Annotated in this window: 61 protein-coding genes and 1 pseudogene (2 of these 62 cut by a window edge); 2 read left to right on the plus strand and 60 right to left on the minus strand. The window is 48.2% G+C overall.

Annotation, left to right across the window (positions count from 1 at the left end):
* The 6 genes from purH to pcrA all read right to left on the minus strand — a co-directional run.
* A protein-coding gene (gene purH / locus A1s21148_RS05735) for a bifunctional phosphoribosylaminoimidazolecarboxamide formyltransferase/IMP cyclohydrolase (protein ID WP_095671474.1) crosses the window boundary here: on the minus strand, positions 1-1,352 show its 5' portion. 190 nt of this gene lie to the left of the window's left edge; only the first 1,352 of its 1,542 coding nucleotides appear in the window; it begins with the start codon at positions 1,350-1,352; its stop codon lies beyond the left edge, outside the window.
* Entirely contained in the window at positions 1,345-1,923 is a 579-nt protein-coding gene (purN, locus tag A1s21148_RS05740; protein WP_095671475.1) for a phosphoribosylglycinamide formyltransferase, read from the minus strand. The genes purH and purN overlap by 8 nt, the downstream gene beginning before the upstream one ends.
* Positions 1,920-2,996, minus strand: coding sequence for a cell division protein PerM (locus A1s21148_RS05745; protein WP_223299375.1), 1,077 nt, complete (start codon positions 2,994-2,996; stop codon positions 1,920-1,922). The genes purN and A1s21148_RS05745 overlap by 4 nt, the downstream gene beginning before the upstream one ends.
* A gap of 7 nt (positions 2,997-3,003) precedes the next feature.
* Positions 3,004-3,885, minus strand: coding sequence for a succinate--CoA ligase subunit alpha (sucD, locus tag A1s21148_RS05750; RefSeq protein ID WP_095671476.1), 882 nt, complete (start codon positions 3,883-3,885; stop codon positions 3,004-3,006).
* Positions 3,885-5,051 carry an ADP-forming succinate--CoA ligase subunit beta gene (sucC, locus tag A1s21148_RS05755; protein ID WP_095671477.1) on the minus strand — a complete coding sequence of 389 codons (1,167 nt, stop codon included), beginning with the start codon at positions 5,049-5,051 and terminating at the stop codon, positions 3,885-3,887. The genes sucD and sucC overlap by 1 nt, the downstream gene beginning before the upstream one ends.
* A 76-nt stretch (positions 5,052-5,127) precedes the next feature.
* On the minus strand, positions 5,128-7,407 hold the full coding sequence (pcrA, locus tag A1s21148_RS05760; protein ID WP_095671855.1) for a DNA helicase PcrA: 2,280 nt from the start codon (positions 7,405-7,407) through the stop codon (positions 5,128-5,130).
* A gap of 28 nt (positions 7,408-7,435) precedes the next feature.
* On the opposite strand from pcrA, the gene A1s21148_RS05765 reads away from it, so the two are divergent.
* A complete protein-coding gene (locus A1s21148_RS05765; protein ID WP_095671478.1) occupies positions 7,436-8,161 on the plus strand; it encodes a PIG-L deacetylase family protein in 726 nt (241 codons plus the stop codon).
* Between the two features lie 13 nt (positions 8,162-8,174).
* Here the strand turns inward: A1s21148_RS05765 and A1s21148_RS05770 are convergent, their stop codons facing one another.
* The 5 genes from A1s21148_RS05770 to A1s21148_RS05790 are packed head-to-tail and all read right to left on the minus strand — an operon-like array spanning position 8,175 to position 13,587.
* Positions 8,175-8,840, minus strand: coding sequence for a peptidylprolyl isomerase (locus tag A1s21148_RS05770; protein WP_223299377.1), 666 nt, complete (start codon positions 8,838-8,840; stop codon positions 8,175-8,177).
* A gap of 36 nt (positions 8,841-8,876) precedes the next feature.
* Entirely contained in the window at positions 8,877-10,430 is a 1,554-nt protein-coding gene (guaA, locus tag A1s21148_RS05775) for a glutamine-hydrolyzing GMP synthase (protein WP_095671479.1), read from the minus strand.
* Entirely contained in the window at positions 10,431-11,540 is a 1,110-nt protein-coding gene (locus A1s21148_RS05780; protein ID WP_095671480.1) for a GuaB3 family IMP dehydrogenase-related protein, read from the minus strand.
* An 11-nt stretch (positions 11,541-11,551) separates the two neighbouring features.
* Positions 11,552-12,667, minus strand: a complete 1,116-nt coding sequence (guaB, locus tag A1s21148_RS05785; RefSeq protein ID WP_095671481.1) for an IMP dehydrogenase — start codon at positions 12,665-12,667, stop codon at positions 11,552-11,554.
* Positions 12,668-12,711: 44 nt separating this feature from the next.
* Positions 12,712-13,587, minus strand: a complete 876-nt coding sequence (locus A1s21148_RS05790) for a MerR family transcriptional regulator (protein ID WP_095671482.1) — start codon at positions 13,585-13,587, stop codon at positions 12,712-12,714.
* Between the two features lie 148 nt (positions 13,588-13,735).
* Here A1s21148_RS05790 and A1s21148_RS05795 point away from each other — a divergent pair, with 148 nt between their 5' ends.
* Entirely contained in the window at positions 13,736-14,035 is a 300-nt protein-coding gene (locus A1s21148_RS05795) for a WhiB family transcriptional regulator (protein WP_095671483.1), read from the plus strand.
* A gap of 68 nt (positions 14,036-14,103) precedes the next feature.
* Here the strand turns inward: A1s21148_RS05795 and groL are convergent, their stop codons facing one another.
* The 49 genes and pseudogenes from groL to A1s21148_RS06040 form a co-directional block, all read right to left on the minus strand.
* A complete protein-coding gene (gene groL, locus A1s21148_RS05800; RefSeq protein WP_095671484.1) occupies positions 14,104-15,741 on the minus strand; it encodes a chaperonin GroEL in 1,638 nt (545 codons plus the stop codon).
* A gap of 2 nt (positions 15,742-15,743) precedes the next feature.
* The gene (groES, locus tag A1s21148_RS05805) at positions 15,744-16,037 is read right to left on the minus strand and encodes a co-chaperone GroES (RefSeq protein ID WP_095526936.1); all 294 of its coding nucleotides are present in this window, start codon (positions 16,035-16,037) and stop codon (positions 15,744-15,746) included.
* A 124-nt stretch (positions 16,038-16,161) separates the two neighbouring features.
* Entirely contained in the window at positions 16,162-17,193 is a 1,032-nt protein-coding gene (gene tsaD, locus A1s21148_RS05810) for a tRNA (adenosine(37)-N6)-threonylcarbamoyltransferase complex transferase subunit TsaD (protein WP_095671485.1), read from the minus strand.
* Positions 17,190-17,648 carry a ribosomal protein S18-alanine N-acetyltransferase gene (gene rimI, locus A1s21148_RS05815; protein WP_095671486.1) on the minus strand — a complete coding sequence of 153 codons (459 nt, stop codon included), beginning with the start codon at positions 17,646-17,648 and terminating at the stop codon, positions 17,190-17,192. Before rimI ends, tsaD begins: the two co-directional genes overlap by 4 nt.
* Positions 17,645-18,178: a tRNA (adenosine(37)-N6)-threonylcarbamoyltransferase complex dimerization subunit type 1 TsaB gene (gene tsaB / locus A1s21148_RS05820; protein WP_095671487.1), complete on the minus strand. Its 534-nt coding sequence runs from the start codon at positions 18,176-18,178 to the stop codon at positions 17,645-17,647. Before tsaB ends, rimI begins: the two co-directional genes overlap by 4 nt.
* Positions 18,175-18,612, minus strand: coding sequence for a tRNA (adenosine(37)-N6)-threonylcarbamoyltransferase complex ATPase subunit type 1 TsaE (gene tsaE / locus A1s21148_RS05825; protein ID WP_223299378.1), 438 nt, complete (start codon positions 18,610-18,612; stop codon positions 18,175-18,177). The genes tsaB and tsaE overlap by 4 nt, the downstream gene beginning before the upstream one ends.
* Positions 18,613-18,692: 80 nt before the next feature.
* Positions 18,693-20,297 carry a hypothetical protein gene (locus A1s21148_RS05830; RefSeq protein WP_095671489.1) on the minus strand — a complete coding sequence of 535 codons (1,605 nt, stop codon included), beginning with the start codon at positions 20,295-20,297 and terminating at the stop codon, positions 18,693-18,695.
* Positions 20,298-20,301: 4 nt separating this feature from the next.
* A complete protein-coding gene (locus A1s21148_RS05835) occupies positions 20,302-21,651 on the minus strand; it encodes an ABC transporter substrate-binding protein (protein WP_095671490.1) in 1,350 nt (449 codons plus the stop codon).
* A 184-nt stretch (positions 21,652-21,835) separates the two neighbouring features.
* Positions 21,836-22,834, minus strand: coding sequence for a branched-chain amino acid ABC transporter permease (locus tag A1s21148_RS05840; protein ID WP_190276875.1), 999 nt, complete (start codon positions 22,832-22,834; stop codon positions 21,836-21,838).
* Positions 22,827-23,738, minus strand: coding sequence for a branched-chain amino acid ABC transporter permease (locus A1s21148_RS05845; RefSeq protein WP_095671492.1), 912 nt, complete (start codon positions 23,736-23,738; stop codon positions 22,827-22,829). Before A1s21148_RS05845 ends, A1s21148_RS05840 begins: the two co-directional genes overlap by 8 nt.
* Entirely contained in the window at positions 23,738-24,451 is a 714-nt protein-coding gene (locus A1s21148_RS05850) for an ABC transporter ATP-binding protein (protein ID WP_095671493.1), read from the minus strand. Before A1s21148_RS05850 ends, A1s21148_RS05845 begins: the two co-directional genes overlap by 1 nt.
* Positions 24,444-25,232: an ABC transporter ATP-binding protein gene (locus tag A1s21148_RS05855; protein ID WP_095671494.1), complete on the minus strand. Its 789-nt coding sequence runs from the start codon at positions 25,230-25,232 to the stop codon at positions 24,444-24,446. The genes A1s21148_RS05850 and A1s21148_RS05855 overlap by 8 nt, the downstream gene beginning before the upstream one ends.
* On the minus strand, positions 25,229-26,329 hold the full coding sequence (gene alr, locus A1s21148_RS05860) for an alanine racemase (RefSeq protein WP_095671495.1): 1,101 nt from the start codon (positions 26,327-26,329) through the stop codon (positions 25,229-25,231). Before alr ends, A1s21148_RS05855 begins: the two co-directional genes overlap by 4 nt.
* On the minus strand, positions 26,326-26,667 hold the full coding sequence (locus A1s21148_RS05865; RefSeq protein WP_095671496.1) for a holo-ACP synthase: 342 nt from the start codon (positions 26,665-26,667) through the stop codon (positions 26,326-26,328). Before A1s21148_RS05865 ends, alr begins: the two co-directional genes overlap by 4 nt.
* Before the next feature lie 20 nt (positions 26,668-26,687).
* On the minus strand, positions 26,688-27,356 hold the full coding sequence (locus A1s21148_RS05870) for a phosphatase PAP2 family protein (protein ID WP_223298670.1): 669 nt from the start codon (positions 27,354-27,356) through the stop codon (positions 26,688-26,690).
* Positions 27,357-27,358: 2 nt separating this feature from the next.
* On the minus strand, positions 27,359-29,203 hold the full coding sequence (gene glmS, locus A1s21148_RS05875) for a glutamine--fructose-6-phosphate transaminase (isomerizing) (RefSeq protein WP_095671497.1): 1,845 nt from the start codon (positions 29,201-29,203) through the stop codon (positions 27,359-27,361).
* Between the two features lie 6 nt (positions 29,204-29,209).
* Positions 29,210-30,586, minus strand: a complete 1,377-nt coding sequence (gene glmM / locus A1s21148_RS05880; RefSeq protein WP_095671498.1) for a phosphoglucosamine mutase — start codon at positions 30,584-30,586, stop codon at positions 29,210-29,212.
* 18 nt (positions 30,587-30,604) lie between these two features.
* Positions 30,605-31,099 (minus strand): 30S ribosomal protein S9, encoded by a 495-nt coding sequence (rpsI, locus tag A1s21148_RS05885; protein WP_095671499.1) that lies wholly within the window; start codon positions 31,097-31,099, stop codon positions 30,605-30,607.
* Positions 31,100-31,113: 14 nt separating this feature from the next.
* The gene (gene rplM / locus A1s21148_RS05890) at positions 31,114-31,566 is read right to left on the minus strand and encodes a 50S ribosomal protein L13 (RefSeq protein WP_095671500.1); all 453 of its coding nucleotides are present in this window, start codon (positions 31,564-31,566) and stop codon (positions 31,114-31,116) included.
* A 153-nt stretch (positions 31,567-31,719) separates the two neighbouring features.
* A complete protein-coding gene (locus A1s21148_RS05895) occupies positions 31,720-33,321 on the minus strand; it encodes an ABC-F family ATP-binding cassette domain-containing protein (protein ID WP_095671501.1) in 1,602 nt (533 codons plus the stop codon).
* Positions 33,321-34,157: a tRNA pseudouridine(38-40) synthase TruA gene (gene truA, locus A1s21148_RS05900; protein WP_095671502.1), complete on the minus strand. Its 837-nt coding sequence runs from the start codon at positions 34,155-34,157 to the stop codon at positions 33,321-33,323. The genes A1s21148_RS05895 and truA overlap by 1 nt, the downstream gene beginning before the upstream one ends.
* A 45-nt stretch (positions 34,158-34,202) precedes the next feature.
* Positions 34,203-34,556, minus strand: a pseudogene (rplQ, locus tag A1s21148_RS05905) (50S ribosomal protein L17); the annotation flags it as partial.
* A gap of 11 nt (positions 34,557-34,567) precedes the next feature.
* Positions 34,568-35,578: a DNA-directed RNA polymerase subunit alpha gene (locus A1s21148_RS05910; protein WP_095526917.1), complete on the minus strand. Its 1,011-nt coding sequence runs from the start codon at positions 35,576-35,578 to the stop codon at positions 34,568-34,570.
* Between the two features lie 61 nt (positions 35,579-35,639).
* Positions 35,640-36,266, minus strand: coding sequence for a 30S ribosomal protein S4 (gene rpsD / locus A1s21148_RS05915; protein ID WP_095671504.1), 627 nt, complete (start codon positions 36,264-36,266; stop codon positions 35,640-35,642).
* A 16-nt stretch (positions 36,267-36,282) separates the two neighbouring features.
* Positions 36,283-36,702, minus strand: coding sequence for a 30S ribosomal protein S11 (gene rpsK, locus A1s21148_RS05920; RefSeq protein ID WP_095671505.1), 420 nt, complete (start codon positions 36,700-36,702; stop codon positions 36,283-36,285).
* Positions 36,702-37,079, minus strand: a complete 378-nt coding sequence (gene rpsM, locus A1s21148_RS05925) for a 30S ribosomal protein S13 (protein WP_095671506.1) — start codon at positions 37,077-37,079, stop codon at positions 36,702-36,704. The genes rpsK and rpsM overlap by 1 nt, the downstream gene beginning before the upstream one ends.
* A 173-nt stretch (positions 37,080-37,252) precedes the next feature.
* Positions 37,253-37,366, minus strand: coding sequence for a 50S ribosomal protein L36 (gene rpmJ, locus A1s21148_RS05930; protein WP_017955275.1), 114 nt, complete (start codon positions 37,364-37,366; stop codon positions 37,253-37,255).
* A gap of 19 nt (positions 37,367-37,385) precedes the next feature.
* Positions 37,386-37,607, minus strand: coding sequence for a translation initiation factor IF-1 (infA, locus tag A1s21148_RS05935; RefSeq protein ID WP_095527782.1), 222 nt, complete (start codon positions 37,605-37,607; stop codon positions 37,386-37,388).
* Between the two features lie 191 nt (positions 37,608-37,798).
* Complete coding sequence (locus A1s21148_RS05940; RefSeq protein ID WP_095671507.1) at positions 37,799-38,770, minus strand: DUF4436 family protein; 972 nt, start codon at positions 38,768-38,770, stop codon at positions 37,799-37,801.
* Positions 38,771-38,778: 8 nt separating this feature from the next.
* Complete coding sequence (locus tag A1s21148_RS05945) at positions 38,779-40,545, minus strand: hypothetical protein (RefSeq protein ID WP_095671508.1); 1,767 nt, start codon at positions 40,543-40,545, stop codon at positions 38,779-38,781.
* 4 nt (positions 40,546-40,549) lie between these two features.
* A complete protein-coding gene (locus A1s21148_RS05950; protein ID WP_095671509.1) occupies positions 40,550-42,259 on the minus strand; it encodes a hypothetical protein in 1,710 nt (569 codons plus the stop codon).
* Positions 42,256-43,938 (minus strand): hypothetical protein, encoded by a 1,683-nt coding sequence (locus A1s21148_RS05955; RefSeq protein ID WP_095671510.1) that lies wholly within the window; start codon positions 43,936-43,938, stop codon positions 42,256-42,258. Before A1s21148_RS05955 ends, A1s21148_RS05950 begins: the two co-directional genes overlap by 4 nt.
* Before the next feature lie 123 nt (positions 43,939-44,061).
* On the minus strand, positions 44,062-45,948 hold the full coding sequence (locus A1s21148_RS05960; RefSeq protein WP_095671511.1) for a hypothetical protein: 1,887 nt from the start codon (positions 45,946-45,948) through the stop codon (positions 44,062-44,064).
* A gap of 105 nt (positions 45,949-46,053) precedes the next feature.
* The gene (locus A1s21148_RS05965; protein WP_095671512.1) at positions 46,054-46,701 is read right to left on the minus strand and encodes a hypothetical protein; all 648 of its coding nucleotides are present in this window, start codon (positions 46,699-46,701) and stop codon (positions 46,054-46,056) included.
* A complete protein-coding gene (locus A1s21148_RS05970) occupies positions 46,694-47,296 on the minus strand; it encodes an RNA polymerase sigma factor (RefSeq protein WP_095671513.1) in 603 nt (200 codons plus the stop codon). The genes A1s21148_RS05965 and A1s21148_RS05970 overlap by 8 nt, the downstream gene beginning before the upstream one ends.
* Positions 47,297-47,317: 21 nt before the next feature.
* Positions 47,318-48,481, minus strand: a complete 1,164-nt coding sequence (locus A1s21148_RS05975) for an MFS transporter (RefSeq protein ID WP_095671514.1) — start codon at positions 48,479-48,481, stop codon at positions 47,318-47,320.
* Positions 48,482-49,978: a tripartite tricarboxylate transporter permease gene (locus tag A1s21148_RS05980; protein ID WP_095671515.1), complete on the minus strand. Its 1,497-nt coding sequence runs from the start codon at positions 49,976-49,978 to the stop codon at positions 48,482-48,484.
* Positions 49,975-50,463, minus strand: coding sequence for a tripartite tricarboxylate transporter TctB family protein (locus A1s21148_RS05985; protein WP_095671516.1), 489 nt, complete (start codon positions 50,461-50,463; stop codon positions 49,975-49,977). Before A1s21148_RS05985 ends, A1s21148_RS05980 begins: the two co-directional genes overlap by 4 nt.
* A 6-nt stretch (positions 50,464-50,469) precedes the next feature.
* Positions 50,470-51,591, minus strand: coding sequence for a Bug family tripartite tricarboxylate transporter substrate binding protein (locus A1s21148_RS05990; protein WP_095671517.1), 1,122 nt, complete (start codon positions 51,589-51,591; stop codon positions 50,470-50,472).
* A 142-nt stretch (positions 51,592-51,733) separates the two neighbouring features.
* The gene (map, locus tag A1s21148_RS05995) at positions 51,734-52,546 is read right to left on the minus strand and encodes a type I methionyl aminopeptidase (RefSeq protein WP_095671518.1); all 813 of its coding nucleotides are present in this window, start codon (positions 52,544-52,546) and stop codon (positions 51,734-51,736) included.
* Positions 52,547-52,562: 16 nt separating this feature from the next.
* The gene (locus tag A1s21148_RS06000; protein ID WP_095671519.1) at positions 52,563-53,195 is read right to left on the minus strand and encodes an adenylate kinase; all 633 of its coding nucleotides are present in this window, start codon (positions 53,193-53,195) and stop codon (positions 52,563-52,565) included.
* Positions 53,195-54,490, minus strand: coding sequence for a preprotein translocase subunit SecY (secY, locus tag A1s21148_RS06005; RefSeq protein WP_095671520.1), 1,296 nt, complete (start codon positions 54,488-54,490; stop codon positions 53,195-53,197). The genes A1s21148_RS06000 and secY overlap by 1 nt, the downstream gene beginning before the upstream one ends.
* Positions 54,491-54,544: 54 nt before the next feature.
* The gene (gene rplO / locus A1s21148_RS06010) at positions 54,545-54,985 is read right to left on the minus strand and encodes a 50S ribosomal protein L15 (protein WP_095671521.1); all 441 of its coding nucleotides are present in this window, start codon (positions 54,983-54,985) and stop codon (positions 54,545-54,547) included.
* A 2-nt stretch (positions 54,986-54,987) separates the two neighbouring features.
* The gene (gene rpmD / locus A1s21148_RS06015; protein ID WP_095526899.1) at positions 54,988-55,170 is read right to left on the minus strand and encodes a 50S ribosomal protein L30; all 183 of its coding nucleotides are present in this window, start codon (positions 55,168-55,170) and stop codon (positions 54,988-54,990) included.
* A complete protein-coding gene (gene rpsE / locus A1s21148_RS06020) occupies positions 55,170-55,811 on the minus strand; it encodes a 30S ribosomal protein S5 (protein WP_095671522.1) in 642 nt (213 codons plus the stop codon). Before rpsE ends, rpmD begins: the two co-directional genes overlap by 1 nt.
* On the minus strand, positions 55,811-56,188 hold the full coding sequence (rplR, locus tag A1s21148_RS06025) for a 50S ribosomal protein L18 (RefSeq protein WP_095671523.1): 378 nt from the start codon (positions 56,186-56,188) through the stop codon (positions 55,811-55,813). The genes rpsE and rplR overlap by 1 nt, the downstream gene beginning before the upstream one ends.
* Positions 56,188-56,727, minus strand: a complete 540-nt coding sequence (rplF, locus tag A1s21148_RS06030) for a 50S ribosomal protein L6 (RefSeq protein ID WP_095671524.1) — start codon at positions 56,725-56,727, stop codon at positions 56,188-56,190. Before rplF ends, rplR begins: the two co-directional genes overlap by 1 nt.
* 6 nt (positions 56,728-56,733) lie before the next feature.
* Complete coding sequence (gene rpsH / locus A1s21148_RS06035) at positions 56,734-57,138, minus strand: 30S ribosomal protein S8 (protein ID WP_095671525.1); 405 nt, start codon at positions 57,136-57,138, stop codon at positions 56,734-56,736.
* 107 nt (positions 57,139-57,245) lie between these two features.
* A protein-coding gene (locus tag A1s21148_RS06040) for a type Z 30S ribosomal protein S14 (RefSeq protein ID WP_095526894.1) crosses the window boundary here: on the minus strand, positions 57,246-57,347 show its 3' portion. It continues 84 nt past the right edge of the window; 102 of the gene's 186 nt are visible here — the last part of the coding sequence; its start codon lies off the right edge, out of view — the gene reads right to left on this strand; the stop codon is at positions 57,246-57,248.

Raw genomic sequence — 57,347 nt, forward strand, 5'->3', positions numbered from 1 at the left:
ACGCGATCGCCAGCGCGCGCAACTGCAAGTTTTGCAGAGTCCACGCGATTTACTTGGCCCATTCCGATTCCGATTGCTGCCCCATTGTGTGCCAACAAGATCGCATTGCTCTTAACTGCGCGCACCGAGCGCCAAGCAAATTCGAGATCAGCTAACACTTCAGCGGAAACTGCAGCACCTGTCACTTGCTTCCAGTTAGCTGGAGAATCACCTTCGGCGCTGATCTTGTCGGTATCTTGAAGAAGTACTCCACCTGATACGGGGCGAATTTCAAAGGGCGATAGAAAGGTATTAGCGCAGGTGAGAATTCTGATGGAAGGTTTACGCATCAGAATTTCCAACGCTGCTGGTTCGTACTCTGGAGCGATTATTACTTCAGTAAAAATCTGAGACAGCGGTTCGGCCATAGCAACGGTTACTTTGCGATTTGCCGCTACGACTCCCCCAAATGCTGAAACGGGATCACATGCATGCGCTGCTAAATAAGCGCTAGCGATATCTTTACCAGTTGCTATTCCACATGGGTTGGCATGTTTAATGATTGCAACACAAGGCTGTTGGTGATCTAACGCTGCACGCCACGCTGCATCAGCATCGGTGTAGTTATTAAATGACATCTCTTTGCCATGGCTCTGCACGGCGTTAACAATTCCCGGAGGACCACCGCGATAGATCGCCGCCTTTTGATGTGGGTTCTCGCCATAACGAAGCGAACTCTCGCGATTCCATATCAAGCCAAACCAATCTGGAATATCGGTGCTGATCTGTGTGCCAAGCCAAGATGCAATTGTTAAATCGTATTCAGCGGTGGTGCGAAAGACTTCTAGGGCAAAGCGGCGACGTTCATCGAGCGTAGTTCCGCCACCTTTAATCGCTGTAAACAGATCGTCGTACTGTGAAACTTTTGAGATAACAGCAACTGAGCCGTGGTTCTTAGCTGCACCGCGCAACATCGAAGGACCGCCGATATCAATTTGTTCAATGCACTCGACATATTCAGCGCCCGACATAATCGTCTGCAAGAACGGATAGAGATTGATAACAACTAAATCAAAAGGCTCGATATCTAATTCTGCTATCGCCGCTAAATGTTCGGGATTATCTTGATCGGCCAATATGCCTGAGTGAATCTTTGGGTGCAGGGTCTTTACGCGACCACCCATAATCTCGGGAAAACCGGTGTAAGAACTGACTTCGGTAACTGCGTAACCTGCTTGGGCTAACGTCTTTGCAGTAGATCCAGTTGAAAGTATTTCAATCTTGGCTTCGGTTAACACCTTGCCGAGTTCTAAAAGACGATCTTTATCGTAAACGCTTACAAGTGCGCGACGGATAGCTTTGCGGTCAGTCATGAGACCTCACTGATTCGTTCAGTAGTTGTTGCAACGTCGCGACATAGAGACGTCTTTCGACAATCTTAATGCGTTCATGCAACGACTCTTCAGTATCGCTAGGCGTGATTTCAACTTCTTCTTGAGCGATTAACGCTCCGGTATCTACTCCCGCATCAACCCAGTGGATGGTGGTCCCAGTTTTTCTAGCGCCAGCGGCCAGCGCATCTCGAACCGCGTGGGCGCCTGGAAAGAGCGGCAACAAAGCTGGATGGCTATTTACGATCTTAAATTTAGATACACAATCGGCCGAAAGGATCCGCATAAAGCCTGCGCTTGCGATGAGATCGGGTTGTAGATCAGTTAGCGCTGCAACAATTTCTTTATCCCAGTCCGTACGATTTTCGGTCATCGCAATAATTTTGGTTGGAATTCCTGCCGCTTCGGCGCGTTCTAAAACTCTGGCACTTGCTTGATCAGAGATAACGCAGGCGATCTCTGCTTTTAAGTCATCGCTGTGCTGCGCATCGATAATTGCTTGGGCGATACTTCCGCTACCTGAAGCCAGTATGACGATTCGCGGATTAGTCATCGTTTAGCGCGAATTCTTATCTGCGGCAGTAGAACTACCAGCGCGATTCCTAAAGCAATCTCAACTGCGATGGAAAGGGTGAATTTCCAAATTGATAAGCCAACCGCGCTCATTGCCGGCGTCATTAAAGAACCGCTGGCTAGATAACTTAAAAGAGCGGTTGCGATCAAGAGCTGCACGAAACTTTGAATAAGTGTTGTGGTACTAGAGCTCTGTGCCCATATCGCAAGAGCAGCGCCTACGACTACAACTAGTGCGACCGCAATTAGCGCCCACCGTGAAGAAGTTGTAGGAAGCACTGATAGAAGAGGAAGTGCGGGTAGTTCACCTAAGCGATGCGTGAATGGTGAGACTAAAGTTCCGGCGCCAACTGCAAAGCCAGTTCCGGTGAAGTATCCGAGTATCGATAGCGCCGCATTGGGAAGATAGAAAGCATTTAGCGCAAATAGTAAGAAGGAGCCGAGAATCCCCGGTTGTAAGACGATTGAGATATTCTTGAAGGTCGCAGTATTTGTAAAGATCAAAATTGCAAGAATGATAAATGAGAAGCCAAGCAAGATTGCTAGAACGCGGCTTGCTAAAGATGCTGCCTGCGAAATTCGAACTCGTGATCCGGCAGTTAATGCCGCTAGGTAGGCGATCCCAAAGGTAAATATGGGCGTTAGATACCACTGTGGTGACACGTTGGTTGAACGGCTAAAGAGCGAAAGAAGTGTTGCGACCAATGCATATTGACCGGCAAAGATTGAACGAACGGTATTAATGTTATGAAAGTCGCCGTGTAATTTACTAAGGGCTTTAGTGAATCCAACTCGAAGCGCAAAGAATGGGATCAACATCGCACCAATCGGAAGGAAAGATAGATACCCAATCGTTGTTCCGCTTAAGTTAAATGGAATGTGGTGCGCACCTAGCCAGAGCCAGAGCGCTGCCCGCATTGGATCTGAAGTATTTCCAGTTGCGCTTCCAGCTGTCGCCCAGGCGATTAGAGATATAAAGGCAAGCGGAAGAAGGATTACAAAGACGCTACGCAAAACCTGTGCAAACGAGACCGCTAGGACACGTTGCAACATTTGACCGCTAGCGACCGAGTATGGCGCGCATTAAGCGCGCAGTTTCACTTGGAGTTTGTCCGACCTTAACGCCAGCTGCCTCAAGAGCATCTTTCTTTGCTTGCGCAGTTCCAGATGACCCAGAAACGATTGCGCCTGCATGGCCCATCGTCTTTCCTTCTGGCGCAGTAAATCCAGCGACGTAACCTACAACTGGCTTGGTTACATATTCAGCGATAAATGCAGCAGCGCGCTCTTCAGCATCTCCGCCGATTTCACCGATCATAACAATTGCAGTTGTATCAGGATCATCTTGAAAAGCCTTTAGGCAATCAATATGTGTTGTACCGATTACGGGATCTCCACCGATACCAACTGCTGTAGAGAAGCCGATGTCGCGGAGTTCGTACATCATTTGGTAGGTAAGAGTTCCGGACTTAGAAACTAATCCGATTGGTCCGCGCTTGGTGATATCCGCAGGGATGATTCCGACATTTGACTGTTCTGGGCTGATCAGACCTGGGCAGTTTGGCCCGATGATCTGCGTTGTGCCCTTTTGCAATGAGTATGCGTAGAAGTATGCAGAGTCATGAACTGGAATACCTTCAGTGATCACAACAACTAGCGGCATCTTGGCATCAATAGCATCGATAACCGCAGCCTTTGCAAACTTTGGCGGAACGAATACAACTGAAACATTTGCCCCAGTTGCAGCCATCGCTTCAGCAACAGTGTTAAAGACTGGAAGTTGATGGCCATCGATATCGACGCTTTGTCCGCCTTTACCTGGCGTAACTCCACCAACAACTTTGGTGCCTGATGCCAACATGCGACGAGTGTGCTTGGTTCCTTCAGAACCAGTCATACCCTGAACAATTACCTTGCTTGCAGAATTAATAAAGATAGACATTACTTTGCCGCCAATTCTGCAGCGCGTGATGCTGCTCCATCCATAGTTTCAGCCTGCTCAATAAGCGGGTGGTTGGCTGCCTTCAAGATTGCGCGGCCTTCAAGGACGTTGTTGCCATCAAGGCGAACAACGATTGGCTTAGTGGCCTTTGCGCCAAGTAGCTCAAGTGCTTGCACAATGCCGTTTGCAACAGCATCACAAGCGGTGATTCCGCCGAATACATTTACAAATACGCTCTTTACATCAGGATCGCCCAAGATGATTGAGAGTCCATCGGCCATTACTTGGGCAGATGCTCCGCCACCGATGTCGAGGAAATTTGCTGGGCGCATGCCTCCGAATTTTTCGCCAGCATATGCAACGACATCGAGCGTTGACATAACCAGGCCAGCACCGTTGCCGATGATTCCAACCTGACCGTTATCTAGTTTTACGTAATTCAAACCTTTTTCTTTAGCCGCCGCTTCAAGCGCGTTTGCTGCATCGTGATCTACAAGCGCCTCATGTGTTGGCTGACGAAATTCCGCGTTGTCATCGAGAGTCACTTTGCCATCGAGTGCGATGATGCGACCATCTTCGGTCTTAACAAGTGGGTTGATTTCAACGAGAGTGGCATCTTCAGATTGGAAGGTTTCCCATAGTTTTACAAGAACATCTGCAACTTGATCTGCGATATCTGCTGGGAACTTAGCCTGCGCAACGATCTCTTTCGCTTTCGCAAGTGAGATTCCATCAACAGCAGTTACTGGAACCTTGGCAAGTTTTTCAGGTGCAGTGTGTGCAACTTCTTCGATATCCATACCGCCGGCAACTGATGCCATTACAAGGAATGTACGGTTTGATCGATCTAGCAAAATCGACATGTAGTACTCGTCCACAATTGGCGCAGCTTGCGCGATCATAACTTTGTGAACTGTGTGGCCTTTAATATCCATTCCGAGAATGGCGCCGGCTTTCTCTTTCGCATCGTATGCATCAACGGCAAGTTTTACACCGCCTGCTTTTCCGCGACCGCCAACTTTTACTTGGGCTTTAACAACTACCTTTCCACCCATTGCAGATGCTGCAGCGAATGCTTCATCAGCGGTAGTCGCAACAGCGCCTGCTAAAACAGGTACGCCGTGCTTTTCAAAGAGGTCACGTGCTTGATATTCAAAGAGATCCACAGATAACTACCATTCGAAGAATTACTAGCTCGTCTTTGTGCTAGCGGATGTGGATAATCCTAATCCTTGCGAAAGGCTACAAAACCACAACAGGGGCATAGCGCAGCAAGAGGCGTTTTTCGCCGTATTGGCCGAAGTTGATCGTCGCCTCTGATTTATCGCCTTCACCCGCTAGCGCCACAACGGTGCCAAGACCGAATGTGTCATGTGACACACGCTGACCAACTTCAAGAACCATCGCAGAAGATGTTTTGCCGGTCGCTCTCGGCGGAGGTGTTGTCGGAGTACGACGGCGAAGTCCAGAACTTCCAGATGAAGATGAGGAACGCGCTTCGTTCTTCCATTCGATTAAATCAGTTGGAATTTCATCTAAGAATCTTGAACCAGGGTTGTATTTAGGAGTTCCGAAAGTTAAACGATACTCCGCACGCGAAATATAAAGTCTTTTTTCAGCGCGCGTTAAACCAACGTATGCCAAGCGACGTTCTTCTTCAATCTCTTTGGGATCATCCAAGGTACGTGCGTGCGGAAAGATTCCATCTTCCATGCCAGTAAGAAATACCGTTGGAAATTCCAGACCTTTGGCGGTGTGCAGAGTCATCAAGGTAACAACTCCCCCATGATCTTCACCATCGGGCAATCCATTCAATCCCGAATCGCTTTGCTTATCGGGAATGTCGTCAGCATCGGCAACTAGCGAAACTTTTTCCAGGAATCCAGATAGCGAAATTTCTTCATCTTCACCGAGCTCTTCAATTGGGCGTTCTTCATATTCCATTGATGCCGAGACAAGTTCTTTTAAGTTTTCAACTCGTACTTCATCTTGCGGATCGGTGCTCGCTTCAAGTTCGGTGAGCAAACCTGATTGCTCAAGGACCGCTTCGATAATCACAGATGGCTTGGTCTTTGCCTCAACGAGTACAGAAAGGGCGGTAAGCATTGAGGTAAATGTGCCGATGGATTGCGCCGCTTTATTGGGAACGCTGGTTGCCTCGGTTACTCTTAATAAAGCTTGCCAGAAAGAGATTCCGTTGGCCTGCGAAAAGATTTCCACTTCTTCGAGGGCGCGATCGCCAACCCCGCGTTTTGGAAAGTTGATGATGCGGCGCAGCGAGACTTCATCATCTGGGTTAGCCAGCACGCGCAGGTAGGCAAGGAGATCTTTAACTTCTTTTCGTTCGTAGAAGCGCAAACCCCCAACGACTTTGTAAGGAATGGCAGCGCGCATAAAGATTTCTTCAAAGATACGAGATTGGGCATTTGTGCGATAGAAAACCGCAGTATCTCCTGGATTGGAGTAACCCATATCTTGCAGTGAGCGAATCTCTGACTTTACGAATTCGGCTTCGTCATATTCGGATTCGGCGACATAACCAACTAGCGGCGCACCAGCACCAGCATCAGACCACAAGTTCTTCTCTTTACGAGATTCATTCTGTGTAATAACTGCGTTCGCTGCGTTAAGGATATTTTGTGTCGAACGGTAATTTTGTTCGAGCAAGACGGTGGCCGCGTTCGGGTAATCAACTTCAAACTGCAAAATATTGCGGATCGTTGCACCGCGGAAACCGTAGATAGATTGATCGGCATCGCCCACCACGCAAAGCTCGGCAACTGGAAAACCATCGCCTTCGGTGCCGGTGAGCTCTTTAACTAAAACATATTGTGCGTGGTTGGTGTCCTGGTATTCATCTACAAGGATGTGGCGAAAGCGGGAACGAAAGCGCGCCTTGGTTTCAGGGAATTGCTGCAAGACCTGCACGGTCTTCATAATCAAATCATCGAAATCTAAAGCGTTGGCCTGCTTCAGACGTTTTTCATACATCGTGTAAACATCGGCGACGATGGTTTCAAATTGGTTTTGCGCCGCAGATAGATATTGATAAGGAGTTTGCAGCTCGTTCTTGGCATTTGAAATTAGTGATTGGAATTGGCGTGCGGGATAGCGCTTGGGATCAAGATTAAGAGTCTCCATCACTCGCGAAATCAACTTCTGCGAATCAGCGGAGTCGTAGATGCTGAAGGTGCTGCTATATCCCAGACGTTCTATCTCTTGGCGCAGTAAGCGCACACAGGCAGAGTGAAAAGTTGAGACCCACATTGATTTTGCGATCGGACCTACAAGTTCGGTGACGCGATCTTTCATCTCACCAGCTGCTTTATTGGTAAAAGTGATCGCCAAAATTTCGTAGGGTTTAACTGAACGAGCCGCCATTAAGTAAGCGATACGACGAGTTAGAACTCGCGTCTTTCCAGATCCCGCACCTGCCACCACTAAAAGAGGTGCGCCTTCGCTGGCAACCGCTTTCTGCTGCTGCGGATTGAGCCCCGCCAGTAGCGCTTGCGTATCAACCATGGCGCGGAGTCTATTAGGCTTAACTGTCATGGAGCCGCTACCAAATTCAGAGATAAAGCGCGTACTTGTCATCAACGCACATCCCGATGACTCTGATTTTGGCGCATCCGGAACTATCGCCCAATGGGTCAAGGCGGGCATTGAAGTCGCCTATGTCTTCTGCACCAATGGCGATCAAGGCGGCGAAGAATCGGGCTTCACCAAAGAAGAGATGCCAGCGATCCGCCAGCGCGAACAACGCGCAGCAGGTGCCGCAATCGGCGTCACCGACATTACATTTTTAAATTATGTTGACGGACATCTCGAACCAACACTTGGGCTTCGTAAAGATATCGTCCGCCAAATTCGCATCAGCAAACCAGATCGCATGGTCTGCCAATCACCAGAGCGCAATTGGGATCGTATCGGCGCAAGCCATCCTGATCACCTGGCTGCCGGTGAAGCTGCGATCCAAGCGGTTTACCCTGATGCACGAAATCCTTTTGCATTTACCGATTTATTAGATAACGAAGGTTTGCAACCACATCGCGTTAAAGAAGTTTGGATGATGGGCTTTGCAAACCCTGATCACTGGGTTGATATCACCGATACCTTTGATTTGAAGATGAAGGCGTTAAACGCACATGCATCACAGACTGCGCACAATAAGGAACTTGAAAATATGGTGCGCGAGTGGGGTCACCGCAACGCTGGAATGGGCGGCTTACCTGAAGGCCGCATTGCTGAAGCTTTTAAGATTATCAATACCAATTAATAAATCTAAAAAATTATCGAACAGTTACCGATTTGATCTCGATCGGCTGCACCGGAATTCCATCGCCTGCGTAGTAAGCGTTTCCGGTTGATTGATCAACTTGGTACGCGCCAACTTTTTCAATGCGAAGCAGTAGCGGCAAACCCGTCTTGATCTTGCCCCAGATTGTGTAGCTCGGTGGAAGTGTTGTGTCCTTATAGACCAAGAAGAACTGGCTGCCGTTGGTATTTGGGCCAGAGTTAGCCATAGCTACTGTTCCTGCGGGATAGGTAAGAATCTTCTTAGTTGGAAGGTTCTCGTCTTTATAGCCTTTCCAAGAACCAGGTGAACCATTTCCTTGCGCTGAAGGATCTCCGCATTGCAGAACATAAATGCCTTCAGTAGTTAGGCGGTGGCAGAAAGAGCCATCAAAATATTTAGAACGAGCAAGCGTTGCTAAGTTGGTAACGGTTTGTGGCGCTGCTGGATCAAGCGCGATAGTAATAACACCACAATTTGTAGTAATCGTCATCGTCTTTGCAAGTTTCTTGTCAACGCTAGTTGGTTGCTTAAGCGTTGCTGGCACATGCGCCTTTGACGTTGGCTTTGCGCAACCCTTAACTGAAGTTGGGCGCTCAGCAGCAGATGCTGAAATCGGCAACATAAAGAAAACCAGAGCCAAAGAAATAAACTTTTTCACGGTCACTCCCATTCATTCTCTTTGCGAGTGTTCATTTCACTCCCACTCGATCGTTCCAGGTGGCTTACTCGTAACATCCAACACAACTCTGTTTACTTCGCGAACCTCATTGGTGATTCTTGTAGAAATCTTCTCTAGAGTTTCGTAAGGCACGCGCGACCAGTCTGCGGTCATGGCATCTTCACTTGATACCGGACGCAAAACTATTGGGTGGCCATAAGTACGGCCATCGCCTTGCACACCAACGCTACGTACATCAGCCAACAGAACGACCGGGCATTGCCAGATCTGACGATCAAGTCCTGCCGCCTTTAACTCTTCGCGCGCAATTAAATCTGCATGGCGCAGAATTTCCAGGCGATCTTGCGTTACTTCACCGATGATGCGAATACCGAGCCCTGGACCTGGGAATGGTTGGCGCCAAACGATTTCTTCAGGAAGACCGAGTTCTAAACCGACCTGACGAACTTCATCTTTAAATAAAGTACGAAGTGGTTCGACAAGAGTGAACTTCAAATCATCTGGAAGACCACCAACATTGTGGTGTGACTTAATGTTTGCAGTACCTGTACCGCCGCCTGATTCAACGACATCTGGGTAAAGGGTGCCCTGCACTAAGAATTCAACATCTCCCCCAGCAGCAATGTCGCGCGCTGCCTTTTCGAAGGAACGAATAAATTCACGGCCAATAATCTTGCGCTTGGTCTCAGGATCAGTAACTCCCGCAAGAGCGTTTAAGAATTGATCAACCGCATCAACCACAACTAGATCAATACCGGTTGCAGCAACAAAGTCACGCTGTACTTGTTCGGATTCGCCGCTGCGCAACAAGCCGTGGTCTACGAATACACAAGTTAGCTGAGCACCTACTGCGCGCTGCACGATTGCGGCAGCAACTGCTGAATCAACGCCACCTGAAAGTCCGCAGATAACGCGCTTGCTGCCAATTAGCGTCTTCGCTTTAGCAACTTCATTCTCGGCAATGTTTCCGGTTGTCCAGTTTGGTGTGCAACCGGCGATATTAATCAACCAATTTTTCAGGATTGCTTGGCCGTGTTCAGAATGTAGAACTTCGGGGTGGAACTGAACGCCGGCAATCTTTCCGCTGGCATCTTCGAAAGCGGCAATAGGAGTATCTGCTGTTACTGCACAGATAGTAAAACCTGCAGGTGCTTGAGTCACCGCATCGCCGTGCGACATCCAAACTCTCTGTGACGCAGGTAGCGTTGCAAAGATCTTAGAGCTTACTTCCGCTTTAATTTCAGTGCGGCCGAATTCTGATTTACCTGTCTGGCTTACAACGCCACCAAGAGCTGCGGCCATCGCTTGGAAACCATAACAAATTCCGAATACTGGAATACCGAGTTTGAGAATTTCAGCATCAAACTTTGGTGCGCGATCTGCATAAACACTTGAAGGCCCGCCCGATAGAACAATTGCAGATGGCGCCTTGGCCGAAACTTCAGCAGCGGTGATATGTGATGGAACGATCTCAGAAAATACATTTGCTTCGCGAACGCGGCGTGCGATCAGTTGTGCATATTGCGCACCGAAATCAACGACCAGTACGCCGTTCTCCGAATTACTCATTTACGCCCCGTGAATGATTACTTCTACGCGCTGGAATGACTTAACATCTGAATAACCAGAGGTTGCCATTGCGCGGCGAAGTGCGCCAAATAGGTTCATTGAGCCATCAGATGTATGTGATGGTCCGTTAAGAATTTCTTCAAGTGTGCCAACGGTGCCAACATTTACGCGCTCACCGCGTGGAAGTTCTTGGTGATGTGCTTCAGATCCCCAGTGCCAGCCAAGTCCTGGCGCCTGTGTTGCCTTTGCAAGTGGAGAGCCCATCATTACCGCATCTGCGCCAACGGCAATTGCCTTTGCGATATCACCAGAGCGACCAACTGAACCGTCTGCAATAACGTGAACATATCGTCCACCTGATTCATCTAAGTATTCACGGCGCGCTGCAGCTACTTCAGCAACAGCAGATGCCATTGGAACTTCGATACCTAAAACTTTGCGAGTTGTGTGTGCAGCACCGCCACCGAAACCAACTAGAACACCAGCTGCTCCTGCGCGCATCAAGTGCAGCGCACCTGTTGCAGTAGCGACTCCACCAACAATTACCGGCACATCTAGTTCATAGATGAATTTCTTGAGGTTAAGAGATGAATCATCATGTCCAACATGTTCTGCAGAAACTGTTGTTCCACGAATTACGAAGATATCTACGCCAGCATCGATAACTGCCTTGTGAAGTTCTGCGGTGCGCTGTGGGGAAAGTGATGCCGCAACTGTGACACCAGAATCACGAATTGTTTTGATGCGCTCTTTGATTAACTCTGGGCGAATCGGTGCGCTGTAAATTTCTTGCATACGTCGAGTTGCATGCTTATCTGGCATCGATGCGATTTCACCGAGCGGAATGCGGGGATCGTCATAACGAGTCCAAAGACCTTCTAGGTTCAGAACTCCGAGTCCACCAAGTCTTCCAATTTCAATTGCTGTTTCAGGAGAAACAACAGAGTCCATTGGCGCGGCCATCATTGGAATATCAAATTTATAAGCATCGATCTGCCACGCAGTTGAAACATCTTCGGGGTTTCGAGTACGACGGCTTGGAACGATGGCGATATCGTCAAATGAGTAAGCCTGGCGGGCACGTTTTCCTGGTGCGATCTCGATATCCATAGCGGCCTTCCTTAGCTCTTCTTGCTGTAGTTAGGGGCATCGGCAACGTGCAAGACATCGTGAGGATGGCTCTCTTGTAGCCCTGCTGCAGTAATTTGAATCAAGCGACCTTCACGGCGCAGCGTTTCGATATCGGGTGCGCCGGCATAACCCATTCCGCTGCGCAGACCGCCAACGAGTTGGTGCACAACTTCAGCAACTGGGCCGCGGTATGCAACTCTTCCTTCGATACCTTCAGGAACAAGTTTGTCTTCAGATAAAACATCGTCTTGCATGTAGCGATCTTTGGAATATGACTTCTGTTCTCCGCGAGATTGCATCGCACCTAGTGAACCCATGCCGCGATATGCCTTGTACTTTCGGCCATCGATTTCAACGAGTTGTCCTGGTGATTCTTCGCAACCAGCAAGAAGTGAACCAAGCATTACTGAATTTGCACCAGCAACAATTGCCTTAACAATGTCACCTGAATATTGAAGACCACCATCTGCGATTAGCGGAATTCCCGCCTTGTTACATGCCTTAGCTGCTTCCATGATCGCGGTAATTTGTGGAACACCAACACCTGCAACAACGCGCGTTGTGCAGATTGATCCAGGACCAACGCCAACCTTTACCGCATCAGCACCTGCGTTAATTAGCGCTTGCGCACCGGCGCGAGTTGCGACGTTGCCACCGATTATTTCGATAGTGGACGAAAACTTTTTAATGCGTTCGATCGCATCTAAGACAGCGCGGTGATGGCCATGTGCGGTATCAACTACAACTACATCTACGCCAGCTTCGATTAAAGCTTGGGCGCGAGCAAACCCATCATCGCCAACTCCAACAGCAGCTCCGGCTAAACCAACGTTCTTAACTAATTTAACGTGGGTTACTTGTTCTTCAATCGGAAGGTTGCGGTGAATGATTCCGATACCGCCGGCCTTGGCCATAGCGATCGCCATTGTTGATTCGGTGACGGTATCCATCGCAGATGAAACGACGGGAACGGCAAGCGAAATATTTCGGGTTAACCAGGTTGCGGTATTTACTTCGCTAGGAACAACCTCAGAGGCATCTGGCAATAAGAGCACATCGTCGTAAGTCAGCCCGAGCATCGCGACTTTGTCGTTATCGCTGCTCATGAGCCCTCCGTACTGTGGTTGAGCGCCCTAGTCTAACTTGAGTTTTAGGCTCCTAAAGCCTGCTTAATCTGCGCGCAGGCTAGCGATAAATCATCAGCAAATGCCACATCGCCGCATTGATCGCGATCCCATCCCGGACCGCCCAAGATAAAGCGGGGCGCTGGGCGGATTGCAGGGATATCACGGAAGAATTTTGGGTCACCATTTTTTGAAAGTTGTGCCCAAAGGAAAACAGCAGGTGGGGCGCTGCGGGTGACAACATTTGATAACGCCTCTAGCGGGGTGCGTGCACCTAAGAAATGGCAATCAACTTTCGCTTCAGCAAGGGCGGCATGAAGTGCATGCAACGCTAAGCAGTGAAGTTCTTCACCTACGGATGCCAATAAAACTGGACGAGAATTTAGCGGCGTCTTTAGCTGCTTTGAACGTTCGCGCAGAATTGCAGTAATGGTTTCAGAGAGTAAATGTTCGACTTCAATTCCGGTGCCTGTTTCTTGCCAGGCATCTCCGACTATTACTAATACGGGAACAATGACTTCCTGCCAACTATCAATAACCCCATATTTTTCAATATCTTTACGCAAGATACTTTCTACAAAATTTCGATCGAGTGAATTGGCTGCTTTGACAATTGCAGCGACAACATCTTCGCGAACTTCAAAGGTCTTTAAAATCTTCTCTACTTTGACTTCACCCTTATGTGCCAGTGCTTGTTCGGCAGCTTCAGCGGGTGCAACGCCTGCGGTGATTAACCGGCGCATCAGAGTTAACTTGGCGAGATCGCTGGCGCAATATCTGCGGTGTTCGCCGGCTTCGTGGCTCGAGGGCCCCAGGCCATAACGGCGAGCCCAGGTCCGCAGAGTTGCTGGGGCTACGCCGATTTGGCGGGCAACGGCTGCAACCGTCAGGAGCTCTTCCATGCGCCTATGGTGGCGTGAACTGGCCCACCTCACCACTTGAAACACGCTCGCACCGTGACGAAACGAACAACTTTTGACCCGATAGGTACTTGAACAACCTATGGCGCGGTTGTATGGTTGGGCTAATCAACAAGGCAAGGAGAAAAACATGGCTGAACTAACACGTCTTCCGCTTCCAATCGCAGATCATTGGGAATGGCAGTACGAAGGCGCCTGTCGCGAACTTCCTGCTGAGATGTTCTTTCATCCAGATGGGGAACGCGGCCCACGTCGTCGCAATCGCGAGAATGCAGCGAAGGCTGTCTGCGCAACATGCCCAGTAATCCAGGCCTGCCGCGCACATGCGCTAGCAGTGCAAGAGCCATACGGAATCTGGGGCGGTTTATCCGAAGATGATCGCGCAGTATTGCTTGGCAAAGAAGAGCCAACAATTTACGAAGCATCATAAGAAATTAAATAAAAATCCCCCGCACTCAATGAGTACGGGGGATTTTCTATTTACAAATTAGTGGCTACTTAGTGAGAGTGGCCGCCGGGACCATGTGAATGACCATGCCCGCCAGCTGCTTCCGCAACTTCATCTGCTGGACGCTCGTAGACAACTGCTTCAGTTGTAATGAACATCGCTGCAATTGATGCCGCGTTAGCAAGTGCTGAACGAGTGACCTTAACTGGATCGATTACGCCATCTTTTGCAAGATCGCCGTAGACATCAGTTGCTGCGTTAAAGCCTTCATGGGCCTTAAGCGCGCGAACCTTTGCAACTACAACGTAGCCTTCTAGGCCAGCGTTCTCTGCAATCCAACGAAGTGGTTCATCGCAAGCTTTGCGAACTAGGCGAACACCGACAGCCTTATCGCCAGTGAATCCGAGATCGCCTTCTAGAGCATCAGCTGCATGCACAAGTGCTGCGCCTCCGCCGATAACGATTCCTTCTTCAACTGCTGCGCGAGTTGCTGAGATCGCATCTTCAAGACGGTGTTTCTTCTCTTTCAACTCAACTTCAGTGTGTGCGCCAACTTTGATTACGCAAACGCCACCAGCGAGTTTTGCAACGCGCTCTTGTAGCTTTTCGCGATCCCAGTCAGAGTCGGTGTTAGCGATCTCGTTGCGGATTTCAGCGACGCGTGCAGCAACAACTGCCTTATCCCCTGCTCCATCAACGATCGTTGTTGCATCCTTAGTGATAACGATGCGACGAGCCTTACCGAGATCTTCAATATTTACCTGATCTAGCTTCATACCAACTTCAGCAGAGATCACTGTGCCGCCGGTCAAGATTGCAATATCTTGCAACATCGCCTTGCGACGATCGCCAAAGCCAGGTGCCTTAACTGCCGCTGATGTAAATACTCCGCGCATGCGGTTTACAACGAGAGTTGAAAGCGCTTCGCCTTCAACATCTTCAGCGATGATCAGAAGTGGCTTATTTGCTTGCGCAACCTTTTCAAGTACTGGCAGCAACTCTGCGAGCGCAGAGATCTTGTTGCCAGAGATCAATACAAAAGCATCCTCGAGGATTGCTTCCATACGATCTTGATCAGTTACGAAATATGGAGAGATGTAACCCTTATCGAATTGCATGCCTTCAGTGAACTCGAGTTCGAGCGCTGTGGTTGATGCTTCTTCTACGGTGATTACGCCATCTTTGCCGACCTTGTCCATCGCTTCAGCAATTAACTCGCCGATTGCGCGATCTTGGGCAGAGATAGTTGCAACGTCAGCGATCTGCGCCTTGTCTTTTACGACAGTTGCATTTTCAGCAAGTCGTGCAGATACGGCAGCAACTGCTGCTTCGATACCTTGCTTTAGATCCATTGGCTGTGCGCCAGCGGCTAGGTTGCGAAGGCCTTCTTTAACCATGGCTTGTGCAAGCACGGTCGCTGTTGTTGTTCCGTCACCGGCAACATCGTTGGTCTTTGTTGCAACTTCCTTTACGAGCTGTGCGCCCATATTTTCTGCTGGATCTGAAAGTTCGATCTCTTTGGCAATTGTCACGCCATCGTTTGTGATGGTTGGTGCGCCAAAAGACTTTGAGATAACAACGTTACGTCCCTTAGGACCTAGTGTTACCTTGACTGTGTCAGCGAGGATATTTACTCCACGCTCCATCGCGCGACGAGCTTTCTCGTCGAATTCAAGAATTTTTCCCATTACTACTTCTCGATTACAGCGAGAATGTCACGGGCTGAAAGTACGAGGTACTCCTCGTTGTTGTACTTAACTTCAGTTCCGCCGTACTTGCTGTAGAGAACAACGTCTCCGACCTTGACATCCATAGGAACGCGAACGCCGTCATCGAAACGACCAGGACCTACGGCAACAACGGTGCCTTCCTGTGGCTTCTCTTTTGCAGTATCAGGGATAACAAGACCTGAAGCTGTGGTTGTCTCAGCCTCTGAGGCCTTTACAACGATGCGATCTTCGAGTGGCTTAATGGCAACTGCCATGGTGGTGCTCCTTTTATCTAGTTGTTACGGATAAAACTTCCTCTTTGGGAAGCCTGCGCGAATTAGCAGACTCGACCCTTGAGTGCTAACGCTAAGCCTAGGGGGCGTTATTCCCAGCGGCAAATTAAAGACTTACGCGCTCAACTGGCAGCGCAGAGTCAGCATCGAAGGCTTGTGGGCCAGGGGCTCGGCCAGCGGCGACCATCAGCGAGCCTAGGGCCGCGACCATCGCCCCGTTATCGGTGCAAAGGGCTGGGCTTGGAATCCGTAGGCGAACCCCAGCCTGGGCACAGCGTTCTTCGGCTACTGCGCGAAGCCGTGAATTGGCAGCAACTCCCCCTGCGATTACCAGTGAATCGATTCCGGTGGCTTTGCATGCAGCAAGTGATTTCTGCAGAAGTACATCGACGATAGATTCTTGGAAAGAAGCGGCAACGTCGGCTTTTGCATAATCCGGAGTGCTCTCTAAATAACGAGCTACCGCCGTCTTTAAACCAGAGAAAGAGAAATCATAAGGACGAGTTGCCCAATCGTTGCTCGTTGTTAAACCGCGTGGAAAATCAATTGCGGTTGGTGAACCAGAAAGAGCAGTGCGATCAATTGCCGGGCCTCCAGGAAAACTAAGGCCCATAACACGAGCAATTTTATCGAAGGCCTCACCGGCAGCGTCATCCATCGTCGCACCGAGTTTGGTAATTGATGAAGTTATGTCATCTACCTGTAGAAGCGATGAGTGTCCGCCACTAACCAAAAGTGCGATCGTTGGATCAGTTGGTTGATCGTGAGTTAGGAAATCAACGCTGACGTGCGCTGCTAAATGATTAACGCCATATAAAGGTTTACCAAGACCGAGTGCTAGACCGCTCGCCGATGCAACACCGACAAGAAGGGCACCGACTAAGCCTGGGCCTGCAGTCACAGCGACTGCATCAATATCCTTTAGCGAAATCTTGGAGTCTTTAACTGCCTTTTCGATACTAGGCAGCATCGCCTCCAAATGTGCACGGCTTGCGATTTCAGGTACGACTCCCCCGAAACGAGCATGTTCGTCAACGCTGGAAGCAATTACATTGGCAAGCAAGGTGCGGCCGCGAACAATGCCGATTGCGGTTTCATCGCATGATGTTTCAATACCCAGGACTATTGGCTCGCTCATGCGCCAAACTCCTTACGCATTACAAAGGCATCAAGGCCTTGACCGTAATAGCTTTTACGTGTGGCAATAGTTTGATAACCCAGCTTTTCATACAAGGCGATAGCGCCACTATTTTCAACGCCGACTTCCAGCATCATCGCCGATGCCTCTTTCTCTTTCGACCATTTCTCAAGTTCGCCCATGAAATGCGTAGCGATGCCTTGCCGTGCGTATTCGGGCAGCACCGCAACCGTTAAGACATCGGCTTCTACGCCTGGGGCTACGACCAATACTGCGGCATAACCAACGATCTGGTCTTGCTCATTTGTGGCAACTAAGAAGTGGCGAATTGTTGGAACACCTTGAAAGGCTTCTTTAAATTGTCCAGTTGTCCATGGTGAATCGGCGAAGAGAACTCGCTCCATTGAAACTAGAACAGGAAGATCGATTTGAATCGCGGCACGGTAGCTAATCATTTGCGCTCCGCAGTTGGCACGGCATCTGGACGACGCAAGTACATTGGCTCTGAAACATTTTGTGAAGCACTTAGCGCGACTAACTTCTTTAAATCTGGATACTGATCAATGATGAACCCAGATACCTCAGCAGGTTTACTAACTTCAGGGCCGGCAACTCGTTGCCCATCTTTATAACTAGCCCAGTATATCTCTTTGCGACGAGCATCGATCGCAACGGTGTATTCGTTTTGATCAACTGCAATTGCATCCAGTGAACAGACTCCTATTACCGGGATATCGCGGGCCATTGCAAAGCTGTGTGCAAATGTAATTCCCACTCTTAATCCAGTAAACGGTCCTGGCCCCATGCCGACAACTACTTGATCTGGCTTTGGGCAAACCGCTAAGGCTTTAACAACTAATTCGGTTATCGCAAAACCGTGTTCTGTTGCACCTTCATGAAAGCCTTCAAATAAGACTTTATCGCCGTCGAGAATTCCAACGATGGTGCGTGAGGTTGCGGTATCAATTGCAAGTGAGATCGTCATAGTTTGAAACCCGACCAACGTGGGCCAACCGCACGAATAGTGACTTCACGTTCCTCATCGGTGCGATCGATATCTATTTCTAAGCGATCATCGGAAAGGCGAGCAGATTCTTCGCCGCCCCATTCGATAACGGTAACTGCGCTTTCGCGCGGCGTATCCAAATCGAGATCATCTAAGTAAAGCGCTGCTTTACCGCTTTCAAGTAAGCGATAGGCATCGACGTGAATTAACGAGAGCGCACCCTTATGAATACGAGAGATAACAAAGGTTGGCGAAGTAACTTCGTGAAAACCCAACGCTGATCCAATTCCTTGTACAAGAACCGTTTTACCTGCGCCGAGCGGGCCATTTAGAAGTATTAAATCCCCGGCGCGCAGTTGAGAACCGAGTTGTTGGCCCAGGCCGAACATCTCTTGCGCCGTAGAAATCTTCACTCACGAAGGATAGTTGGTTATAAAAAGTAGAGAATGCGAAAGGGCCCCGAGTTTCCTCAGGGCCCTTTCGTACTTCAGATTTATCCGAAGTTGTACTTCAGATCAGTTGGGCGATAATCGAGATCATCGTTTAGGTAAGGAACCTTCTTGGCGATGTATTGAACATACTTGCCAGTTGGGATCTTTCCTGATTTAGCAGAGACAGCCAACATGCGAACCCAGGCCATTGTCTGGTCCGTGGTGAACGATTGGTGTCCGACGCCAGATGGTGATGGAGCTCCAGCAAGATCAGGCAAGCCTGCTGCTGTGAACTTTGTGTAGGTCTCTGGTGTCATCGCATAGAGAGCAAGTGTGTTCCAAACTGGCTTCTTACCAGACTTGCTTGCTTCCCACTTTGCAAGTGCTGCTTCGTAAACTGCGCGCTTCTTATCTACATAGCGAGCAGAGTTACCTGAGAACACAAGACGATCTGCTTCATTAGAAAGCAGAATCGTAGGATGCGTTGAGGCAAATGTTGATTTATCGAGCGCCTTGAACTTGGCGATTGCATCAGCGTTACCTGTAACGCGTGGCACAACAGCTAGAACTCCAAGCATTGCTGCGATCGCTTCATCACCTGAAAGTCCGAGGTTGTAACGACCAGCATCGCCCTCATCGAGCATCGCTGCCCAATCAGTCTTTGTGTTGTCGTAGAAGCCAGGACCTGTGAGTTCAGAGATTGATTGACCAGCAAGTGTGCCGGTTGCAATTGCTTCTCCCATGTTTTCAAGGATTGCAACTGTTGCGTTGATGCTGTGTTCAGCAATAACTGCGTTAGTTGAAATTCCATCCATGTGAGCGCTCTTTGTTGGAACTCCAGTTAGAAGACCAGTTAGAAGTAGCGCTGAACGTTGTGGAATTGGTGATCCCTTAAGTGGTGCTGGATATTCAAGTCCTGGTGCACCGAGGTTCTTGCTCCAAGTAGTAAGTAGTGCAACTACTTTGAGAAGTTCGCCAACTGATGCCATATGGCCAGGAACTCCCTTAACGCCCATCGCCGCGCAACCCTTGATGGTTGGGTCAGCAAAGATGCTCAAGAGATAGAAGATGTCGCATGCAGATTGAAGTGCATCAGCAGGAGAAGGAGTAAGTCCAGCCATGATGCCGACTGAATCAGCATAAGTTGGATACTTTTCAACGAATGGAGTGATGATTGCTCCCGCTTGGGATGAGCCGTAAACAACCTTCTTCGTAATTCGGGTTGTGTACTTAGCCATCGCAGTATCGATAACTTCCTTGAGCATTTCTACACGGAAGGTGTTGTTCCAACCACGCATACCCTTGACGGTTCCATCGTATGCTGCAATGCCATAACCGGCGCGCAGCATCTCTTTTGTGACATCAGTTTTAGTAGTAGCGCTTGCAGGTGTCATTTCTTCGATACCAGTTGGGACAGCTGAAACACCTGGGTAGGTTGGACGGAATCCGTGCTCCCAGAAGAACATTGTTCCACCGAAGTTTGTTGGCACGATAAACCGGTATGCAGCGCCATTTGCAAGCGTTCCATTACATGTCTCAACACCGGCTGTAGTTGTACAGGTAGGTGCTGCTGCAGTTGCCGAAGGTGTAATCGCAACGCTAAGTGTTAGTGCAAGCGTTGCTGCACCAAGTGTTGCGATTGATTTACGCATTTTTAGTGATTTCATGTGATTAACCAACCTTTGGTAGGGCATCGGCTGCAATTGCAGGACGTGTGTACTTGAGTTCAGTTACAGGTCCCTTTGCAGAGTCTGTTGTCCAAACTTTACGAGTTGCATCAACTGGCTTTAGCACGGTTGTTGCATCGTATTTACCGATCCAGAAACCAGTGAAAGCTTCGTGAGTCTTTGTGCTGTAACCAAGTGGTGACAGCGCCGCACTTGGAAGCTTTGCAGCATTTGCTTCGACATATTTGATGATTCCTGGACGAGTTAGATCCTTACCAACACCCAATAGTGCAGAAGTAGTTAGGTATCCAATATTCATTCCCTGAAGAACGTTGTTATCCCAACGCTTATCTGGACCCTTGTTGAACTCATCGTTGATCTTCTTATATGCCTTCACGAACTCGTCATCGGCTTCACCTGGTGATGGAGCATGTGATGCTGAGATAGTTCCGGCTAGAAGAGCTGCTGAAACTGCAGGTGCAATTCCGCGAGCGCCAAGGATTGTCTGGAATGTAGTTGCATCTGCACCTACTGAGATTACGATCCACTGTGCTGGCTTGTAGCCAATCTTGTTTGCAGAAGAAACTGCTGCAGCAAATGCTGAGGCAACTGCGCCAACGACAACAACATCTACGTTGTTATCTTTGAGCTGCTGCATCTGAGCATCAAGGCCTGAACCCTGAGTACCCGCAATAAATGTTGCTGCAGTCTTCTTCGCTGTGAATGTCACACCAGCTGTAGCAAGACCTTCAACAGTGTTACGGCCGAAGTCATCTGTCTGATAAACGATACCGACAGTGTTCTTTGAGAAGTTTTCCTTGATGTGCTTTCCAAGGATCTTCGCTTCAACGACGTATGTGCCGAGGGCGCCGAAAGTTGTTGGGTACTTCTTTGGATCGGTGTAGAAGCCGCTGTATCCGCTGTTTACGAATAGATCTGGAATTCCACGACGGTTGATATCTTTGATAACAGAGATATGTGTCTGGGTTCCGACGCTTCCGACCATTGCAAAGACTTTATCTTTGTTGATCAGCGCAGATGCAGTAGAAACTGTTAGACCTGCCTTGTATGTATCGTCTTTGACGACCAAAGTTATCTTGCGTCCGTAAACGCCGCCCTTGGAATTTACATAATCAAAGTAGGCGCGCATTGCGTCATCTACTTTGTTATAGCCTGGGCTTGCTGGACCTGTTTGAGGTAGTTGCATTCCAAGAACAATTTCAGTGGCTGAAACACCAGGAGTGCTTGCTCCTTGCGCTGGAACTGCTGAAAGCGCTAGCGCGCCAGCAAGTACAACAGCGGCAGTTGAAATAAAACTGCGCGGTGATCTAGACAGAGATGCACGATTTCTCACTACATTCACTCTTTCTCTATTCAATGAATGCAATGGAGAAAACGAGGTATCCCCATTGCCACCAACCCTGAACTGGGTTGAACGGCTTCACTTTAACCGAATGTGAACGTAAAGTGAATGCGCGGCGACGAAACGCCGAAGGTAGTGGGGTGATCTCACGCCCGAGGGCGCCGCTTTATAACAATTATTTATGCTTGTGTTTATGCAGGTGGGTGCCCGCGACCCCGGCAGGATTGATAACCACGGTCAAAATCAATAAGAGGCTAGATACCAGGGCGGGCATGAAGTTAGAGACTTGCTCGCTTAATTCGAATTGGTGAAGCACCGCATCGATCCAATCCGGCAGGAATACAACGATTACCGTTCCGATAAAGGCTCCGAAGATGCTGCGAATGCCACCAAGAACTGCAGCTGTGAGAAGTAATAGCGAAAGTGAAACTGGGTAAACGCTGGGACCGACCAAACCGCGCAATCCGTAAAGGGCGCCAGAAAGACCAGCGAAGGTTGCCGATACAACGAAGACAAATATTTTTTGGCGCGAGAAGTTGACGCCACTTAGCGCTGCTGCTGTTTCGTTATCTCTAATCGCGCGCCACATACGACCAGTACGTGAGAGCAAAATATTGGAGGCCAAGAACAACGCGATCGCTGCAAATGGAAGTGCTACATAGAGCTGCCATTGTTCGTAACTTGGTTCGCCAAATAAATTTGTAAACCAAACTGGTGGATAACCAACATCTACCGGTAGTCCCTCATCGCCTTTAAGCACCGACATAAATCGGTTCGCCAGAGTTGGGATCGCAAGAGCGATAACAAGAGTTGTGCCTGCAAGATATGGCCCAGTTAAGCGCGCTGCTGCAATTCCCAAGAGCAGACCGGCAAGTGCTGATCCAACTATCGCCAAAGGAATTGCTACCCATAGCGAGTAGCTCTGATTGATCATCAATAGCGCCATGCAATATCCGCCCACCGCCATTAACGCGCCTTGACCAAGTGAGAGTTGGCCAGAGATTCCGGTTAACAAAGTTACGGAAAGGACTCCGATAAAGAGTATGAGAACTAAAGCCAACTGGGCTTGGTTGTAGGCATCGAAAGTAGATGCCGCGAAGAGAATTGCTACGACAAAAAAGATTGTCCGGCGCAGACTCTTGCGAGCGATCGAGTGGTTCTTGGCTTTAGACACGGCGCGCATCCTTTGCTCCCAAGATTCCACGTGGACGAATAATCAAGACCAGAATCAATACCGCCAAGATCGCTAAGAAAACATCTTCCGGTGTGTCATAGAAGCTAACAAATGAGATAACCATTCCGACAAGGAAGCCGCCAATTACAGCACCAGCCGGGCTATCAAGTCCGCCTACAACTGCTGCGGTAAAGCCGATGATCAAAACTAAATCCAAAGTATTCGGTGAAAGGTTTGAAGTTGGCGTAATCAGAAGGCCAGCAAGTGAAGATGCCGCACCAGAAAACGCCCAGCTAAGTGAGCGAGTGAAGTTAGTTCTAATTCCACTGAGTCGAGCAACCTCTGAATTCAAAGCTGTGGCGCGCATTGCAAGTCCTACGCCGGTTTTCTTAAAGAAGAGCGTCGTTAAAGCCAAGGTAGATAAAACAACGGTAATTACAAATACATCGAATGAGGTAAATGGCATCACATTGCCAGCAACGGTGAAACCTTCTTGCGCATATGGCGCTGGAAACCCTCGTTCCTCAGCAGCCCAAATAATTCCTGCTAAAGCTTGTAGAACTCCCAAAATACCAAGGGATGCGATTACCGGAATCGCCGCGCGCATTGATTCGCTGCTCAAAAGTTCGGTCTTCTTTTTATTGGATAGTGGGCGCATTACCAAGATATCTAACAAGGCTCCCATTACAGCGCCTACTAAAATTGCAACAACAAATGCCAACCAGTAAGAATTTCCATTGGTAATCATGGTCGATGCGATGTAAGTGCTAAACATCGCTTGGCCCATCTGGGCATAGTTAAGGATTCCAGCTCCGCGCCAAACGATGACAAGACCCAGTGCAACTAATGCATAAATTGCTCCGCGAGATGTGCCAGAGAACAGGGCCGCTAGAAATGTATCCATCAGTACCCCAAATATGCGGCGCGCAAATTAGCATCCGCCCTTAACTCAGCTGCTGGTCGATCGGCAACGACTTTGCCAAGTGCCAAAAGAACTCCGTGATCGGCTACGCCAAGTGCCGTATTGGCATTTTGTTCAACTAGTAAAACTGTGAGACCAGTTGTGCGACAGAGAATATTTATTGAATCAATGATCTGTTCTACAACTAACGGTGCAAGGCCAAGAGATGGTTCATCTAAAAGCAGTAACTTGGGGCGCGAAACCAGCGCGCGACTAATGGCCAACATCTGACGTTCGCCACCTGAGAGAGTTCCAGCCAACTGTTTGCGGCGTTCTTTCAAACGAGGAAATAGTTCGAACATCTCATCCTGTGCAGCAATTACATCTGCTTTGAATTTACGGCGCCGAAATAGCGATCCCATTGAGATATTTTCTTCAACGGTTAACTCTGAGATAACGGCGTGGCCTTCAGGAACATGGGCGATGCCATCTCGCACAATATCTTCGGCGCGCTTGCCGATTAGAGATTTTCCGCTCCAGGTGATTGAGCCAGACGCTGGATGTTCTAGGCCAGAGATGGTGCGTAACAAAGTGCTCTTACCGGCGCCGTTTGCACCGATAACTGTTGTTATCTTCGATTCTTGTGCTGTAAACGAAACGCCGTCGAGTGCAATTACCGAACCAAAACTGGTTACTAAATCTTTAACTTCAAGCATTGTTGACTCCTAATTGATCGGTGCCACTTTGATTTGAAGTTCCAAGATATGCCGCAAGAACTGCTGGGTCGCGCTTAACGGTATCGAAGGATCCGCTGGCGATAACTTTGCCAAAATTCAATACGTAGACTTGATCTGAAATCGCACCAATGAAATCAACGTGGTGCTCAACGATGATAATTGCACAGCGTTGCTTTAACTGCCTTAGCAAGTCGGCGAACTTATCAATATCATCTTGGCCAAGTCCAGCAGCTGGTTCATCAAGAAGTAAAATCTTTGGTTCTGAAACTAGAGCTCTTGCAATGGATACGCGCTTTGTTTCGGGATACGTTAACTCTGATGGCGTCTTATCTGCTAAATCCAGCGCTCCTGCCCAGGCCAGCGCATCTTGTGCTTTAGCGCGGAGTTTGCGTTCTGATTTTGCAGATAGCCCAAAGAGATCTTTTAGGAAATTGCTCTCACGCTTCTTATCTGCACCCATCATGACATTTTCAATAACACTTAACCCGCTAAATAGACCAACGCCTTGCAAGGTACGGCTTATCTCAAAATTTGCTAGCTCGTAACTTTTTAGCCAATCAACTTTCTTGCCATGGATTGAGATCTCACCAGATGTCGGTGCGACTAAGCCTGAGATGCAATTAAACAAAGTGGTCTTGCCTGCGCCATTTGGACCAATTAGCCCAACGATCGAATTAGGCGCAACGTCGATGAAAACATCATCGAGGGCAATGAGTCCACCAAAGTTGACTCGTAAATTTGCAATCGCTAAAACGCTCATGGTTCGTAAATTCTAGGCACACGCGGGCCAATTCGGGTAACTATCTCGTAATTAATTGAGCCCGAAGCTGCACCCCAATCATCTGCCGTGTACTCACCATCTGCACCGGATCCGAAAACTGTGACCCAATCCCCAGATTGCGCAGTGGAATCCGCTCCTAGATCAACAACGAATTGATCCATAGATACTCGTCCAATAATTTGTGCTTTTCCTCCCAGAAAACTCACACCCGCGCTTTGTGCAACACGTGGAATTCCATCGGCATATCCCATCGCTACCAGACCCAGTTTGGTCGCTGACTTTGTAACAGCCGTTGCTCCGTAACCAACTGGGCTTCCGGCGGGAACTTTCTTTACAAGATGTAACTTGGCGCGCAAAGTCATCGCAGGAATTAGCCCAAGTTCTTTAGATGTACCGAGTGTTTTTACATCTGGACTAAGGCCATACATCGCAATTCCGGTACGCACCATGTCGAAGCTGGATGCTTCATCAACTAGCGTGGCAGCAGAGTTTGAAAGGTGGCGAATCAAATTTGGGTATCCAAAAGATTCAAGGGATGCAACCATCTTTTTAAATCTATTTAACTGACTTAAATTTTGTGGCTGTCCAGGTTCATCTGCGCGCGCGAAATGGGAGAAGATTCCAACTATCTCAACCCCGTGCAGATGGAGCGCATCAATCTTCGGCCATTCATCTAGAAATCCGCCGCGAGTCATTCCGGTATCAACTTCTAAATGAACGCGCGGACGCTTGCTGCTCTTTACTGCGCTAACTTCATCCAACGCCTTTATTGATGCAACTGCTATATCGATGTCGTTATCTACCGCGCTTTGAAAATCTGATCCCGGTGGAACTAACCATGCCAAGATCGGTGCAGTTATTCCAGCAGCGCGAAGTGCGATCGCTTCTTCAAGGAGTGCAACACCTAACCAAGTAGCTTCGCCATCAAGTGCCGCTTTTGCAACTGGCACGAGCCCGTGTCCATAAGCATCTGCTTTCACAACTGCCATTAAATCAACGCCAGCTTTCGCTTTTAGCGTTGCCACATTTGCTTTAATTGCAGAGAGATTTACTACTGCTTCTGCGCGATTTGTCATCGCTCCACCACCACCATCGCCGATGCGATTCCGGCGTCATGAGAGAGTGAGAGATGCACGCGCGCACCATCTACTAGCACTGCGATCTCGCCGCGAAAGAGAAAGTCTGGTTTACCGCTCTCGTGATTTATGACTTCGGCTTCGTGCCAAGAAAGTCCATGGCCAGCGTTAAGCGCTTTCGCTAAAGCCTCTTTGGCAGCAAAGCGCGCTGCCAGTGAATGAATTGGTTTTACTTGTTCAGCAGGAGTAAATAACTTTTCGCGTAGAGATGGGGTGCGCTCGAGTGATTGGGAGAATCGCTCGATATCAACGACATCTATTCCAATCCCATCGATCATGGGATGGAGTCTAATTGGCGTTAGGAGAGTTGGCTATTAGATGGGTAATAGCGATCTACCGCGATCACCAAAACCAAGAGAGATGCGCCGATGAATAAACCGCCGAGTAGATCCGAGAACCAATGAGTGTCGCGGACTAAAGAGACTATGCAAACGGTCAAACTAATTGTGGCAACGCCTGCGCTAGCCAGACGGCCGCGATAACGATCGACGTGGGCATAGCGATAAATTAAATATGCAAGGACTCCCCAAGTAAGAAGTGCATTTGAGGCATGGCCACTTGGGTATGACATTCCGCCGAAGTGAAGTAGATCGATTCCAACCTTTGGCTTGGTGCGACCTAGGCCAAATTTAAATAGACCTACAACTAAGTTAAGAGAGATCAACGAAAGAATTGCCAAATTCAGTGGACGCCAGGTTTTAAATCTCCGCGCAATGTAGAAAGCGGCGATAAGAAGTGCGGTAGCAGTAACGCCACGCAAACCAAGGTCATCTAATCTGCGAATAATGAATCCACTTACTCCACGAAATTCTGGACGCTCTAGATCATGGATCCATTTGTCGATTTCAATTAGCGGCCCATTAATGATTACTTGATGAGTAATTAGGAGAAATCCAGCAAATAGCGCTGCAGACCAGCGCGCAGCGCGCACCATCTGGGCGCGACGCGAATCAAGGACTGCCTGCATAATTATTCGACCGTTACTGATTTAGCTAAATTGCGTGGCTGATCAACATCATTTCCGCGCGCAATCGCCATTTCGTAGGCAAAGACTTGTAGGGGAACTGTGGCCAAGATTGGTTGAAAGAGCGGTGAGCACGCTGGGATGCGAATGATGTGTTCTGCGCCAACAACTTCAGCGCCTTCGTGTGCGATGACAATTACGCGCGCACCACGAGCTTTCACTTCTTGGATATTGCTAAGCATCTTTTCATCTAGTGAGTGATCGCTGCCGGAAGGCAAGATCGCGATTACGGGCGTGCCTTTTTCGGCATCGATTAACGCGATCGAACCGTGCTTGAGCTCTCCCCCAGCAAATCCTTCCGCGTGGATATATGCGAGTTCCTTCAGCTTCAAAGCACCTTCTAGAACAACTGGGTAACCAATATTGCGACCGATAAAGAGAACGGTTTCAGATTTTGCAAAAGTGCGAGTAAGTGCGCGAAGTGGTTCGACGGTTTCGAGGATTTGTTCGATCTTGCCTGGTAGTTCGAGCATTTCGTTGTAAAGATCGCGAACCTGAGCATCGGTTAACTCACCACGAACCTGTGCCAAATGCAGACCAATTAAATCAACGGCAACGATCTGGGTTAGCAGCGCTTTAGTTGAAGCGACTGCAATTTCAGGACCGGCATGTGTGTAAAGAACGGCATCTGATTCGCGCGGAATCGTTGAGCTATTTGTATTGCAGATCGCAAGTACTCGCGCACCCGCAGCCTTAGCATGGCGGATAGCCATCAAGGTATCCATCGTTTCGCCAGATTGAGAAATGGCGATAACTAAAGTGTTGGAATCAATGATCGGATCGCGGTAGCGATATTCGCTGGCAATTTCTACTTCTACAGAAATCTTCGCCCATTTTTCAATTACATATTTAGCGATCATTCCTGCGTGATAAGCGGTTCCACAAGCGATTACAACAATCTTCTTGAGCGCTTTAATTTCAGCCTCTGACATATGTAATTCATCGAGTTCGATCTTGCCGTTATCTGTTAAGCGGCCAATCAAAGTGTCGGCAACTGCCTTGGGTTGCTCGAAGATCTCCTTGAGCATGAAGTGGGAGTATCCACCTTTTTGCGCAGATGCTGAATCCCAAGTAATTGCATATTCCTTGGGAACTACTGCTTTGCCATCTAAGCCAATGATGCTGATGCCAGCTGGCGTCATGGTGATGATCTCGTCTTGGCCAAGTTCTACCGCGCGCTTGGTGTAATCGATAAAGGCTGCAACATCGGAGGCCATAAAGTTTTCGCCATCGCCTAAACCAACAACGAGCGGTGAATTGCGGCGTACTCCAACAATTACTTCAGGGGCATCGGCGTGAACTGCAACGAGAGTAAATGAGCCGCGTAAGCGCTTTACCGCATCTAACATCGCAGCAGTTAAATCGCCGCCATGAGATTTACGAAGTTCAGAGAGTAAATGTGCAACTGATTCAGTGTCAGTATCTGATGAAAATTCGTGGCCGCGTGATTGGAGCTCGGCCTTTAGCTCTGAATAATTCTCGATGATGCCGTTATGGATAACGGCAAGCTTTCCTTCATTGTCAGTGTGCGGATGTGCGTTGCGATCTGTTGGTCCACCATGTGTTGCCCAACGAGTGTGGCCAATTCCAGAGTGAACAACCGGCATATTTGCAGGCAGTGAGCCTTCAAGATTTGTTAACTTACCGGCGCGCTTTTCAATAAATAGAGCGCCCGATGTACCAAGTGCGATTCCGGCTGAGTCGTAACCACGATATTCAAGGCGACGTAGACCTTCGATGAGCGGAGTAATTGCAGACTGTGGCCCTGTGTAACCCACAATTCCGCACACTGTTATCTACCCCAGCTCTGATTGAACGACCTTTGCCAAGTCGTTTGCTATTTCGCTGGCTAGGTTATCACTCTGGGCTTCAACCATCACGCGGACAAGCGGTTCGGTGCCAGATGCTCTTAATAAAACGCGACCATGTTCGCCAAGTTTTGCCTCTGCCGCTGAAACCGCTGCCTTAATCACTGCAGAATCTGCAAGACGCTCTTTGGCAACGTTCTTAACATTTACCAATACTTGTGGGAAACGCACCAATGTTGATGCAAGATCTTGCAAAGGTTGACCTGATTTAACAACTTCTTGCGCAAGTGCAAGAGCGGTCAATATTCCATCGCCCGTTGTTGCGAATTCGCGCATGATTAAGTGGCCAGATTGTTCTCCGCCAAGTGAATAGCCTTTTTCCAGCATCTTCTCTAATACATAACGATCGCCAACGGCAGTTGTTTCAACGTTGATATCTGCGTTCTTCATGGCATGGAAGAAGCCGAGGTTGCTCATCACAGTTGCCACAATCGTGTTTGATTTCAGCGAACCAGATGCTTTAAATCCGCGCGCCAAAATAGTCATGATTGCATCACCATCGACCTCATTGCCTTGCGCATCTATCGCTAGCGCACGGTCGGCATCGCCATCGTGGGCAATTCCAAAATCAGCGCCTTCGCGAAGCACTGCAGTGCGAAGCTGGTGTAAATGTGTAGAGCCGCAATCATCGTTGATATTCCAGCCATCTGGGGCATCGAAGATTGAGATTACTTCGGCACCTGCGCGGCGGTAAGTATCAGGTGCAACAGTTGAAGATGCGCCATTTGCACAATCGACGACGATCTTTAAACCCTTTAGCGGTGTTGAAACGGATGAGAGAAGGTGTGAGATATAACGTTCGCGAGCGCTTTCATCGTTGATCGCACGTCCCACACCGCTGCCGGTAGGGCGCTCCCATGGTTCGCCGATGCGCGCTTCGATCGCTGCTTCAATGGAATCGTCTAACTTTCCGCCACCGCGTGAAAATAACTTAATGCCGTTATCGGGCATTGGATTGTGTGATGCCGAAATCATTACGCCGAGGTCGGCACCGGATTCGGCAACTAAATGTGCAATTGCAGGAGTTGGTAGAACTCCTACGCGATAGACATCAACGCCGGCACTAGTTAGACCAGCAACAACTGCTGCTTCTAGGAATTCACCAGATGCGCGTGAGTCATGGCCGACGATTGCTATAGGTCGAGAATTGCTTGCAATCTCGCCAGAAGAACTAGGCCGGTGTGATTTATTAGGATTTGTTTCGACGAGAATATGTGCAGCGGCAACGGCGACATCAAGTGCTAATTCAGCAGTTAAATCACGATTGGCTAAGCCACGTATTCCATCGGTTCCAAAGAGTGCCACGTTGGGGCGCCTTTGAAATTAACGCTTGCTGTATTGCGAACGCTTACGGGCCTTCTTCAGACCGTACTTCTTGCGTTCGATAACACGTGCATCACGTGAAAGGAATCCAGCTTTCTTGAGCGCTGGACGGTGTGCTTCAACATCGATCTCGTTAAGTGAACGAGCAACGCCAAGACGAAGTGCACCGGCTTGACCAGATACTCCGCCACCGTTGATACGAGCAAATACGTCGTACTGGCTTTCAGCACCAACAGTGCGGAATGGCTCAGAGACTAGTTGCTGGTGAACTTTATTTGGGAAATAGTTTTCCAGGGTCTTACCGTTTACAACCCAACGTCCTGTTCCAGGTACGAGACGAACGCGAGCGACTGCTTCTTTACGACGACCAGTGCCTGCACCAGGTGCCTTGATTGCTGGGCGGTTAGTTGCAGCAGCTGGAGTTGCTGAAGAGTATGAAGTAGGAACTTCGTTCTCGTCTAGATCTGTAACTTCGTTATAAGTTGTATCTGACATTTGTTATGGGTCCCTTACTTTGCGATCTGTGAAACTTGAGTGAATACATATGGTGTTGGTGATTGAGCAGCGTGTGGGTGCTCAGGTCCTGCGTAAACCTTTAGCTTTGATGCAACCTGCTGGCCAAGACGGTTCTTTGGAAGCATTCCCTTGATCGCCTTTTCAACAGCGCGTGTTGGGTGCTTTTCGATTAGCTCGCCGTAAACAGTTGAGCGAAGACCACCTGGGAAACCTGAGTGGCGGTGTTCAAACTTTGAAAGCGCTTTGTTTCCTGAAAGAGCAATCTTTTCTGCGTTGATGATTACAACAAAGTCGCCCATATCCATGTGTGGTGCAAATGTTGCCTTGTGCTTACCGCGAAGAAGAACAGCAGCATGTGTTGCAAGGCGGCCAAGAACTACATCTTGTGCATCGATGACGTGCCATTTACGGACGACATCTCCGGCCTTAGGACTATATGTACGCATGCTTTATTACCTTCTTCTTCTTAGTTTGAACTTAGTTTGAGCTCTTGGTTCTGCGGTTTTGCCTTCGGCGCCTTATCTGGCGCAGGGGATGAACTTTACCTTTCATGCGTAGCAGGGTCAAAATGGCCTAAATCCACGCATACCAGCCGCCCCTTAATGGTCGAAGATCGGCTCTGGGCTCTCATAAACCTGGCCATTTGCCCCAAAGACCAAGAAGCGGGTAAATCCACGAGTAAACCAGCGATCGTGAGTTACAGATAGAACTGTTCCTTCGTAACGATCGAGCGCTTTCTCTAAACTCTCGGCGCTCGCTAGATCTAAGTTATCGGTCGGTTCGTCAAGCAACAACAAAGTAGAGCCAGATAGTTCTAGCAATAAGACTTGAAAGCGCGCTTGTTGTCCACCAGATAGGGAAGAGAATTTCTGTTCTGCTTGCTTATCAATTTCATATTTGCGAAGCACGCCTTTAGCGGGGCCAAGTTGAAGTGAATACGTCTCCCACAAGATTTCTAGCAGAGTCTTTGATTCAAATTCTGGGTGAGCATGGGTCTGTGCGAAGTAACCGATCTCAACGCGTGCACCAATTTTAAAAGTGCCACCGTATTTAACAGTTTCATCGCCAGCGATCATGCGCAGGAAGTGAGATTTGCCGGTGCCGTTCTTACCCAGCACTGCGATGCGATCGCCGAAGAATACTTCGAAGTTAAATGGTTCAGTTAAGTTAGCAAGAGATAAGTTTTCGAAGGTAAGTGCGCGCAGACCTGTGCGGCCGCCACGTAAACCGACTTTTACATCTTGTTCAATTGGTGGGGCTTCTGGCGCACCTGCTTCTTCAAATTTACGCAAGCGCGTCTGCATCGCATGATATTTACTTGCCATATCTGGAGAGATTGCGGCTTGTACCTGAAGCGTCTTAACTAGATCAATGAGGCGTTGGTGTTCTTGTTCCCAGCGGAGCAACATTTCAGCAAAGCGTTCGTTGCGCGCCTTGCGGGCATCATGCCAAGTCGAAAACTTTCCGCCATGCACCCAAGTGGTATTTCCATTAACGCCTTGTTCGAGAGTCACAATTCGGTTAGCGGTATTTTCAAGTAATTCACGATCGTGGCTAACGAAGAGAACGGTCTTCTTAGTTGCACCGATAACTTCTTCCAACCAACGCTTTGAAGGAACATCAAGATAGTTATCTGGCTCATCAAGTAACAAGACTTCCTCAGGTCCTTCTAGCAAGGCACGCAGAACTAATTTTTTCTGCTCTCCCCCGGATAAAGTGTTCACCTTTCGGGCTGCAACTTGATCAAAAGATTTATTGAGCATCTCGGTGCAGCAGACATCCCAAATTAGTTCGAAGTCATATCCCCCGGCATCGCCCCAATCGATAATCGCTTGGGCGTAACTCATCTGATCTTTCTCTGATCCACTAGCGTTCATCGCAGCTTCAGTTGTAACAACTTTTTCAGCGGCATCGCGGATTCGCTTTGGTGCAATTGAAAGCAGTAAGTCCCGCACTGTTGATTCATCGCGTACCGAACCAATGAACTGGCGCATCACACCTAAGCCACCAGTAATGGCAACCGCTCCTTCATCAGGTTTTAAATCTCCACAGATCATGCGGATTAAAGTTGTTTTGCCTGATCCGTTAGGACCAATTAGCGCAACCTTGGCGCCATCACCGACGCGGAATGAAACATCGTTTAGCAATACTCGGCCGTCAGAGAGCGAGTATTCAACAGCGCTTACATCAATGTGGCCCATTAGTTATCTTCTTCTTCGCGGCGGGCAACGGTCTTCTTAGCGCGCTCAAGTAGCTCTGCCGCATCAGGGTAATCGACTTTATAAAGGGATAAGCCATGAGCTGGAAACACCAGCGAATCACTTACACGCTCTTTATCTTCTAGCAACGTTGATATCCATTCGGGATCTTTGCGGCCATCGGCAACGCAGACTATTGCGCCAACCAAGTTGCGCACCATTGAGTAACAGAAGGCATCTGCAACAACATCGGCCACTAAGCAGCCTTCTTCGTCACGGCGCCATTGGTAGGTCTCAAGAGTGCGGATCGTTGTTGCACCTTCACGGTATTTGCAGAAAGCGGCGTAATTGTGGGTGCCAAGCAGCAAAGCGCTGGCGCGGTTCATGACATCTACATCCAACGGGCGATACCAAGATGCGGTATTTAAACGAGCAAGTGGCTGAATAACTTTATTTTCATCAAGGATTCGGTATTCGTAATAGCGACGTAGCGCCGAGAAGCGGGCGTGAAAAGCAGTTGGTGCGATCTCGATCGCATTGATTCGTACATCTTCATCAAGAATTCGATTTAACTTATAGGCAAGGTCTTCGAGCTCTAGGGTTTCTGGCAGATCAACGTGGATCACTTGACCCGTTGCATGTACTCCGGCATCGGTGCGACCGGCAACGATTGTCGGTGCAGGAGATTGCGCCACGGTGCTGAGTGCGGTTTCAACTACTTCTTGCACGGTGCGGCGATCAGGTTGAATTGCCCAACCCGAAAAGTTAGTGCCGTCGTATGCCAGATCTATCCGTAAACGACGAAACCCACTCTCGGGATAGAGAGTGGGCTCGGTCATTTAATTATTTGTTAACTAGTTAAAACTTGAGAATTAGTTATCTTTCTCAGTTAGAACTTCGATGACTGCCATTGGTGCGTTATCGCCCTTGCGAGGACCGATCTTGGTGATACGTGTGTATCCGCCATCGCGAGCTGCAAAACGTGGACCGATTTCAGTAAAGAGTGTGTGAACAACGCTCTTATTTGCAATGCGAGCCATGACCTGACGACGTGCTGGTAGGTCGCCCTTCTTTGCGAAGGTGATTAACTTTTCAGCCAACGGACGCAGGCGCTTAGCCTTTGCCTCTGTTGTTGTGATCTTTCCATGTTCGAACAACTGCTCAGCAAGTGTGCGAAGGATTAGACGCTCATGTGATGGGCCGGAGCCCAAACGAGGACCTTTAGTTGGTTTTGGCATTGTCGTATCTCCTAGGCCTGATCTGCTTCAGCGAAGTCGTCGTCTGATGCATTGAAGTTCTGGTGCTTTGTTGGATCGAATCCAGCTGGGCTGTCCTTAAGAGACATTCCCATTGAGACAAGCTTTGCCTTGATCTCATCGATGGACTTTGAACCAAAGTTACGGATATCGAGTAGGTCTGCCTCTGAACGGTTTACCAACTCGCCAACTGTGTGAATGCCTTCGCGCTTCAAGCAGTTGTATGAGCGAACTGTTAGATCGAGATCTTCGATTGGAAGTGCAAGATCAGCAGCGAGAGCAGCATCCATAACAGATGGCCCCATCTCGATACCTTCTGCATCAACGTTAAGTTCGCGAGCAAGTCCGAAGAGTTCAACAAGAGTCTTACCAGCTGATGCAACTGCATCGCGTGGCTTCATTGATGGCTTTGTCTCAACATCAACAACAAGACGATCGAAGTCGGTGCGCTGTTCAACGCGAGTTGCTTCTACCTTGTATGTAACCTTCAAAACTGGTGAATAGATTGAGTCAACAGGAATGCGACCGATCTCGGCACCCGCTTGCTTGTTCTGTACAGCAGTTACATAACCACGACCGCGCTCTACTGTGAGTTCGATTTCGAGGTTTGCCTTGCCGTTAAGTGTTGCGATGTGGAGTTCAGGGTTGTGAACTTCAACGCCACTTGGAACAGCGATATCAGCGCCTGTTACAGCTCCGGCACCTGATTTGCGGATGTAGATGACGCTTGGCTCGTCGTTATCTGATGAGAGCACCAAGTTCTTGATGTTCAAAACGATATCGGTGAGATCTTCCTTAACGCCTTCAAGAGTGGTGAACTCATGGAGTGCACCAGCAACGCGAATGCTTGTAACCGCTGCACCTGGAATAGATGAAAGCAGAGTACGGCGCATTGAGTTGCCGAGTGTGTAACCGAAACCTGGTTCCAACGGTTCGATGATGAACCGTGAACGGTTTTCGGAGATTACTTCTTCACTGAGGGTTGGACGTTGTGCGATTAGCACTGCTGAGCCTCTTTCTTCTCGCGGAAATCCACTATTTGATTTCCTCTTTTGGAATTAAAAATTACTTGCTGTAGAGCTCAACAATGAGCTGTTCTTGAACCTGGGTATCGATTACTGAACGTGCAGGGACGCCGTGGATGATGATGCGCATCTGCGAACCAACAACCTCCATCCATGCTGGAACAGCTTTTTCACCAAGTTCAGCGCTTGCAACGATAAATGGTGTGAGATCGAGTGACTTTGGAAGAACATCGATGATGTCCATTGGAGAAACGCGATATGAAGGAATGTTTACCTTCTTGCCATTTACGAGGAAGTGACTGTGACGAACCAACTGGCGCGCCATGTCACGGCTCTTTGCAAAGCCTGCACGGAATACAACGTTATCGAGACGTGTCTCAAGAAGAACGAGAAGGTTTTCACCAGTCTTGCCCTGCTTGCGGTTTGCCTCTTCGTAGTAACCACGGAACTGCTTTTCGAGAACACCGTAGATACGTGCGCACTTCTGCTTTTCACGCATCTGTAATAGGTATTCAGATTCCTTGGAACGTCCACGACCATGTTGTCCTGGTGGATATGGACGAGATTCGATAGGACACTTTGGTCCATCGCACTTTGCGCCCTTAAGGAAGAGCTTTACTTTTTCGCGACGGCAACGCTTGCAGTCTGCTCCGGTATAACGAGCCATTTATTCTCTTCCTTCCTTAAACTCGACGTGGTTTCGGTGGGCGGCAGCCATTGTGTGGAGCTGGAGTTACATCAGAGATGGCTCCAACTTCTAGGCCTGCTGCTTGCAATGAACGAATTGCAGTTTCGCGTCCGGAACCTGGTCCCTTTACGAAAACATCTACTTTCTTAAGGCCGTGCTCCTGTGCGCGACGAGCTGCTGCTTCTGCTGCAAGCTGTGCTGCGAATGGAGTCGACTTACGTGAGCCCTTGTAACCAACTTGGCCAGATGAAGCCCAAGAAATTACAGCGCCGGTTGGATCGGTGATAGAGATGATGGTGTTGTTAAAAGTGCTCTTAATGAACGCCTTACCAACAGCAATGTTCTTCTTCTCTTTTTTACGTGTCTTGACTTTGCCCTTTGCAGGAGCAGCAGTCTTAGATTTAGGAGCGGCCATTACTTAGTCACCTTCTTCTTACCAGCAATTGCTTTACGAGGACCCTTACGAGTACGAGCGTTTGTATGTGTGCGCTGACCACGTACAGGAAGTCCCTTGCGGTGACGGATACCTTGGTAGCTCTGAATTTCAACTTTACGACGAATGTCGCCAGCGATTTCGCGGCGAAGATCGCCCTCAATCTTGTAGTTAGCTTCGATGTATTCACGAAGCTGTGCGAGTTCTGATTCTTGCAAATCCTTAACGCGTGTATCTGGTGAAATCCCAGTTGCCGCGAGAGTTGCATGAGAACGAGTTAGACCCATTCCGAAGATATAGGTGAGTGCGATTTCCACGCGCTTTTCGCGTGGTAGATCGACACCAACAAGACGTGCCATTTAATCAACCGATCTGTAATCCGGAGGTCCTTCGCAGTGCTTCTCAACTTTGTCGAGTCTCGGCCTACCGGTCCGAGAGTCCTAAGTAATTACTTACTTAGTTGCACCACGCGTATTTATTAAGTTGTAGAACTAACTAATTAACTATTCCTTCGGGTTAAAACCTAAAGGTTTTAACCTTGACGTTGCTTGTGACGAAGGTTCTCGCAAATCACCATGACGCGACCCTTGCGGCGAATGACTTTGCACTTATCGCAAATCTTCTTAACGCTTGGATTAACCTTCATGATCTTGCTCCAGTCTTCGTTACTTGTAACGGTAAATAATTCGACCTCGGGTGAGGTCATATGGACTTAGTTCTACGATCACACGATCACCAGGAAGGATGCGAATGTAGTTCTTTCGCATCTTGCCGCTGATGTGCGCAAGAATTTTGTGCCCATTAGTTAGTTCAACGCGAAACATTGCGTTAGGTAAAGCTTCTGCAACGGAACCTTCGATCTCGATGGCGCCATCTTTGCTAGCCACTAACACCCACTTCTGTTTCAAATTGAACCCACGCCCGTTTGCGAGCGCGGTTGCACCCACCAAAAACCCTCAGGATTTTCGCTAGGCGCGAAGGTGCATTCTAAAGCCCCGCCCCTTATAAAGGGAAATTGGCTAAATCGCCCCTATTGGACCCCCTAGACACGCCCAGACTTTCGGGCGAAAAGGCGGTTTTAGCTCTGGAAATCCTCGCGGCGGACCCAGGTGACTAGCACCCAGAGTGAGCAGACCAAGGTCACGATCAGCGCTGGGAAGTAGAAGATCTTGTCTACGAAGATGCCGATCGGTGGAGATCCTGGCATGAGCCCGCGAAGTGAGATCAAAGAATAGGTAAGTGCTGCAGCCCAGGTAAGAGATGAAAGCGTTGGTGGGCGCTGACCGGTAACCACCATGTAAGTCATGATCGTCACTGAAACCATCGCTGTGATCATGAGTAACAGAATGATTGTTACGAGCAACTTAGTTGAATTTGAGCGAACTGCCTCAAATACTGAAGAAGATTGACCGTTGTTGAATTCTTCCACTGCCATATCAAATGACTTTGCATCATCCATAGTCACGGTGGTGAAGGCATCGTTCCAAAGGCCATGGATCATATGGATATCAAAAGTGTCGATCTTCTTTGTGTAATCCAGTGGCAAGATGTTTAGCGTTGCTTGATCGCCATCTTCCAAAGTACCGATCGCGCTCATTGGTATCTCAAATGAATACTTATCCATTGGATACCAGCCAACATCAGAACGTGCACCAGCACCTGGTTGCTCATCTATCTGAACATCAAAGCCACCAGTTGGAACATCTTTCTTAAAGCTATAAGTATTACTTCCACCATTACTGGCTCCGATTACCGAGTCAACAATCAAATCAACATCTTGACTAGGCACCCAACCGCTCTTTAAGCGGTAACCAACATCGTCGCTATTTGGCCAAGGCAGTACACGTGCATTTGCCGTTCCCTCAAGTGGATTAACTCCGGTGATCTGAACCAATAGTTCGAGGCGATTATCCGAGCTCATCTCAATCAACTTGTCATCGATCGCAGTTGCATCATCGGCTGGGTTCTGTGAAATCACCACAACTATTCCGAGATAGGCAACCGTGATCAAGATAAAGGTCTGAAAGAACTTGGTGCGGAAAACTTTCACAAGAGCCCCTACTTCTTCTTATAGCCAGCCGGACACTTTGGTTTTACCGCAGTCACCTTTTTACTGGTCTTGCCTTTGATACATGTAATTGTGACAGCCTTCGTAACCGGTTTGGCTGAGGCGCTCGGGGTTGGAGTAGCAGATGCAGTAGGAGTTGGTGTTGGCGCTGGTGCATCTTGCTCAAGTTTTACCTTGATAGTTGGTGATGAATAAGTGAATCCGCCTGCTGAAAGATAGAGCCAGCCGTTCTTTTCACCAAGAATTTCAGTTGCAACCTTTTGATTTCCTTGATCATTAACAATTGAAAGCTCAGCCCTAATAGGTGCACTCGTAAATCCATAAACGCATCGAGCAACATCTGAGCGCATAATCAAGTCATAGGTACCAAGGAACTCATCACCCTTTGTCGTGAAGTGAGGCGCAGCAACTTGGTATTCAAGTGTGCCTTCACCTTTATTTAGAGATGGTGGCCCAGCGGAATATTGAGTTGCATTTGTTGTGACAATTCCGGTTACACCTTTATCGCCACTGGTGAAGCACTGCGAAGCACCTTGGGTTTCATTTTCATCAAGTGTACGAACCGACCATGTACCCATGAGAGTTGTTGCCTTATCCCCCACAAAAGGTAGCCACACCTTTAATTGATCCATACCAAATTTACTTGAAGCCGAAGGAGCGATGATCACATTTCTCGTCATTGGATCTTCTGTACAGGCGCTACGTCCACAACCTTGCGGCGCTCCATTTGAATTTGGAGATCGGAGTGCGACCTCTGGTTTGTATCCACCTGTTTTAATGTCGTACTCATCTTTGAGTGCTTGTGGCATCTCTGGATAGCGATACATCTTATAAACCACTGGAACAGCGACAGGATTTGCTGCGATATAGAAGGAATATCCACTACTAATTTCGGTAAATGACACGTCTGGCTTTGCAATTCTGCCGTGCAACCAGCCCTTTGGCTTATTTTGAAGCTTTAGCTTTATATAGAACTTCTTATCGGCAGGGAATGAATATCTCTGAGCGCACAATCTTTCTTTAGCGCTACCTGCCACACAGAAGCTAGTTCCAGAAAAACCGAAGCTAGCAAATCGCCATTGACCCACAGGATGTCCAGATCCGCCATTGGTCTCTTTTGACATACCAGAATCAATTTCTTGGATTGCACTATCGCCAGATTCAAGTTTCACCGGATAAATCTCGATATTTAGCGCCTGCAAGTCAGCACCCGTTGATTTATTCAAAGTACCCTGCGTTAAGGCGGAAACGTAATACAAGGTTCCACCATCGTGTGGCGCACTAGGTAAATCAAAGATACTTCCCGTGGCACCAAACGGTAACCTTAATTTCTCGGATGCTTCAAATTTGTTTAACGCCTCATTAGGGAAGTATCGCGAAAATGCGGCCTTAGTAGTTTCTCCGCCAGAACTAATAACTCCAAAATCTTCAATGCAGTAAACCGTACTTAACGTTCCGCACACAGGCAGCATCGATTTAAAGCCGAGTGATCCTGCGGTGCAATTAGGGTCTTCTGCGCTCTTACATGTTGGATCTTTGTAAGCATCGCTTTGGTACTTCTGAAAATCAATCAAATATGAGGCTGGAGTTCCGGGAGGGGAATCCAGGAATCGCTGGATATGCATGCCACGGTCAGCATCGTTCGGAATGGCCCAGCTTCGTCCCGCATCGCCGACCGTTTCACCTGCTGCAACTACGGCGGAAGAGCCGCCCAATATAAATGCGATAGCAACGATTATTGAAGTTAGTTTTTTCATATCTCTATCTCTTCTTATATCCGGTTGGGCACTTTGGGTTAACGGCAGTCACCTTCTTAGTCATTTTTCCTTTAACGCAATTGATTGAAGTCTTCTTCAAGGCCGCAGGCTTTGATGCTGCAGTTGGTGATGGGTTAGCCGCTGGCTCGACCGCTTGAGTCAACTTAACTCGAACTGTTGGTGAAGAAAACGTGAAGCCACTTGCTGTCAGGTAAAGCCAACCATTCTTCTCACCAAGGACTGTTGTAGCAACTTGCGCCGTTCCGTCAGCGGCAACGATGGAGACTGTTGCAGAAACCGGGGCAGCGGTGAATCCGTAGATACATCGAGCAACAGAAGATCTCATAAGTAAGTTATAAGTACCTTTGAAAACTTCGCCATTTGGAAGGAAGTGAGGAGATGCAACTTTATAATCTAAGGAATTCTCTGTTTGATTGTAAACAGGTGGACCAGATACGAAGAAGTTCGAATTGGTTGCAACGATGCCACTTAGGCTCGCATTATTTCTGAAACAACCCTTTTGATCCGATCCAGAATTTGTACTGCGAATTGACCACTGAGTTGGCGCCATAGGTGCTTTATCTTTGAGTGCTGAGTACCATGCGATCGCTTCAGGAAATTGGCTTTCACGATAATCCAAATAGTCTTTTAATAAGGACGGCGAGACCAAACTTCCTGCCAGGCGATCACCAAAACCTGTGCCGTATGCAGATTCTTCAGGTCTCGTTGCGTAATAATCCGCTACTTGCTTTGGAATATCAGTTTTTGGAAACCAAGCATAAACGCTAGGGACTATCGAAGCGCGTCCCGAAACTTGAATTACTTGATCTCCATCGGCGGCTGTATTTATTTCGGCAACCGTGTTGTTAGTTCTTCCATGTAGCCAGCCATTTATCTTTGCATGCATCTTCAAGCTCAGACCAAAATCTATGTCCAGCGGTAGTGGCCATGCCAGTAAACATTCAGTCGCCGAAGATTGTGCGCAACGAGCTGTTGTGCCTGTGCTCTGATCGAATGGGACTCGTTGGTTCGAGACCATACCGAGAACCTTGAAGGCGGCAACCTCTGTTGTTGGTCCAGTAATTTGATAACGCCCTGTTACTTTGGAAACAGCAAATATTCCCAAAGAAAAGTCATTTACATTAAATAGCGGATTTCCTGCAACTTTAATACCTGTCGCTTGTGCGACCACCAAATATTGAGTGCCGGCAACGTGAGGCGCCTCAGGTATATCAACTAAAAATGTAGATCCACCAGTGGGTAGGTTTGCCTGGAGATTTCCTTTAAATGCGTAAGCCATTTTCTCTGGGAAAGCTCCTACGTAATTCACTGCAAGCTTCTTGCCAGCCGAATTGGTAGCAGTTACCCCCTGAACGCAATCAGTTGTGAGTTCTTGGCTGCAATAACCCAAATTAGCCATGAAATTCATGAATTTGTCTTGGCCACATTCTGCAGTTCCATACTCGAAACAGTTGTTGACGCTTAAGACTTTGCTGGTACCAACTTGAGTGCCATCACTAGTGAATGCTTGAAGAGTAGAAAAGGTATTCTTCAATTTCTGAGAGTCTTCTATCACTACCCCGAATGAAGGCACATTCCCCGGCGGTGAAGAAATCACAAATTGCTCATCTGGAATATCTGCTGCGCTAACTGGAGAAAAGACTCCGAGTGTTAGCGCAAATACTGTGCAAAATGCAATGAATATCTTCTTCATTTCTTCTTATAGCCTTTCGGACAAACTGGATTTACTGCGGTCACCTTCTTACTTGTCTTTCCCTTTAGGCAAGTGATTGAGCTCTTCTTGATCGCGGCCGGCTTCACCGGCACCACTGGGGCTGCTGCCTCTTGAGTCAGCTTTACTCTTACTGTTGGTGAAGAGAAGGTGAAGTTATAGGCGGCAAGATTGAGGAAACCATCTTTTTCGCGAACCAAAGTTGTGGCAATGTTCGGTTCGCCAGATTCAGAGACAATAGAAATAGTTGCGCCAATTGGCGCTTGCGAGAATCCGTATAGGCATCTTGCAACTACTGAACTCATCACTAAATCGTAAGTACCCTTGAATACATCCCCTGTAGAAGTTAAGTGCGGTGCTGCGACTTTATAATCCAACACACCTTCGTTTTTATCAAAGCTAGGTGGACCGTCTAAGTACTGTGCAGCATTTGTTGAAACTACTCCAGCGAACCCATTACTCTTAGCAAAACATGGACTTTCATTTTTGGTGTCACCAAAAGAGATCATCGTCTTGAGCATCCAAGCTGTGGGCATACCTTGTGCTTTATCACCGATAACTGGAAGCCAATTAACAAACTCTTTCATTGTGTTGGCATTGTTACCATCATTGCCATCGCGTCGTAGAGCGATTTCTGAAAGTGGTTGATCTTTTGTGCCAAAAGTTGTGCTTCCCCAGTTGGGAATACCTGAATAGTAATTTTTTAGCCCTGCAGGCATGGCGTCGTTATTAACCCAAACATCAATAAGTGGAACCTTGATTGCATTTGCCTGAACTGTAAGTAATTGAGTTCCGGCGGCTTCTTTTACCAATGTTATTGATGGTGCCTTCATGCGTCCATGCAGCCAACCGTTTAACTGGTTGTTCATTCTAAATTGCAAACCGAATGCAACGTTTTGTGGAAGTGGAAAACCTTTTGCGCATTCGGTTACCGAAGACATAACGCATTTTCCTGTCTCTGGAGGATTTCCGACTGGCGCTCCAATTAACCAATCCGTTGTTGGATATTGCTTTGGATCAGTAGACATTGAGCTAAAACCAAAAGTGCCTTTTTCTATAGCAATAGCAAATATTCCAGTCTGCATGCGTTGCATCAAGAATTTGGCAGTCGGTGAATTATTGGTATCACGAACGCCGACCATTTCAGATTTAATTAAATATAAATCTCCACCAGCATGTGGCGCATCAGGAATTTTTACAAGTATCGCACCACCACCTGTTGGCAAATTCTGGGAAGGGTCGCCTTGAAAGTCGTACTTTCCTTTGTCAGCAAAGATTCCAGCTGGTTGAATGTCTAGTTCCTTGCCGTCATCGGTCTTAGCAAACACCTTGGTAATGCAGTCAACTGTGTTAACAGAGTCGCACTTTGGCAAGATTGCGCGGTAGAACTGTTTTGAAGTGAACTCACAACCTGATTGCCCAAGTGAAGAGCAAGCCGTTATTGATTCGACACCTTGCGCTGAGTTAACTTTAAAGCTAATGAATCCTGAGTTGAATCGAGTTATTTCTGCTGAATCTTGGAGTAAATATCCTTGGAAATTCTTAGCTGGAGCAGGAGACGCTAGATGCTGTTCATCATACGAATCTGCGCCATGGGCCAGCGTTGGAGCAATTAGCGCTACTGAAATCAGTAGAAGTACGAATTTTCCTAAACGCTTCACGCGATCCCCAGTCTTAGAAGTTTTTTAGAGTACTTACGAAGAGACCGCCCCCGGTTCACTAATCTCTTAGTGAACCGAGGAACGGTTTTGCCCTCGTTTATCTATATGGAAGAAGTGTCGAAACTACTTCTTCTTATAACCTGCTGGACATGCTGGCTTAACTGCAGTGATCTTCTTTACAGCCTTGCCCTTAACGCATGTGATGGTTGTCTTGTTCAAGATCTTGGCAGCAGGCTTGTAGCCCTTCTTGATGCCGATCTTGAGCTTTGGACGTGAGTATTCGAAGCCAGATACATCAATGATGATTCGGCCGTTCTTCACGCTGATGTTCTTTAGGAAGGCTGCAGTTCCGCCTTCTTCTGTTGTTAGCGAGATTTCTAGAGCTGATGCAGCATCGTTTGGATTAGTCATACCCCAAAGAAGTGCAGCATCTGCTGTAGGAATTACCGCCTTGTAGAAGCCCTTGTTCACTGTCACACCATCTGGTGCAAAGTGAGGAGCAGCTGCGCGCCATGTGAATGCCTTATCCTCTTCGCTCCAGACTGGAGTTGAGAGTCCGCAGACACCGTTTGAGCCGACGTACATTCCACCGGAAGTACCTTCAACACCGAAGCCGGAGTTGTCGTCGTTGGCTGCCATAGCAATCATCTGGAATTGACGAACGTTGGCCTTTGATACGCCTTCTTCGCCTTCGCAATCCTTAACGTTCTTCGCAAGAGGAACAGTTACAGGAGTACCTGTGATTGAGATTGCGTTGTATTCGCCACCTGGCTCTTGCTTAACAACGATATCTGTACCAACAGCAACGGTAACGCCAGTCTGCATTTCGCCGACGCGAACCTTAACTGTAATTACGATATCTGAATCAAGGCTTACTGCATATGCCTTGTTACCGACCTGGCCTGCGAGGTTGGTCTTCTTATCAGCACCTGTAAGTGTTGGAAGAACATCGACGAATAGCATGCTTGATACGAACTCGTTAGGAGTACGTGCTTCAACATAAAGTCCGTCATAACCAAGTGCGCCAAGGTTTAGACCTTGCCAATCAGGGTGTGTCCAGCGACCGACAAGTGCGCGACCGGCTTCAGCTGGCGTTCCAACGGCAACACCTGGAGCTGGTGCAAGTGGAGCTGTTGCAGCTAATTCAGTTGCTTCAGCAGTTGCGCTTTCGGTTGTTGGAGTTGTTGTAGTTGCAGCAGCTGCTGGATCAGCAGGAACTGCAGCAGGTGTACCGGCAACAGCCCAGCCGTTAACAAGTGCATCACGAGTTACCCAGATAGGAATGATAATTCCTTCGGTAGCCTTAAATGTCTTGGTAGCAGCATCGTAAGTAGTTCCCCACACTGGACGCTGTTGAGTTGCTGACAGTTCAGCAAGATCAATAAATGTCACGCCAGTAAAGTTAGCAATCTGCTTTGCTGCATCTGCAGCTGTTGGATAGAAGAAGAAGAACTTAACTTCATTATCTTGCACGAAGGCAACTGAGCCCTTGTAGCAAGCACCAAATGTTGATTTAGTTGATGACTTAGTCGCTGGATTAAAGCAATCCATTGGATAGCTATAGAAATCTAGCGGCTTGTTAATGTCATAGGTCTTTGTTTTTGGATCAAACTTCGCACCCTGTTCTGGGTGATTAGCTGTCCCGAAAAGTGAAGAGAGATCCTGCATTACGTATTTGCCTGAAGCAAGTACATCGCGCTGGTATTGAGACATCCACCAGTTGTTGTCGATTACTTTTCCACCCTTGATCTGTGCAACTGGTGCAAAGAAATCAACTGGTGTCTTCTTAGCTGGAACTTCTGCTCCGCTTGGCACATAGGTCAAAGGAATTTTCTGTCCTGAACCTGTGGCAATTGTTACTGATTCGATGCAATAAATACCGTTTTGAATTACACAGGCATTCATTGGTGACTTAGGCAGGCGGATGGTTGCAGCACTTGCTGAAGTAGCAGTGAGCAATCCCGCGAGCATTGCTAGGGACGCAGCCCCAGCGATTAGCTTCTTTTTCACATTTCCCCCATAGAGATAGGTGAAGCCACGGGTATGGCTTCATAGTGGTTACCGCACTATGGGGGCTAATTTATGCGCTTTGGGGGCAGGTAAAAAGGGGGTTTCCTATCGGAGTTGAGCTAAGTACCAGTTCCACTGCCACGTCTCACGCGGAGAAGTCTCCAAAGAATCCTTGAATTCAGGGAAGGTATAGACCAGCAGCGCAGTGCCTCCAGGCAGAACGGTTGTTGGCCGTGAGTCGCTGACGATTGGGGTGTGATTGGTGAAGATGCCCAATGATGGCGCAGTCGAAATCAAATCTTGAGTGTTGTTCTGCAGACTTAAAACCCAAGTAACCGGACACTGTCCTCTGCCACAACGTTCCCAAGAAATCTTCAGACCATTTGCCGTTAAACCACCGAGAGTGTCACCGATTCCACCAGCACCACTAATAGCACCGAGATCGCCAACGCTCTGTTCCCATGTAACTGGGTAATCAGATTGCAGGCCAACGATCTCCGGCTGGCTATTTGAATTAGCGCCGGTAACTCCGTTATCAGAGGCCACAATAATTGGGGCTGGCTTTTGAATTACTTCATAAATTCCAATACTGGCCGCACCAACGGCAATTACACCAAGTAAGGCAACAAGTGCGCGACGAATTCTTTGGCGACGCACTTTGGCGATAATAATCGGAGCGAGGTCACGATTTTCAAGGACGCCAAGTGCCATCCACTGCATCTCGCGTTTAATTAGCGGATCTACATCACTCATTGTTATCCACCACTTCTGCGATTACGGTTTCGATTTCAGATGGTCGCTGAGAACTTCCAGTCAACTCTTTATTTGCGGACTTTTCTAGCTCTGGAACTAACTCGACATATGCGGCTACCGCTGCTTTGCCGCGGGCTAAGTGTGAAGCTGCAGTGCCCATTGGAATCTGCAGAACGTCAGCGACTTCGCGCAAGACCATGCCGTGCTCGTAAATCAAAACTAGAACTGCGCGTTGTGCCGCACTCAGCGACTTTAGGGCTGCTTGGACAAGTAAGCGCTGAGTTACATCATCTGTTTGATCAACTAAGTCGCGAATATTTTCAGCCAGATCCCAGGAAGTTTCCTTCTCTTGCTGACGGCGCAACCATTTGCGACGCATATCTGCATGCTTGCTAACCATTACACGCATTAAATATGCCTCAGGATTTTCGTGGCTGCGGATCTTGCTCCAGCGCTTGTAAACATCTGCCAGCGCTTCTTGCAGAACATCTTCGGCGTTCTGGGTATCAAAACAAATTACCTTTGCAGCACGCAGAAACGCCTTCTGGTTTTCGCGTAACCAGAGGGTGAACTCAACTTGGTTCTGTTGGCTCATGCGCACTCCATGAGAGGAAGGTTACCTGCTTGCTGCACCAAAGAGCGAGGTCGCCAGCAATACTGATAGCCCGATAAATACTCCGCTTGCGCCAGCCGATGCGGCGAGTGCGCCTGCGGCGGCCGGTACTAAAAATTGTCCAAAGCGATTACCCATTAAGCGCGCTGAGACGGCTAGCGCTCGTTCATTAGCGGCAGTCTTTTGTGAAACCAAGGACATTGTTAACGGTTGGCCAATTCCAAGTGAAAATCCTGCGATAAAGACAATGGCGCCAAGAGTTAGTGGTGTTTTTGCAAAAGCCATACCTGCACAAGCAATAACAGAGACTGTGGTGCTGACCATCAACAATTGATACGTAGAAAAACGTGCGCTTAGCCGGCCGAGGAAGAAGCGAGAGATCATCGTTGTACCGGCACGAATGGCCAGAATGATTCCGATCGCATAGGGAGAGAAATTATTCTCTGTGCCGAAGAGCGGTAAGAAAACAACAAGAACATCGGCAACTGACGAGATAGCTAGTGAGACATAGATTGCAGCCAAAATGCCAGGCTTCTTTAGTAGCGCAATCGCTGCGGTATAGGTGCCTTCATCAGATTTAGCTTCAACGCTTGGCTTCTCCTTGCGCCATCTGATAACCGGCACTAGTGCAACCACACAAAGAACAAAGCCTAAAAGAAAAGCGTTAGATGTTGATTTAGGAAGTGTTCCATCGGAACCCGCAACAAGTGCAGCCACTAGCGGTCCAATTAAATGTCCAAGAGATGCGCTAAATGTGTAGTAGCCAAAGTATCTGTCGTAATTTTCGCGAGGTGCCCGAAGTGCAACCATAGATTGGCCACCCACCATACAAGCCAGATGCGATATGCCAGCAAAGGCGGTTGCGATTGCGAGAGTAAAGACCGAGTTAGCAAAGATTAGGGCTACGGCTGTTAGCGCCATGGAAATAGTTCCGGCGATTATGAACTTACCTTCACCGATCTTTCCTACTAATCGGCCAAATTGCAGCGCCAATAAAACCGGAAAGAGTGCGTAGAGCGCGGCAACTACACCGATTTCATAAGTGCTGGCATCTAATTCAATCGCTCGATAGGTAATCATCGGGCGAAGAACGTAGATCGTGGCCTGAGTAAGGGTAGAACTCAATAAGAGCGGACGCGCCCACGGCAAAAGTTTTTGGGACGCCATTTACTTCTTTAGTGCAAGCTTCTTCTTAAAGTTCCAGATCATCGGACCGATAATCACAATAAGGAGGATTACGTAGAGGATTTTTGACATTGGAGTTGCATATAGCGCGCTAAGTTCGCCACCGCTGATCTGCAGCGCACGACGCATCTGAAGCTCAGCCATCGGCCCAAGAATTAGTCCAATAATTAGCGGTGTAATTGGAACTCCAAAACGGCGGAAGGCAAAACCGATTACACCAACACCCAGCGCGATCCAGAGATCAAAGATTGCATTGTTCGCAACGTACGCGCCCATCAATGCGAAGGCGGTGATTCCGGAGAAGAGATAAGGGCGTGGAATATTTAGAAGTTTTGCCCAGACGCGCACTAGCGGCAGATTAAGCGCCAGGAGCAAGGTGTTTCCGATAAAGAGCGAAGCGATTAAGGTCCAGACGATTTCAGGGTTTGTTGTAAATAGCAGCGGACCAGGTTGAATGTTGTAAGTCTGAAGAGCGACCAGAATTACTGCAGCAGTTGCAGATGTTGGAAGTCCAAGTGCAAGAAGTGGAACAAGAGCACCAGCGGCATTTGCATTGTTAGCAGCCTCTGGGCCTGCTACGCCTTCAATGGCGCCATGACCAAACTCCTCTTTATTCTTCGATAAAGATTTCTCTGCCGCATAACTTAAAAATGTTGGGACTTCAGAGCCTCCGGCAGGGATAACGCCTAATGGAAAACCAATCGCTGTTCCGCGAAGCCAGGGGCGCCAAGAACGTTTGAAGTCTTGGCGAGACATAATCGCCTTGCCCTTCATCGGAATGATCGACCAACCAGTTGCCTTCGCGCGGCCTGCGATATACAAAGCCTCGCCAAGTGCAAATAGCGAAACGATTACAGTCACTGTTTCAATTCCATCGATTGCTTGCAGGCTTCCAAAAGTTAGGCGAACTGCGCCAGATTGCAGATCAGAACCAACCAAGCCAATAACTAGGCCTACGCCAAGGGATGCCATACCGCGCAACATTGAATTTCCTAAGAGCGTTCCGACCGTTGTAAAAGCGATCAACATCAGCGCAAAGAAATCTGCCGCCGTAACTTTAAAGGCCCACTCGGCAAGTGAGGGGGCGGTAAATGCCAAGATCGCAGTTGCGATTGTGCCTGCGATGAATGAACCAATAGCTGCAGTCGCAAGGGCAGAACCAGCGCGTCCACGCTTTGCCATTTGATGGCCTTCGAGCGCTGTTATTACTGAACCGGATTCACCAGGAGTATTTAATAAAATCGAAGTTGTCGATCCGCCATACATGGCGCCGTAGTAAATAGCAGCAAACATAATTAGCGCAGATGCCGGGCTAACTGAATAAGTAATTGGCAACAAGAGTGCGATAGCAAGTGCGGGTCCGATACCGGGAAGAACTCCGACCAGCGTTCCAAGGATTGTTCCGAGTAGACCGAAAAGTAGATTGTTTAGGGTAAGGGCTGAGGCGAAGCCCTCCATAAGCGAGTTAAAACTACTCATTCAAAGATCCCCAGGATTCCTGCTGGAAGGCCAACGTTTAGACCTTTAGAAAATGCAAAATAAACGATAAAAGAGAAGATGATCGAGATAAGTAAATTCTTAAGTAGATTTTTGGCACCGTATGCAAAGGCGACGCCAAAGAACACCACTGTGCTCGCGATGATAAATCCAGCACGCTCAATTAAAAGTGGGTAGGTCAACATTGAGCCGGCGACCATGGCTAAAGATTTAAAGTCTGTCTTTTCAACTATTTCGCCGAACTCGGTTCCTTCAGGTACGCCGAGATTTCCGCGGAAAATTTGTACAAATAAACCCAGAGAAATAAAAATGACAAAACCGCTTACTACGTAAGGAAAAATTTGCGGACCAACGGTTCCAGATCCCGGTGGAACTAACATCTTGGAAGTGTCGTATAGAACGACCAACCCAAGAATTAGGAGAGAGCCCGCAAAAGCGAGCTCTCCCCCAATCTTCTTAGATTTCAAGAGGACTTATGCCAAGCCAAGTGAAACTAGCGTGGTTGTGATGTCCTTCTTTTGTGATGCAAGGAATGCTTCGAAATCCTTGCCGTAATCTGTTTGGTTCTGCCAATCCTTAGCAACCAATGTTGCCTTCCAGGCATCTCCTGCACGAGTTACATCAACAGCCTTTAGCCAGTTAACGCGCTCTGCTTCGGTAAGTGCTGCTGGAGCAAGAATTCCGCGCCAGTTACCGAATGTGAAGTTGATTCCCTGCTGGATCAATGTCTGACCCTTGATTGACTTCAAACGTGATGGTGATGAAAGGGCTAGAACACGTAGCTTTCCGGCCTTTACAAATGAAGCGAATTCAGATGTACCTGAAACGCCAGCTACTGTCTGTCCGCTGAGTACAGAAGTTGTTACTTCTCCACCACCTGCGTATGGAACGTAGTTCATTTCAGTGGCTTTTCCGCCAGCTTTTTCAACTAGAAGACCCATGTAAACGTGGTCAACAGTTCCCTTTGATCCACCAGCGATAGGTAGCTTTGGATTTGCAACGATATCTGCGAGTAGTTGATTAATTGTCTTGTACTTAGAAGATGTAGGAACAACAATCGCTTCATATTCGCGCATCAATCCAGAGATTGCCTTTGAATCTGCTTGGTTTAGCTTTGACTTAGTTGAAGCAACGCCTGCAACCATCGCAAAACCTGTAATGAAAGCAAAATCTTTAGCCTTTTGATCTTGGAAGTATCCAAGACCTACAGTTCCGGATCCGCCTGACTTATAAGCAACTGTGTAATCGCTAAGCATGCCTTCTGCCTTCATAGCATCAGCAAATGCGATTGCAGTGGTGCCGTAACCGCCACCTACGCCAGATGAAGCAACCCACTCAAGCTTTGAGAGTGGGGTTACATCTTTGTACCACCATTTCAACTTGCCTTTTAGGGTTCCAGTTGAAACTACTAAACATGTTAGATCAGAGCCTTCGACTCCACGAGCCTTTGCTACGCGACCTGCGGTAATGCAGTCATCGCCAGCCTTTGCAATTGCTGCCGCTTTTGGTGCTGCTGTTGCTGTTGGAGCAACTGTTGCAAGTACTGAAAGCGCCAATGATGCAACGAGTGCACCGGCAAATTTCTTTTTTAACATCAAGACTCTCCTTTAAGAGTTAGCCCACGAGGGATGGGGTTTGAGAAAGGTTATGCGTTACTGGCTAGCCAGGTAAAGGGATTTTCATAACGATTTAATACTAATTTGTGAGGTCAGACACCTCAAAAAGAGATTATGAGCGTCAGGAAAGCAGGCTTGATATTTCAATGCCTAGAGAGGCTAACTTTGCCCGTCCCCCGTCAGCAGCCGTTAATACAAATGGCTTTCCATCTGGCAAAAGTGCAAATGAATGCTCGAAGTGGGCACCTCTAGATTTATCTTGAGATACAACCGTCCAGTCATCGCCTAAAACTTTTGTCTTATGTGTTCCGCGCGTAATCATCGGTTCAATTGCAAGTGCCATCCCGACAATTAACTCAGGACCATTTCCACCTTTTCCAAAGTTTAAAACATGTGGCTCTTGATGCATCTCGGTACCGATTCCGTGGCCACCGTACTCTTGCAGAATTCCGTACTTACCTTGCGAATCGATGTAATTTTCAATTGCTGCGCTGATATCAGTAAGGCGCGCACCTAATTTACCCGCGGCGATTCCGCGCCACATTGACTCTTCGCAGACATCCATAAGTTTTTGATCTTGTGCGTCAACGTTGCCGACTCCGACAGAAAATGCAGCATCGCCATGCCAACCATCGATGATTGCACCGCAATCGATTGAGACTAGATCACCATCGTTGATGAGGCGATCCCCAGGGATACCGTGAACGATTTCTTCATTTACTGAAACACAGATCGTTGCGGGAAAGCCGTGATAGTTAAGAAAGTTGGGGGTTGCACCGTTTCTTTTGATGCAGGCTGCTGCAACTGCATCGAGTGCGCTAGTTGTCATTCCTGGCTTAATCGCAGCTCGTATCGCTTGGTGAATTTCGGCGACTACTAAACCGGCGCGACGCATTACCTTTAATTGTTCAAGGGTTTTTATCTGGATCGCCATAAAAGTACTTTAGTTACTAGAGGCGACCGAGCGCAGTAATCGCATGCTCGGTGATTTCAGCAACGGTTCCTACTGCTGGGATAGTGATCAATAAACCTTCAGAGCGGTAGAAAGAGATGATTGGCGCGGTCTGCTCTTCATAGACCTCAAGGCGGCGTGCGATAACTTCTTCTTTATCGTCTTCACGCTGATAAAGATCGTTGCCATTGCAAGAAGCACAGTTTGTAGCTCCCGCTTCATTGGATGCACCGCATCCACGACAGGTACGACGAGAAGATAAACGCTTAATGATTTCATCAGATGCGATAGCAAGTTCTAAAGCTGCTTGCAACGGAGTCTTGGCCTCTGCAAGAAATGCACGAAGAACTTCAGCCTGTGCCACGTTGCGTGGATAGCCATCTAGAAGAAAACCATTGGCAACATCGTCATGGGTTAGACGATCTTTGACCATATCGTTGGTGACTGAATCGGGAACTAGTTCGCCGCGATCCATAAATGCTTTCGCTTGGTTTCCGAGTTCTGTTCCGGCCTTCAAATTAGCGCGGAAGATATCGCCAGTTGAAATATGCGGAATTGAATAGTGCGCAGATAGGAATTGAGCTTGTGTTCCTTTACCAGCACCTGGTGGTCCAACCAGGATTAAACGCATTAGCGCAAGAACCCCTCATATGAACGCTGTTGCAACTGGCTTTCGATCTGCTTTGCAGTATCAAGACCAACACCGACAACGATCAGGATCGCAGTTCCACCGAATGGGAAGTTCTGAGTTGCACCGAATACGATCAACGCACCGATTGGAATAATCGCAACGAGCGCGAGGTATAGCGCACCTGGCGCTGTAATGCGTGAGAGAACGTATTGCAGGTATTCAGAAGTTGGGCGACCGGCACGGATGCCTGGAATAAATCCGCCGTACTTCTTCATATTGTCTGCAACTTCATCTGGATTAAAGGTAATCGCTACATAGAAGTAGGTGAAGAAGATAATCAAAGCTGAATAAGCAGTTACATAAAAGACGTTATCGCCATTTACGAGGTTACGAGAAACCCATACCGCCCAAGCCGCTTGGCTATTGGTGAAGTTAACGATCAAAGATGGGATGTAGAGAAGTGATGAAGCGAAGATAACCGGGATAACGCCAGCCTGGTTTACCTTGATTGGAATATAAGTACTTGTTCCGCCGTAAGCCTGACGTCCAACCATGCGCTTTGCGTACTGCACAGGGATTCGGCGCTGTGCTTGTTCAACGAATACAACCGCTGCAACAACTGCAATACCGACCGCTAAAACAACGATAAATGCGAAGAGGCCCTTTTGAACGCGGATGCTCCAGAGTTGTCCAGGGAAGCTTGCTGCGATAGATGTGAAGATCAAGATAGACATACCGTTACCAATACCGCGATCAGTGATTAGCTCACCGAGCCACATGATTACAGATGTACCGGCTGTCATAACGATGATCATCGTTGCTATGCGCTGCCATGAAGTATCAGGAATGATCGCTTCATTACAGCCTGAGATCAAACGACCAGGTGTACGAGCAACTGCAACCAAACCTGTTGATTGAAGTACTGCTAAACCGATTGTTAGATAACGGGTGTATTGAGTTAACTTCGCAGTTCCAGATTGTCCCTCTTTCTTAAGAGTTTCAAAGCGTGGAATTACAACTGTAAGAAGTTGAATAATGATCGAGCTGGTGATGTAAGGCATGATGCCAAGTGCAAAGACAGAGAGCTGAATTAGCGCTCCACCTGAGAACAAGTTGATCAGACCGAAGAGACCACCTGTTTGAACTTGGTTAAGACATGTCTGAACTGCTGTGTATGAAACGCCAGGAGTTGGGACGACTGAACCGAAGCGGAACAGAGCCATGATTGAAAGAGTGAAGAAGATCTTCTTGCGCAGATCTGGTGTCTTAAAAGCCATTCCAAATGCTGAAAGCATCAATCTTCTCCCTCTATCAAATCAATGAAACTTTTATAAGTTTCTTTTTGAAACTTATAGAACTTTGGTTGAACCACCAGCGGCAGCGATCTTTTCGACTGCTGATGCTGAGAATGCATGTGCTGTTACAGATACCTTGACGGCGATATCGCCATTGCCAAGAACCTTTACAGGCAAGCTATCGCGTACTGCGCCCTTAGCAATTAGATCTGCAACTGTTACATCTCCACCCTTAGGGAAGAGATCGTTAATTGTTGCAACGTTAACTGCTTGGTACTCAATACGTGCTGGGTTCTTAAAGCCGCGAAGCTTAGGCAAACGCATAACCAACGGAAGCTGGCCACCCTCAAAACCTGGGCGAACAGTGTTACGTGCATGTGTTCCCTTGCCACCGCGACCGGCGGTCTTACCCTTTGATGCTTCACCGCGACCTTTACGGGTCTTAGCTTTCTTTGCACCTGGGGCTGGACGAAGGTGATGAAGTTTTAGCGTCATCTTTATTCGACCTCCTCAACCTTGATCAAGTGGCGTGCTGCGTACACCATGCCACGAATTTCTGGACGATCTTCTTTGACGACAACATCGTTGATGCGCTTTAGACCAAGTGAACGCAAGGTCTCGCGAATCTCAGGTTTGTTACCGACCTTAGATTTAATTTGAGTTACTTTTAAACGTGGCATTAGGCACCAACTGTCATCTGTGAAGCGCGGATAATTGCTGCAGGTGCAACATCTTCAAGTGGACGACCGCGACGAGCAGCGATTGCTGCTGGTGACTCAAGCATCTTCAACGCTGCAACAGTGGCGTGGACCATGTTGATTGCATTGTTCGAGCCGAGTGACTTGGTCAATACATCTGAGATGCCAGCACATTCGAGTACTGCACGAATTGGGCCACCGGCGATAACTCCGGTACCTGGGCTTGCTGGGCGAAGAAGAACTACGCCAGCTGCTGTTTCTCCTTGTACTGGGTGAGGAACAGTTCCTTGGATGCGTGGGACTACGAAGAATGACTTCTTTGCTTCTTCAACAGCCTTAGCGATCGCTTGTGGAACTTCCTTAGACTTTCCGTAACCAATACCGACTGTGCCATTGCCGTCGCCGACAACTACTAGTGCGGTGAATGAGAAACGACGTCCACCCTTAACAACTTTAGATACACGGTTGATAAAGACAACGCGCTCCATGTATGGAGACTTGTCCTTCTCACGATCGTCGCGACGTTCACGGCGTTCGCCATTTCCGCGGCCACGGCCTTTTTCAGAAACCTTGTCAGCGCCCTTGTTGTCTGGTGCAGTTGCGGTTGTTGGATTTTCAGCCATTAGAACTCCAATCCGTTCTCTCGTGCACTATCAGCAAGTGCTGCGATACGACCTGTGTACTTATTTCCTGCGCGGTCGAATACAACGGTAGAGATACCGGCATCCTTTCCACGCTTTGCGATCAACGCGCCAATCTCGCGAGACTTTGCAGTCTTATCGCCAGTTGACTTGCGGAAGGCTTCTTCCATTGTTGATGCGTAAGCCAAAGTCTTACCTTGTGTGTCATCAATGATCTGTACGAAGAGGTGACGCGCAGAGCGAGAAACGACTAGACGTGGACGCGCAGGAGTGCCAGAGACCTTCTTGCGGACACGGAAGTGACGACGGGCGCGAGCATTAGTAGCTGACCCCTTGCGGACTTTTACACCGATTGCCATTACTTCTTACCTGTCTTTCCTTGCTTACGGCGAACAACTTCGCCTGCCAAACGTAGGCCCTTGCCCTTATAAGGATCTGCTTTACGCAGTTTCTTAATCTTGGCTGCAACTTCACCAACGAGTTGCTTATCAATTCCGGTGATATGCAACTTAGTTGGAGATTCAACCTTGTAAGAAATTCCTTCTGGAGCTAGGAATGGAACTGGGTGGCTATATCCGAGCAAGAATTCGAGATCCTTACCCTTCTCAGCAACACGGTAACCAACACCGACGATGTCGATAGTTAGCGTGTAACCAGTTGTTACGCCGGTGACCATATTTGATACCAATGTGCGTGATAGGCCATGAAGTGAACGTGTAACGCGCTCTTCATTTGGACGAGCAACGGTGATAACACCATCTGCTTGTGAAACTTGAATTGGTTCAGCGACGTTTAGTGAAAGTGAACCCTTTGGTCCCTTAACTGAAACATTCTGACCTGCGATTGTTACTTCAACGCCAGCAGGAACAGCGATTGGCATACGACCGATACGTGACATATTCGATCACCATACGTAGGCGAGAACTTCTCCGCCTACACCCTGTTTGTTGGCTTGCTTATCAGTAAGCAATCCAGATGAAGTTGAAATGATTGCAACGCCGAGTCCACCAAGTACTTTTGGTAGAGCAGTTGACTTTGCGTAAACGCGAAGTCCTGGCTTGCTTACGCGGCGAAGACCGGCGATTGAACGCTCGCGGTTTGCACCGAACTTGAGGTCAAGAACTAGGTCCTTGCCAACACCGTTTGTTGCTGATTCAACGCGATAGCCTGCGATGAAACCCTCCTTTTGAAGGATCTCTGCAATGCGTGCTTTAACCGATGAAGACGGCATTGAAACCGAATCATGGTAAGCAGAGTTCGCGTTGCGCAGACGTGTCAACATGTCTGCGATCGGATCTGTCATTGTCATACGTGGCCTATGGCCTTTCTCGAAACAGTATCCAAGCAATTTGCCTGGACTTTCTTCGTTGTAGTTTTAACTAGCTTGCTCCGGTAAAAATGATGGCGCCATCATTTTTACCAAGAAGCCTTTGTAATACCTGGAAGTTCACCACGGTGCGCCATTTCACGGAAACAGACGCGGCAAATTCCAAACTTTTGATAGACAGAGTGCGGACG

This window comes from Candidatus Planktophila lacus (assembly GCF_002287925.1).
Taxonomy (GTDB): Bacteria; Actinomycetota; Actinomycetes; order Nanopelagicales; family Nanopelagicaceae; genus Planktophila; species Planktophila lacus.

Bases quoted from the DNA above. Each gene is read 5' to 3' on its own strand.
- A1s21148_RS05950 (WP_095671509.1), bottom strand. From the start codon at position 42,259: ATGAAGAAGATATTCATTGCATTTTGCACAGTATTTGCGCTAACACTC.
- groES (WP_095526936.1), bottom strand. From the start codon at position 16,037: ATGGCAGTTGCCATTAAGCCACTCGAAGATCGCATCGTTGTAAAGGCC.
- A1s21148_RS05990 (WP_095671517.1), bottom strand. From the start codon at position 51,591: ATGTTAAAAAAGAAATTTGCCGGTGCACTCGTTGCATCATTGGCGCTT.
- A1s21148_RS05975 (WP_095671514.1), bottom strand. From the start codon at position 48,481: ATGGCGTCCCAAAAACTTTTGCCGTGGGCGCGTCCGCTCTTATTGAGT.
- rplR (WP_095671523.1), bottom strand. From the start codon at position 56,188: ATGGCAATCGGTGTAAAAGTCCGCAAGGGGTCAGCTACTAATGCTCGC.
- purN (WP_095671475.1), bottom strand. From the start codon at position 1,923: ATGACTAATCCGCGAATCGTCATACTGGCTTCAGGTAGCGGAAGTATC.
- A1s21148_RS05850 (WP_095671493.1), bottom strand. From the start codon at position 24,451: ATGCTTGAAGTTAAAGATTTAGTAACCAGTTTTGGTTCGGTAATTGCA.
- tsaB (WP_095671487.1), bottom strand. From the start codon at position 18,178: ATGACGATCTCACTTGCAATTGATACCGCAACCTCACGCACCATCGTT.
- rplF (WP_095671524.1), bottom strand. From the start codon at position 56,727: ATGTCACGTATCGGTCGTATGCCAATCGCTGTTCCTGCTGGCGTTGAA.
- secY (WP_095671520.1), bottom strand. From the start codon at position 54,490: ATGCTTTCAGCATTTGGAATGGCTTTTAAGACACCAGATCTGCGCAAG.
- A1s21148_RS05865 (WP_095671496.1), bottom strand. From the start codon at position 26,667: ATGATCGATGGGATTGGAATAGATGTCGTTGATATCGAGCGATTCTCC.
- A1s21148_RS05765 (WP_095671478.1), top strand. From the start codon at position 7,436: ATGGAGCCGCTACCAAATTCAGAGATAAAGCGCGTACTTGTCATCAAC.
- A1s21148_RS05965 (WP_095671512.1), bottom strand. From the start codon at position 46,701: ATGAGTGATGTAGATCCGCTAATTAAACGCGAGATGCAGTGGATGGCA.
- A1s21148_RS05895 (WP_095671501.1), bottom strand. From the start codon at position 33,321: ATGGGCCACATTGATGTAAGCGCTGTTGAATACTCGCTCTCTGACGGC.
- A1s21148_RS05945 (WP_095671508.1), bottom strand. From the start codon at position 40,545: ATGAAAAAACTAACTTCAATAATCGTTGCTATCGCATTTATATTGGGC.
- map (WP_095671518.1), bottom strand. From the start codon at position 52,546: ATGGCGATCCAGATAAAAACCCTTGAACAATTAAAGGTAATGCGTCGC.
- groL (WP_095671484.1), bottom strand. From the start codon at position 15,741: ATGGGAAAAATTCTTGAATTCGACGAGAAAGCTCGTCGCGCGATGGAG.
- rpsM (WP_095671506.1), bottom strand. From the start codon at position 37,079: ATGGCACGTCTTGTTGGTGTCGATCTACCACGCGAAAAGCGCGTGGAA.
- rpsE (WP_095671522.1), bottom strand. From the start codon at position 55,811: ATGGCTGAAAATCCAACAACCGCAACTGCACCAGACAACAAGGGCGCT.
- guaB (WP_095671481.1), bottom strand. From the start codon at position 12,667: ATGAGCAGCGATAACGACAAAGTCGCGATGCTCGGGCTGACTTACGAC.
- guaA (WP_095671479.1), bottom strand. From the start codon at position 10,430: ATGAGTAATTCGGAGAACGGCGTACTGGTCGTTGATTTCGGTGCGCAA.
- A1s21148_RS06000 (WP_095671519.1), bottom strand. From the start codon at position 53,195: ATGCGTTTAATCCTGGTTGGACCACCAGGTGCTGGTAAAGGAACACAA.
- truA (WP_095671502.1), bottom strand. From the start codon at position 34,157: ATGACCGAGCCCACTCTCTATCCCGAGAGTGGGTTTCGTCGTTTACGG.
- A1s21148_RS05830 (WP_095671489.1), bottom strand. From the start codon at position 20,297: ATGAAATCACTAAAAATGCGTAAATCAATCGCAACACTTGGTGCAGCA.
- alr (WP_095671495.1), bottom strand. From the start codon at position 26,329: ATGACAAATCGCGCAGAAGCAGTAGTAAATCTCTCTGCAATTAAAGCA.
- tsaD (WP_095671485.1), bottom strand. From the start codon at position 17,193: ATGAGCGAGCCAATAGTCCTGGGTATTGAAACATCATGCGATGAAACC.
- rimI (WP_095671486.1), bottom strand. From the start codon at position 17,648: ATGATTAGCTACCGTGCCGCGATTCAAATCGATCTTCCTGTTCTAGTT.
- sucD (WP_095671476.1), bottom strand. From the start codon at position 3,885: ATGTCTATCTTTATTAATTCTGCAAGCAAGGTAATTGTTCAGGGTATG.
- pcrA (WP_095671855.1), bottom strand. From the start codon at position 7,407: ATGGTTGATACGCAAGCGCTACTGGCGGGGCTCAATCCGCAGCAGCAG.
- A1s21148_RS05780 (WP_095671480.1), bottom strand. From the start codon at position 11,540: ATGGATATCGAGATCGCACCAGGAAAACGTGCCCGCCAGGCTTACTCA.
- A1s21148_RS05970 (WP_095671513.1), bottom strand. From the start codon at position 47,296: ATGAGCCAACAGAACCAAGTTGAGTTCACCCTCTGGTTACGCGAAAAC.
- A1s21148_RS05855 (WP_095671494.1), bottom strand. From the start codon at position 25,232: ATGAGCGTTTTAGCGATTGCAAATTTACGAGTCAACTTTGGTGGACTC.
- rpsH (WP_095671525.1), bottom strand. From the start codon at position 57,138: ATGACAATGACAGATCCGATCGCAGACATGTTGACACGTCTGCGCAAC.
- rplO (WP_095671521.1), bottom strand. From the start codon at position 54,985: ATGACGCTAAAACTTCATCACCTTCGTCCAGCCCCAGGTGCAAAGAAA.
- A1s21148_RS05845 (WP_095671492.1), bottom strand. From the start codon at position 23,738: ATGGATACATTTCTAGCGGCCCTGTTCTCTGGCACATCTCGCGGAGCA.
- rpsI (WP_095671499.1), bottom strand. From the start codon at position 31,099: ATGTCAGATACAACTTATAACGAAGTTACAGATCTAGACGAGAACGAA.
- rplM (WP_095671500.1), bottom strand. From the start codon at position 31,566: ATGCGTACATATAGTCCTAAGGCCGGAGATGTCGTCCGTAAATGGCAC.
- A1s21148_RS05795 (WP_095671483.1), top strand. From the start codon at position 13,736: ATGGCTGAACTAACACGTCTTCCGCTTCCAATCGCAGATCATTGGGAA.
- rpsK (WP_095671505.1), bottom strand. From the start codon at position 36,702: ATGGCCGCTCCTAAATCTAAGACTGCTGCTCCTGCAAAGGGCAAAGTC.
- A1s21148_RS05790 (WP_095671482.1), bottom strand. From the start codon at position 13,587: ATGGAAGAGCTCCTGACGGTTGCAGCCGTTGCCCGCCAAATCGGCGTA.
- rpmJ (WP_017955275.1), bottom strand. From the start codon at position 37,366: ATGAAGGTTAATCCAAGCGTTAAGAAGATTTGCGATAAGTGCAAAGTC.
- A1s21148_RS05745 (WP_223299375.1), bottom strand. From the start codon at position 2,996: ATGTTGCAACGTGTCCTAGCGGTCTCGTTTGCACAGGTTTTGCGTAGC.
- A1s21148_RS05980 (WP_095671515.1), bottom strand. From the start codon at position 49,978: ATGAGTAGTTTTAACTCGCTTATGGAGGGCTTCGCCTCAGCCCTTACC.
- rpsD (WP_095671504.1), bottom strand. From the start codon at position 36,266: ATGGCTCGTTATACCGGAGCAGACTGCAAGCGTTGCCGTCGCGAAAAA.
- rpmD (WP_095526899.1), bottom strand. From the start codon at position 55,170: ATGCCACGTTTAAAAGTAACTCAAATTAAATCTAAGGTCGGTAACAAA.
- A1s21148_RS05870 (WP_223298670.1), bottom strand. From the start codon at position 27,356: ATGCAGGCAGTCCTTGATTCGCGTCGCGCCCAGATGGTGCGCGCTGCG.